Genomic DNA, 40591 nt, shown 5'->3' with positions numbered 1-40591 from the left:
CGACTGGATCGAGGGCTATTACAATCGAGAGCGCCTGCACACCTCGATAGGGTTTCTGACTCCCGTCGACTTCGAGGCCGCGTTGGTCGCTGCATGATCTGCTGTACGTGGAAATGAGGCAGGGTCACATGCGAGGAGACGGTACTACGAAGTTCATGCGAGCACGCCAACCGACGACACGCAGGAACTGCTCGACATGCTCGGCGAGCTTTACAGCATCGAGGCGAATATCCGCGGCAAACCAGCCACCGAACGGCGGCGAGTGCGGCAAGAGAAGAGCAAGCCACTGCTCATCGCATTCGAGACGAAGATCAGGGCCAAGGTCGCGACGCTGTCGCGCAAGTCGGGCCTGGCCGGCGCAATCAACTACTCGCTGAATCGCTGGACCGAGTTGATGATGTTCTGCGAGGATGGGCAGGCCGAGATCAGCAATATCCTGGCCGAAAATGCTCTGCGCTGTGTAAGCCTGGGTCGCAAGAACTTCATGTTCGCCGGTTCCGACAGCGGTGGCGAGAGGGCCGCCGCGATGTACGGTCTGATCGGCAGTTGCAAGCTCAACGGCATCAATCCGCGAGCCTATCTCGAATACGTCTTGACCCATATCGCCGATCACAAAATCAACCGCATCGAAGAGCTACTACCCTGGAATGTGGCCCCCAAGCTGCGCGGCAAGGCCGGCCCTCCTGCCTCCACCTCCTGATAGCCGGGTAGGCCCAGACAGAACCTGCCCACGCTCGCCGAGCATGCCTCATTTACGCACGTGACGTCGAGAGCGGCCCACGCGAGCCGCTTACGGCGGTAGTCGCTGGGCGAACATTGTTCCTTGAGCGGGCAACGCGGGCAGGCGCTGGGCCAGTACACCTGCAGCGTCATTCCGTGTTCCACGGTCGTGAATCGGCAGATTGCGCGCTCGCCGGCGGGTATGCCTTTGATTTTCGTGCAGGTTTCCGGTTAGACGCACCTAAGCCGGGCGGGGCTCTCCCTTGCGGCCCCTTATAAATTCCTTTTCAAATCAAGCATCTGCTGACTACCCTTTGCGGGCTAGCAGGATGGTAGGAGCCCGCTCGTTGAATCGGTGATGTGCGCCGAAATTGCAGACGCCGCCTGCAATTTCGATTCAACGCTCGGGCCTTCAGTTCAGGCCCGACGACTGGCGGTCGAAACGTGCGGATCACTGTCGAGACTTGGAAGGATTCGGCGCGCGTACCGCGCCACCGGGAAATTGAACGTCCCGCGCAAATTGATTCCTTCCAGGTGGGTCGGCGCGATTCGCCTCAACTGTTCAGATTCCAGTGGCTTGCCCGTGGTAGCCTGAATTTCTTCGAGAACGCGTTGCATGTGAGTGGTGTTCCACGCCATCAAGATGTTCGAAAGAAATGTCAGGGCGGAAGAAACCGCCGAGAGCGATTCCTGACGTCGGGCCAGTTCAACGGGTATCTTGCCGATATGGGTCGCGCGTTGAACGTTGTGGACGGCTTCCCCGCGGTTCAAGGCATGTTGTAGCTCTGCCCTGACGCGGTATTGGTGAAAAAGTCGATCAGAAAGATGCTTCTGAACAGGTGCCCAATGTGAACGCCGCCTTCATATACGGCTTGCCCGCGCGCAGCCGAGCCGAAGCGGGCAAGGGCATCGACTGCGGTACATTTGCCTGAACGGATCGATGCTGCGATCCTCACAAACTCGTCCCATACGTCCGCAATGAGTTCGAGTTTGACATCTCGGTCAGTGATCGCAGTCAGTTGAGCATGCGACGCTGACGGAAGTGCATCGCACCTTTGGAGACTGCACAGCGGCTTCCTTGCCGTCGGTGCTGGCGTCAACGGCGCCAATGACGACGGTGCCAGAGGTCTCGACGTCAAATCGTCGGTCGGAGTTGCGAGCCTTCCTGGCAGACGCAGTGTGCCAGGAAGGCCCAGTTACAAGTCGACTCACACGTCACTCAACGTCCGCGTGATCGAGTCACAGAACCACTGCAGGGCGCCGGAGTCCTCGGCATGCGGGTACCAGTACAGATTCACCTCGAACGGAGGTATATGGAACGGGAGCGGCAGGACTTTCGTGCGCCCATCACGCGCAAATGCTTCAGCAACACGAGTCGGCAGCGTGAGCACCAGGTCGGTCGTTGCAATGGAGGAAAAGAGACTGGTGAAATGTGGGACCCGGAGAACAATCTTCCGTTTCAGTCCCGTCTCGCTTAACACATCCTCAACAAGATGGTGGCCTGTGAAGGGCGCCACCACGACATGGTTTGCGCCCACGAACTCCTCCAGGGTGAGCGTGTCGCCAATGCGCGCATGCGATGCGCTCAACAAGCAGGAGTAGCTCTCGCTGAACAGGGTTGCTTTTCTTGATTCCCCTCCGACGAACTGGAGGTTTCCCACGACCGCATCTACATATCCGGTCTGGAGCCAATCAGCAACGAGGTCACTTTCGATTTGCACGATTTCGAGGCTGACCGAAGGTGCGATGTCCTGCAACTCGCGAATCAGCAAGGGAAGGAAATACAGTTCGCCCAAGTCAGAGAGCGCAAGACGAAACGTGCGCTCGGACTTTTTGGGATCGAACTCGCGCGTCGCTGATATGGCGGAATCAATGCTGTTCAGGGCAGCCTTGAAGGTGTTGAACAGTTGCGTTGCATTGAAGGTAGGGACCATCCCGTCCCGACTGCGAGTGAAGACCGGGTCGTGGAGAAGATCGCGCAGTCGATTTAACGAATAGCTGACAGACGGTTGCGTAATGCTCAGACGTTTCGCTGCGCCGCTGACGCTTCGCGTCTCGTAGATTGCGACAAAGGTGCGAATGAGGTTGAGGTCTATGCTCATGGTTGCCACCGATATAGATGACATCTATTTTAAGAGCAAAAAAATGATGATTGGATCTGTTTGTTTTGCCGGCCTAGCATAGGGAATCGAACCGAACTGATAGCCATGAAAACAATCCACCAAGCGTGCTACGAAATCCTTCGCAAGCAAGGTCTGACGACGTGTTTCGGAAATCCAGGCTCAAATGAACTTCCGTTTCTGCAGGACTTTCCGACCGACTTCAACTATGTCCTTGGCCTTCATGAGGGTGCCGTTGTTGGAATGGCGGACGGGTACGCTCAAGCGACAGGCCGTCCGACGCTCGTGAACTTGCATTCGGCCGCAGGCACGGGTAATGCCATGGGCGCACTGGCTAACGCATGGAACTCTCACACGCCGCTGGTCGTGACTGCGGGTCAGCAAGTTCGCGCCATGGTCGGAGTCGAAGCTCTGCTGGCAAACGTCGATGCGGCTTCGTTGCCGAAGCCGCTGGTCAAGTGGAGTTCGGAGCCGTCCAGTGCTCAAGAAGTGCCGCTGGCGCTGAGCCGCGCGATTCACACTGCTGGCACTGGCGCAAAAGGCCCGGTCTACCTGTCGGTCCCCTATGACGACTGGAAACAAGAGGCGGCTTCCGGCGTTGACCATCTCGCGACCCGCCGCGTTGAAATGGCGGGCGTCCCCACGGCCGGTGTGCTTCAGAGGCTTGTTCGCGAGCTTGAGCAAGCGAAGAACCCGGCGATGATCGTCGGTCCGGACGTCGATGCCAGCGACGCCAATGGCTTTGCGGTGACGCTTGCCGAAAAACTCGCGATGCCAGTCTGGATGGCGCCTTCGGCTCCGCGCTGTTCTTTCCCGACGACCCATGCGTGCTTCCGTGGTCTTTTGCCCGCTGGCATTGCGAGCATCAGCCGAATGCTCGATGGCCACGATCTGGTGCTCGTGGTGGGCGCCCCCGTATTCCGCTATCACCAGTACGAGCCCGGCGAGTTCCTGCCGCAAGGCACGCGCCTTATTGCGATTACATGCGACATCAACGAGGCTACGCGTGCTCCGATGGGTGACGCAATCATCGCAGAAATCGCGCCGACTCTCGAGACGTTGAGCAACGTCGTCTCCAAAACTTCTCGCTCGATGCCCGGCACTATTCGTCGGCCGGAACCGGCGCCCAATGAGCCTGGACGTCTTGCTCCGGAACGGGTCTTCGACATCCTCGATGAAATGGCGCCACGCGATGCCATCTATGTGAATGAATCGACTTCGACCACGAACATTCTCTGGCAGCGTCTGCGCATGACCGAGCAAGGCAGCTACTACTTCGCTGCCGCCGGCGGGCTCGGGTTCGCGCTCCCGGCAGCGGTCGGTATTCAATTGGCAAAGCCCGAGCGCCGCGTGATCGGCGTAATCGGCGACGGCTCTGCGAACTATGGCATCCAGGCACTCTGGACGGCGGCCCACTACAACATTGCGACCATCTTCATCATCATGAAGAACGGCACGTACGGCGCGTTGCGCTGGTTTGCTGGCGTCCTGCAAGCCGAGAACGTTCCGGGATTGGATGTGCCCGGGCTAGATTTCTGCGCGCTCGCACGCGGCTACGGAGTCAAGGCGCTGCACGCGGACTCGGCTGAGTCGCTCACGTCGGCTTTGCGCCAAGCACTTGCTGAGAACAAACCCGTCCTTATCGAGGTTGAGACTCGGGCTTGAAGCGTCAACCTGCATCACGGAGAAATGAGCATGAGCAATTTTGGTGAGTCGCAACTTTGGAACGGACGAATCTTTTCTGACGGGTGGAAGGTGGCAGTTGGCGGGACCCAAGCGGTCATCGAGCCAGCGACCGGCGAGCGTATCGGCCTGATTGGCATAGGGTCGCCGGAGGATATCGAAAGTGCAGTCATCTCAGCAATGAAGGCTCAGGAAGGGTGGTCAGCAATGCCCTTTGACCAACGTGCGGCGATTGTCCGAGAGGCTGCCCGACTTCTGAAAGAACGCGCATCCGAAATCAACGAATGGAACGTTCGCGAATGCGGTTCGAGTCGCCCGAAGGCGGAATGGGAACTGCACGCGACCTACGAACAGATGCAGATGTCCGCTGCACTCCCAATGCAGCCCGACGGAGCGCTTTATCCGTCTTCGGTTCCGGGACGCATGAACATCTGCCGACACGTTCCAGTTGGTGTCGTCGGCGTCATCGCACCTTGGAACTTCCCGATTCTCCTCGCGATGCGCTCGGTCGCGCCTGCTCTCGCCCTCGGTAACGCAGTCATCCTGAAGCCAGACGCGCAGAGCGGGGTGGCGGGCGGTCTTCTGCTTGCCAAGGTGTTCGAGGATGCTGGGCTTCCCGCTGGTGTGCTGCACGTTGTTCCGGGCGGTCCAGCTGCAGGCGACGCGCTCGTGCGTCACCCGCAGGTTGGCATGATTTCGTTCACGGGGTCGACCGCAGTAGGCCGCTCCATCGGCGAAATTTGCGGTCGCATGCTTAAGAAGGTGGCGCTTGAACTTGGCGGGAATAATGCAATGGTCGTCCTGGACGACGCGGATATCGATGCAGCGACGTCCAGTGGCGCATGGGGATCTTTTCTGCATCAGGGCCAGATTTGTATGCAGACCGGTCGTCACCTCGTGCATCGCTCCATCGTAGAAAAGTACGTGCAGCGGCTTGCCGAGCGTGCTCGCAGTTTGAAGGTCGGGAATCCCGCGAAAGAGCCGGTGCATCTTGGGCCATTGATTAATCAGAAGCAACTCGAGCGAATCGACGACATTGTTCAGTCAAGCGTGCGTGCGGGTGCCTACGTGCTAGCCGGCGGCAGGTACAGCGGGCTGTTCTACGAACCGACAGTCCTTGCCGGCGTCAAACCGGGCATGCCTGCATTTGAGCAGGAAATCTTCGGCCCCATCGCACCTATCACCATCTTTGACACCGACGATGAGGCCGTCGATTTGGTCAACTCGTCAGAGTACGGCCTCGCCGCCGCAATCCACACGAAGTCGATGTCGCGTGGCTTAGCACTATCGTCGCGGATTCGTTCGGGCATGGTGCATGTCAACGACCAAACGGTGAATAACGAATTCCACGTACCGTTTGGCGGGATGGGGGCTTCTGGAAACGGGGGGCGCTTCGGCGGTCTTGCGAACGTGCACGAGTTTACGCAAACACAGTGGGTGAGCCTGACAGACAAACCCGTCCAATACCCGTTCTGATGGACGTTTGATAGTGTCGCTACCGCCCGGCGCTCGAGGTCTGTGGCGGTTACGCAGGGTATAAGGCCACGCACGGCATTCGCAATAAATTTCTGGGCCCGCCATATGAACGAGAGCTTGGAGCCGACGCCCGAGCAGGTTAGAGGCTTTGCGGCGGACGATGGTCGTCGGTGTCGACGCAACACACGAGCACTTCGGCCTCTGTTGCTCCAGTACTGATATAGACGTGTCCCTGCGCGCTGTCGAAGTAAAGGCTATCACCCTGCTCGAGCTTGAAGACGGACCCGCTCTCAAAGTGAAGTTCGAGCTTTCCTTGCAGGAGAAAAACGAACTCTTCACCGCTGTGCCGGATGTAGTCAGGGAAGTCGTTGAGTGCACGTGCGCGGATGTGAGCTCGCATCGGCACCATACGTTTGCCGACCAGATCGTTGGCAATCATTCCGTATTCGTAATTGGGCGTGTCGTAAATCAGTTGCTTTCCGGACCGCGTCAACGTCGGTTCGAACGGTCCGGACGAGCGACTGGGCGTGCGGCCGAAGATGGTGTCGAAGTCGACGCCAAGTGCGTGAGCTAATGCGGCGAACTTGTCATAGGTGAGTGCGATGTCGCCACGCTCGGCTTTGGAAATTGTTGAAACAGCGATGCCAGAACGCTCGGACAATTGCATCAACGTTAGTTCGCGCGATTTGCGCGCTTGGCGCAAGTGCCCGCCTACAGCCTTGTGGTCGATATGCGGCGCGGCACCATCCCTCTCCAACGGGATGGTCGGTTGCTTGCGTTGAGCTTTCAAGTTTGGCATGGGATCGCTTGAATAGGATTTTGTCGTATACGAGAATTATTTTTTTCCCGTATATGATAACTCTCATACCGTCCTTTATCTGAAGGAGCAGCATCGTGGCATCGCTTGCACTCGAAAAGGTTGGCCCGTCCAAGTTTCAGGTTATCGCTGCAACGACTCTCGGGACAGCCCTTGAATACTACGACTTCACCATCTATAGCTTCTTCGCAATCCAGATTGGCAAGCTTTTCTTCCCATCCGCATCCCCGGTCAATCAATTTCTTCTTTCGATTGGGGTCTTCGGTGTTGGCTTCATAGTACGTCCTCTTGGCGGAGTCGTCATCGGTGCCTACGCCGACCGCGCCGGGCGGAAGAAGGCGATGGTGCTGACCATCATGCTGATGGCGCTAAGTTGCGCGCTCATCGCGTGTGCTCCGACCTACGCAGTGGCAGGCATCTTTGCTCCGCTGGTCGTGCTTGCCGCTCGCCTCATCCAAGGTTTTGCTGCCGGCGGCGAGTTCGGTCCGGGGACGACGTTGCTCGTGGAGTATGCGAATGACAACACGCGTGCGTTCTTCGCGAGCTGGAATTTCGCAGCGACTGCCCTCGGCCTCGCGCTCGGTGCTGTGGTCGCCACAATTGTGAATGTAGCTATGCCCAAGGAGGTCGTTGACGATTGGGGATGGCGCCTTCCGTTTCTCCTTGGCATCTTCGTTGCTCCAGTCGGGATGCTGATTCGGCGTCGGCTCGAAGAAACACTGAGCAGCGCACCCGCTCATGGTGGAAAGAAGCAGGGCGCGCTCAAAGCAGCGCTTACGACTCATCTCAAGCTGACAATCGTGGGCACGTTCGCCGAACTGGGCGGTTCAGTGTCGGTGTACATCACTGCGTTTTTTCTTCCGAACCACGCGGTGCGGACGCTTCACCTGTCACCGACCGCATCCGTCATCTCAGGCGTCGTCAGCTCACTCACGCTTTTCATCGCGGCGCCTATCGCAGGTCGCCTGGCAGACCGCTTCACCCGCAAGCGGGTGCTGATTATCTCGCGGGTCGTCCTGCTGGCATCGGTCTATCCCGCGTTTTTGCTCTTGAGCGCTCAGCCTTCGATACTGCTGCTCTGCGCGGTTTCCGCCTTTCTCGCCATCTTCGTTGCCGGACAGATTGTTCCGGTGCTGGTGATGATTCCGGAGTTGTTCCCTCGCGAAGTGCGTGCGACCGGAATCGCGCTGACCTATGTGGTAAGTGCATCGTTTTTCGGTGGCTTTTCTCCCTTGATCGCAAGCTGGATTGTCGAACGTACCGGCAATCCTTTGGCACCCGCATGGTATGTGGCAGCTGCCTGTGCGATTTCGTTGGTCCCTGTCATCTGGCTGCGCGACCGCACTGGCGAAGCCATCAACTAATGCTTAATTCAGGAAAAGACAATGACCATCGATAACGAAGAACTGGTGACCCGGTCTGCTGGAGAGCTCCGAAGACTCATCGGCATCAAGCAGATTTCGCCAGTCGAACTCGTGGACGCCTTTATCGACCGTATCGAGACGCTCAATCCAGCGGTGAACGCAGTCACGGCGACCTGCTTCGATGCGGCGCGACGCGAGGCGAAGGTCGCTGAACAACGCGTGATGGATGGGCATGACCTGGGGCTGCTCCACGGCCTGCCGATGGGCGTGAAGGACCTTGAAGACACGGCTGGCTTGCTAACGACTTATGGTTCGCCGATGTCCCGGGGCAACGTGCCGTCGCGCGATGTGGTGCTGGTCGAGCGACTGCGCAAACAGGGTGCAATTCTCTTGGCAAAAACGAACGTCCCGGAATTGGGCGCTGGTGCGAACACCCGAAACCCCGTGTGGGGTGCGACGGGCAACCCGTTCAACACGGCGCTGAACGCAGGCGGTAGCTCGGGCGGTTCGGCGGTGGCGCTCGCGTGCGACATGTTGCCTGTCTGCACCGGGTCGGATACTGGTGGCTCGTTGCGCATTCCAGCGTCAAAGTGTGGCGTGGTCGGCTTTCGGCCGTCACCTGGCCTTATACCCAACTCTCGCCGTTTATTGGGCTGGACACCGATTTCGGTGGTCGGCCCGATGGGCCGGACCGTCGCCGAGGCTGCGTTGCAGCTTGCTGCAACGGCAGGCGAGTCGCTGGGCGACCCGTTGAGCTACTCGGTCGATGCATTGGGATTCAATCGGATCGCGCTTATCGACCTTGCCAAACTCCGAGTCGGCTACACCGAGGACTTTGGCTGTTGCGACGTTGATGAGTCGATTCGAGAAACGTTCAGGTCGCGAGTTGCGGCGATCAAAAGCATCGTCCACACGTGTGAGCCTGTTGACTTTAACCTCGGTGAAGTACATGGGTGCTTTGACGTGCTTCGGGCTGAAAGCTTCGTCGCTGGTCTGCGCTCGGCATACGAGCGCGACCCGAGCGCCCTGGGTCCAAACACTCGCGCGAACTACGAGATGGGCGCGAAAATGTCACTTGCGGATTCCGCATGGGCTCAGGTCGAGCAGACCAAAATCTTCCAGCGCTTCCAGTCGGCATTCTCTCACTACGACGTCATCATCTCGCCGACAACGCCGGTTTCGCCCTTCCCGTGGTCGGAACTCTACGCCTCGACCGTGCAAGGCAGACCGCAGGAAAATTACTACCGTTGGCTTGCGCTCACCTATGTCGTCACACTCGCGACCAACCCGGCGCTCTCTTTGCCGTGTGGCGTGGATGAGGCGGGTATGCCGTTCGGGTTGCAGATAGTTGGACCGTTCCGCGCTGACTATCAGACGTTGGCGATTTCCCATGCGTTTGAGCAGGCATTTTCCGGCTCGTCGACGCTGCGTCGTCCCCGCCCGAATCTGTCGCAGCTGCGCGAAGCCAATCCAGCGCTGAAGTCTCTCGTCACCTCACCTCCGATTTTCAACCCGACCGGAAGCGATGCATCCGGCTTATCAATGGTGTAACTATGAGTCGAGAAATTAAACGCCTGCAGACCAACACTCGCATGAGCCAGATCGTGGTGGCCAATGGTGTTGTCTATCTGTCAGGACAGGTTCCTGACACGGCGGGCGCCGCTATCGATGTGCAAGCTACCGAAATTCTCACCCGCATCGACAAACTGCTGTCGTCGGCTGGAATCGACAAGACTCGCTTGCTGACGGCCAACGTGTGGCTGAGCGACCCGACGCATTTTGATGCGTTTAACGCTGTGTGGGACGCATGGGTCGAGGAGGGGCACGCTCCGACACGTGCGTGTGTCACGTCGATTCTGATGAAACCGGGTCTCGATGTTGAGATTGCAGTAACGGCGCTCGCCTGAACGACCCGGTCCTTGGACGGGCAATCAAGCAGTTCGCATGGTGCGTAAGAAAGGAATATCGAGATGAAGTTTGATGCAATGGTTCTCGGAGGCGGCATCGTCGGCACGTCTGTCGCTCTGCAGTTGCAGCGCCGCGGCGTCAAAGTCGCGCTTATCGACCGCAAAGCCCCTGGTAACGAGACTTCGCTCGGCAACGCCGGACTTATCCAACGCGAGGGCGTGTATCCGTACGCATTCCCTCGCGACTTTGCGTCGCTCGCGCACTATGCGGGTAATCGCGCGACGGATGTTCGCTATCACCCGATGGCGATGCCGAAACTGACGCCGTTCCTCTTGAAGTATTGGCACAACTCCAGGGCCGACCGTCATGCGCAGATTGCAAGAGCGTATTCGACTTTGATAGAGCACAGCGTCTCGGAACACCGAGACCTGATTGAAGCGGCGGGTGCGCAGGCTCTCCTCAGAACAACCGGATGGATTAAAGCCTTCCGTACGGGACGTGCCTTTGACGGCGCCGTCGTTGAGGCGTCGCGCTGGAAAGCCGAATACGGGGTCGAGTTCGATGTTTTGGAGGGCGACGCGCTCCAAAAAACCGAGCCGTCGTTGAGTTCGGTCCTTCGCGCGGCAGTCCGCTACTCGTCGTCTAACTCGGTGAGTGACCCGGCTGGCCTCGTCAGCGCATACGCCAAGCTTTTTGAGCGACTCGGTGGCACCGTACTCATTGGCGACGCTTCTACGCTTGAAGATGGCTGGCGCGTTCAGACCGAGTCCGGTGTAGCGGAGGCTGAAATCGGCGTCATCGCAATGGGTCCCTGGTCCGGCGACCTGACCACAAGGCTTGGCTATGCGCTGCCACTCGAAGTGAAGCGTGGCTACCACATGCACTACGCGAGCACGCCCGGCGCAACGCTGAATCAGCCAGTGCTCGATGCCGAAGTCGGTTACATGATTACACCTATGGTTCGAGGGATTCGACTCACGACCGGCGTGGAACTTGGATTTCGCGACTCGCCAAAGACGCCCGTACAACTGGAGGCGGTCGAGCCAGTGGCACGCGAAGTCTTTCCGCTCGGAGAACGAGTAGACGCGGAACCGTGGCTCGGGTGCCGTCCGTGCACACCGGACATGATGCCGGTCATTGGGCCAGCACCGCACCATAGGAACCTATGGTTCGCGTTCGGACACGCGCACCACGGACTGACCCTGGGGCCCATCACCGGCCGTCTGGTTGCAGAGTCGGTTACAGGCGTCCGCCCCGCAGTCGACCTGGCACCGTTTCGTGCCGACCGATTCTAGATGCCGAGGCGGCTTATTTTCTCGCAAATGAGAATTTTATTTTGGCACGGATATGATGTTTTTTGAGCAGCGCACGGAGGGCAAGCCGAGGTATTCAAGGCTTCTGCGAAACAAGAAGTAAGGATACCTAATGCTGGCCACAAGATCGATACTGAAACAGATGAATTCCTTGGAGAAGCAACATGGCTCATCAAAATCATTTGAAGTTTTCACTTGTCGCGACGTGTATCGGAGCCCTGTCGGCGTTCGCGTCAACGACTTCATATGCGGATGACGTGGTAGCAAAGATTGCTGTCGCTGGACCAACCACTGGTCAACTGGCGAACTTGGGTAAAGACGTACAGAACAGCGGGGAGTTGGCGATTGGTGCGCTCAATGCCAAGAACATCATGGTGAACGGTAGGCGCGTTCGCTTTGAACTGGTCGCGGCGGACGATGGGGCGGACCCGCGCGTCGGCACAATCGTCGCTCAACGACTGGTTGATGACCATGTAGTCGCCGTCGTGGGTCACATCAACTCGGGGGTCGCGATTCCGGCCTCACTCATCTACAGCCAGGCCGGGATACCGTTCATCTCAAGCGGTGCATCAAATCCCGAGCTTACCGCGCGAAACCTCAAGAACACCTTTCGCGTCGTGGCGGACGACAATGCACAAGCACGCGGAATGGTTCAATTCCTTAGCGGACAGCTAAAAACCAAACGCATAGGACTTGTGGATGACAGAACCGCATATGGTCAGGGCCTGGGCGACCAGGTGGCGAAAGATGCGGGCGAGTCTGGTATCGCGGTGACGCGAGAATACACGAACGATAAAGCCGTCGACTTTCGGGCCATTCTCACTTCTTTAAAATCGGGCCAACCGGATGCGATCGTGCTGGCAAGCACGGACGCTATTGCATCACCTTTCGTCAAGCAGATGAAAGCGCTTGGCATGGCGCGCGTTCATTTTCTTGGTGGCGACGGCATATGCACCGAGAATTGGGTGCGTGTGGCCGCGTCTGCAGCCGAGGGAGAGTATTGCACCCAAACGGGTGCGCCTCTCGATCAGCTCCCGGGTTCCAAAGATTTCGTTCAAAAGTATGAAACTCGCTTCAAACAACCGCCTCAGTACTTCGGCCCCTATACCTACGATGCGGTGATGGTCGTTGGCGAGGCGATTCAGAGATCCGGTTCGCTCGACCCGAAGAAGCTCATTGACACTCTTCATTCTGTAGATTACACGGGCGTGACGGGTCGAATTCAATTTGATAATAAAGGGGATCAGAAATTTGCTAAGGTCTCGGTATATCAAGTGAAGTCACAAAAAATCACGCCGTTGGGCGTGATCAAGCCGCTGTAAAGCTATAAGGGGTGCCCTCAAGATTCGGACGTTTACGTACGCCAACGGCGAAACCGTCAGATTTGGGTCTGAAACGTTGATGCGGAGGCGTCAACCAATGGCGAAAATGACTCTAATCTGACGTGTCTTATGCGACGCCCTGACGTCCGGTTAATCTGACAAGTCGCTGAAAACAAGGACGAGACAACCGCGTTTAATGCACAAAGTTATCCACACTTTCCGGTAACAAGTTTATGGACAACTTATCAGAGGTGGCTGCAAGCAAAGCGCAACAGGCAATGCTCAAAACTTCGGCAGACTTATGGCTAACTTGGCCTCGCCAGCGCGCATCCGGGGTCCGGAGGGGCATGACCTCAAGTTGCTGAATGCCTTGCCGATAACTGGGGGATGACACCCACCATCTGCCTCCTCAGTGCGGCACTCCGCTAATCCTTCGCAACGAGGCGCATCGGAGTCGGCATGAATCGACACAGACAAGGAATCACCCGATGCTGGCCAGCACCTATAACCCTGTACTCGTCGTCTTCTCGCTGCTGGTAGCGATTCTGGCGTCCTATACGGGGTGCCCTCAAGATTCGGATTTTTTCGTACGCTAACGCGTCCCGCTCGATTTCCTGACGCGCAGCGGCCGGAATCGCCCCTTGGCGACGCGTTTGTTGGCGTGCCACACATAGTCGCCGGTCAGGTTAATGTGATTCCAGCCAAGCGGCGCGACGTGCGAGATCAGGCTGTCGTCGATTTCGCCCTGCTGCCGTAGGGCGGCAATCGACCGCTCCAGATACACCGTGTTCCAAAGCGTAATCGCTGCTACCACCAAATTCAGGCCGCTGGCCCGGCAGCGCTGGTTTTCATACGAGCGATCCCGAATCTCCCCAAGCCGATAGAAGAACACCGCCCGCGCGAGTGAATACCGGGCCTCCCCTTTGTTCAGTCCGGCGGACACGCGGCGCCGCAAGGCAGGGTCCTGCAACCACTTTAGCGTGAATAGCGTACGTTCGATGCGGCCGAGCTCGCGCAGGCCGATCGCAAGACCGTTCTGCCGCGGATACGCGCTCAGCTTGCGCAGGATCAGCGAAGCCGTCACCGTGCCTTGCTGGATCGATGCGGCCAGGCGCACCACGCCGTCGAACTCCCGTTCGATCAGTTTCCGGCTGATCGAACCGCCAATCAGCGACGACAGCGCCGGCCAGTCGCCCGTTTTGCCGGGGACGTACAGATTCTTGTCGGCCAGATCGGCAATGCGCGGCGCGAACTCGAAGCCGAGGAAGTGACACAGCGCGAACACGTGGTCAGTGAAGCCAGCAGTGTCGGTGTAGTGCTCCTCAATGCGCAGCTCGGATTCGTGATACAGCAAACCTTCGAGCACATGGGTGGCGTCGCGCACCGGCGAATTGATGACCTTGGTGTGAAACGGCGCGTACTGATCGGAGATGTGCGTATAGAACAGCACACCCGGTTCGTTGCCGTACTTCGCGTTCCGATATCCGCCGGCCTGACCGTGACCGCCGGCGCGGAAGCGCTGGCCGTCCGATGACGAGGTAGTGCCTTCGCCCCAATATGCAGCAAAGGGCAGGCCATGCTGATAGTTGACCAGTTCGGCCAGTCCCTTCTGATACGTCTCGTCGCGGATGTACCAGGCGACCAGCCACGACAGCTTGGCGGCGCTGGTGCCCGGACAGGCATCAGCCATTTTCTCGAGGCCCAGGTTGAAGGCGTCAGCGAGGATCGCGGTCAGCAATAGCGTCCGGTCGGGCGGCTCTGTCTCACTTTTCAGATGCGTGAAGTGCCGCGTGAAGTCGGTCCACTGGTCGACCTCGAGCAGCAGATCCGTGATCTTCACGCGCGGCATCAGGTCATAGGCCTGCTGCGTAAGCACCTCGGCCTCTGCCGGCGTCGCATCATCCAGTGGCGTGATCTTGAGCCCCTTGTCGTTCAGCTCAACGTCTGGCAACTCGCCCGCTGCCGCGAGCCTGGCGGTCTCATCCAGCGCTTCGCGCAGGCGCTCGATGCGCGCGTCGAGATAGCTCGCCGCCGACGTTTCCACGGCGAGTCCCAACCGGCTCTCCCGATGTTGCTCGTCATACGTTGCGCGCGGCAACAGGTATTCATCGAAGTCCTTGAACTGGCGGCTGCCAATGACCGACACATCACCTGAGCGTAGCGCGTTCTTCAGCTCGCTCATCGCAGCCAGTTCATAGAACTTGCGGTCGATGCCGCCCTCCCTGAAGACGAACCGCTCCCACCGTGGCTTGACGAAGCCCCTTGGTGCGTCGGCGGGTACCTGGCGCGCTTCGGTACGATTCAACGCGCGCAGTTGGGCGATCGCGTCGATCAAGTCCTGGCGGGCCGGCGCGGCGCGGAAATCGAAGGTGTCCAGGAACGTCGGGGAATAGCGCCGCAACTGCGTGTAATGGTCAACGAGCAAAGCCGTCGAATCGAATTCCGCGTCACGCGCAAGCTGCTCCGCTTCACGTACGCTGGCCGTGAAAGTTTCCCACGGCACGATGGCTTCGATGGCCTGGAATGGATCGGCGCCGGCTTCCTTTGCGGCGATCAATGCCGCGCCAACCTTCGCGTAGAGACGCACCTTGTCATTGACCGCCTTGCCCTCCGCCGCAAAACGCTTTTCGTACTTGTGCTTCGCCTTGGTGAAGAACGAGCCGATCAGCCGGTCGTGGAGGTTCAGAATTTCAGTAAGCGGTAGTTTCTGCCGCGCCTAGCGCGGCCGGGTCAAGAAGATCAAGCTGCGTCCGCAACCTCAACATTGCGGACGCAGCTTATGACTGACACTCAAACTGATTTTGACTTTCTTCCGCTGCGGGTAATTGGTAAAACGACCAACGGCAAGAACCGGTACGACCGCGCAGACAAGCACAAGCTCATAGAGGCCTGCCAAAGGCCCGGAGCCTCGGTTGCGGGGCTTGCGCTGAAGGCTGGCGTAAATGCCAACCAGCTTCGCAAATGGATTAGCCTGGATCGCAAGCCTGCTGGCTCGCGGTATAAGCGGCGATCGACACCGGGACATGCGGCGGCATTCGTGCCGGTGCGGGAAGTCGCGGACGTCGGGCCTGCGCATCCGCTCCACAGGCTGCCAATGCCCGATGTCCTGCCGCCCCCGATGCGACGCGAGGCGATGACGGCCTCGCAACATCCAGCGCCGCCGTCGCGCCTGGTGGCGCACTTGCCCAACGGCGTGAGTCTTGAGCTTGAATGCGGGCAGCAGGATACGACGCTGCTCACCGCGATGATCGACGCGTTGAGGGGCCGCTGATGCTGCGCTTCGCCGACGACCTTCGGGTCTACCTGCACCGCGAGCCGGTTGACTTCCGTTGCGGCATCAATACCCTGGCCGCCCTGGTCGAGGAGTCGATGCGACTGGACCCGCTCGCGCGTGCCGTGTATGCGTTCCGCAACCGCAAGTGCGATCGCATCAAGCTTCTGATGTACGAGCGCACGGGTTTCTGGCTGCTGCTGCGTCGGCTTGAACAGGACCACTTCATGTGGCCACGCCGCCACCAGGCTGTGATCGAACTGACGACGGAGCAGCTTCACTGGCTGCTTGACGGCATCGACATCGACGCGGTTCGCCGCCACCCCGCGCGGCATTACCTGCACGCCAGCTAACCCGCCTGTTGTGCGAAGCCAACGGCGGTGCGCTTTTACATTCCGACGTAAACCCACGGCGCGTCGCACTTCGCTATCCTGGTGTGCATGACGAACACCCCCGATCTTAAGCGCGTACCCAAGGCGGTCCAGGGCTACATCCACACCCTCGAGGCGCGCGTCGCCGATGACGCGCAACACATCGACAAACTGGACCAGCACATCGGCAAGCTGGGCCTGCGCATCGAGCAGCTTGAGGAACAGGTCCGTCTGCTGGAAGCGGAGCGTTTCGCACCGAAAAGCGAGAAGCGCAAGGATCGCGTGTTCGACGAGGCCGAATTGCTCGCCCGCAGTGAGTCCGGCGACGAAGATGACGAGGGTGTCCTGCCCGAGCTGCCCGACACCGGCCTGCCAGCGGCTGGTCCGACTGAACGCCGCAAGGTCGGGCGCAAGCCATTGCCCGCTCATCTGCCACGCGAGCGTATCGAGTACGACCTGCCGCAGGACCAGCGCGGCTGTCCGTGTTGCGGTAATGCCATGCATCGCATTGGCGAAGATATCAGCGAGCAGCTGCATGTGGAAACCAAATGGACGGTCCACCAGAACGTGCGCGCGAAGTATGCGTGCCGCCACTGCGAGCGCCACGCCGAACATACGCCGGTCGTGGTCGCGCCGATGCCGGTGCAGCCGCTTCCGGGCAGCCATGCCGACGCGTCGGTGCTCGCGACGGTGGCGACGGCAAAGTACGTCGATGGCATGCCGCTGTACCGGATGCAGGAGGCGTTCGCGCGCTGGCAGGTTCCGGTGAGTCGCGGCACGCTCGCGCAATGGGTCATCCGCCCCAGCGAACTGCATTACACGCGGTTGTACGACGCGCTGAAAAAGGTCCTGCTGTCCCAGGCGTTGATCCACGGCGACGAAACCACGCTTCAGGTGCTCAAGGAAGCCGGCCGGTCCGCCCAGAGCAAAAGTTACATGTGGGTTTACCGCAGCGCCCAGGACTGCGAGCAGCCTGTGGTGTTGCTCGAGTACCAGCCGGGGCGTGGACAGGAGCATCCGAAGGCCTTCCTCGGTGACTACGGCGGCATGCTGATGAGCGACGGCTACAGCGCCTGGCGCACGATCAAAACGGCGACGCACTTCGGATGCATGGCTCACGCGCGCAGGCTGTTTGTGAAGGCGGACAAGGCGGCTGAAAACAAGGGCAGCGACGACGGCAAGCCGAAAACACCGAATGCTCGCGTGACGAAGGCACTCGAATACTTCCAGATTCTGTATCGGGTCGAGGCGCTGGCCAAAGGCGATTTGCCCGATGGCCAAACGCGCGCAGGCTACACGTATCAGTTGCGCCAGCAGCACAGCGCACCGGTGCTCGAAGCCTTCAAGGCGTGGCTCGATGAACTCGCGCCGAAGGTCGCGCCCCAGAGTCTGCTGGGCAAGGCAATTGCGTACACGCGAAAGCAGTGGGAATACCTGAGCCGCTACGTCACAGATGGTTGCGCACCCATCGATAACAACGTCTGCGAACGTGACGTCAGGCCGTTTGCCACGTCGAGAAAAAGCTGGCTGTTCAGCGACACAGTTGACGGCGCAAAAGCCAGCGCCACGATCTACAGCCTGGTGCTGACGTGCCGGGCCTGCGACGTCGAGCCGTATGACTATCTCCTGCATGTGCTCACCGAGCTGCCACAGCGCGCGTCCGACGCCGACGTCACGGATCTGCTGCCATTCAATTACGCCCGCTTGCAGCAGGCCAAAGCAAAAACTCCCTGACTGACCTGCGCCGCATCCACGCCGACGTCACCGCTTGATTCCGAGCGCCGCGACGCGGCTACGCTCGCACCTAAACTGCCCGTATGCCGCCATGCCGTGTGCTGGAATCGGCGCTTACGGTCAACCTGTCGGCGGTGCAGCTTGCGCATGCCGACCTGCCACTGCTTGTGGGCACGATACTGAAGGAGACGGGACTGGCGCCCGAACGGCTTGAGCTCGAGCTGACGGAATCGACCATCTTTGCGAATCGCGCGCGCTCGCTGGAGATTCTCCGGGAAATCAAGGCAATGGGTGTGGGTATCGCGCTTGATGATTTCGGAACAGGCTATTCGTCGCTGGATACGCTGCGCGCCTTTCCGTTCGACAAGATCAAGCTGGACGGTTCGTTTGTGAAGGAGATCGATTCAGACCCGCAGGCGATTGCGATCATCCGCGCAGTGCTGGCGCTGGGCAAGAGTCTTGGCGTACCTGTATTGGCCGAAGGCATCGAGACACCCGACCAGCTCCAGATTATCTCGGGAGAAGGCTGTAACGAGATCCAGGGTTTTCTGTTTGGGCGGCCAGTTCCGCTGAACCAGCTCGTGTCGAGTGGGCAGATCCGCCTGATCGGGAATACGACAAACAAGTCATCATGAGCGATGGGCACACAAAAATATGCGGGCTTTTGTCCGTGTCGCAGTAGGTGTTGTCTACTGTCTCACGATGCCGTGACGACCGGCCGTGATGCCGTGCACGCCGGAGCCAAAGCGAAGGTCCGGCAGTTTCGCTGCGGCCCAGCGGAAATACTCGTTGAACTCGCGGCGCAGCACGTGCGGGAAGTTCGCGTTTATGAAGCTGTAGAGCCGGCCTTTTTCGCGCAGGAATTCGAGGAACGAGTAAGGATTCGTTGGGTCCACCAGGCTCACCAGATCCTTCAGGTAGGCGACCTGCAACTGCGCGTCTGGAAATAACAATCCAGGGTGCCAGACAAATTCGTCTTTCCGGTCGAGGAAAATGCTTTCGATATTCACGCAAGGCTGAAGCAGCGCAGCCAGACTCAAATTGGCGGGGCCGATGCCAATCCCGACCACTTGATACTTATCTTTGTCTGCTAACATGTCCTTATACCCGAATAGTTTGAACACGGTCGTGCGGAATCGAGTTACGAATCCACCGACGAGCCCATAAAAAATTAATCGGAAATTAAACAAGTGAATCGCCAACAAAGCCGAAAAATATACTCAATCACATGGCGCGACACCATCAATAAAAGCTGGAATTAATGGTGATTATTTGAAATCCATATGGCAAATATGGCTAAAATGAAACAATTAATTAAATTATGACCTCCTGATTCGAAAATTCTTTCAGGGAACTCCGACATGCTGCCAATTTGCTGACATGCGCGTGTTGCGGGGTATCGATGCAAAACGTTAGGCATCGCAGGGAAAACGTCAGATGTCGACGCGCAACTCGCTTTCTCCGTGCCGCAGTGCATGTTCGTCCACGCCAAGTAGCGTCCTGAAGCCGCTCCATCCTTCGGGCGTGATATGTACAGCGCGCGAACGTTCCTGGCGTCTCAGCCAGCCCTTCGAATACAGAAGATTCAGGAAATCTCGGCCGAGCGGGCCAGCCAGATGGTTCCTTCTTTCCGTTGAGTCAAGGCACTGCCGTGCGAGGTTACCGCCGCTCTCGTCGGCGCTTTTCAGATTTATACCGAGCCGGCTGAACCAGGTGTAACCCTCGGACGTGACGTCGAACCGCTTGTCCTGCGCCGCGATGATCAGCTCCTGCTCCTGCTCCTGCATCGCTTGGGTGACAACCACGCCGAGTCGGCCGGCCAGGTGATCAAAACAGCAGCGTGCGAAACGGAGTTCCTGCACAGTACGGCTCGGCCGCTTCGGCACCGCAGCCTCCACCGGCCGCACGGCTGCGAGGTTCTCGAGCACAGCGGCGACCTCGCTGCTGCCAAGCCGGTAGTAGCGGTGACGGCCCACCACTTCGACAGCAAGCAGCCCGCCGTTGAGCAACTTGCTCAGATGAGAACTCGCCGTCTGCGCGGTGATGCCTGCTACATGCGCGAGTTCGCCAGCTGGACGTGCCTGTCCGTCCAGGAGAAACATCAACATGGTTGCCCGCGCAGAATCGGCAATCAGGAAGGCAACGGTAGCGACATTGTGGTCTTGGCACATAGCCATTCTCCGGGTTCTTCAACGGAGATGGTAGCGAACTGAATGCAATGATGTTTCGATCCGTATCGAAACATCTGAAAAATCTTGCCGCTAGACTGGGAACGTTCGTTCCATTAACGCGCAGATTACCGGTCGTAATTTTTCCTTGAAGGCATACAACCATGGTCACAAACACTGATTCCGCGATTCTCCACATTTACGAGCAATGGCATACGACGATTGCAAACAAAAACCTCGAAGGGTTAATGGCGCTATACGCAGAAGACGCCATTCTCGAGACGCCGTTAATCGTAGTGACATTGCCCCATAAAGGGGACGGAATTTTGCTTGGCAAACCCGCGATTCGCGAATTTTTCGATGCCGGACCCCGCAAGCTGCAGAACAGTCTTGGTCGCTGGTACCGGACCGGTACGTTCTTCTCGAATGGCCAACAGCTCATCTGGGAATATCCTCGTGAGACGCCAGAAGGAGATCAGGTTGACCTTGTTGAAGAGATGGACGTCAAGGATGGACTCATTTCGCATCACCGGGTCTACTGGGGATGGGTCGGGTTCAAGTCCCTGGTAGCTGCGGCGAATGCCATACCCTCGGTTGGTGCGGGCGCAGGGACGGACGCGGATTAAACATGGCCGAGCTCACATCCCCCCGCAGCGCGGCACATCGCGTCCTCGCTGCGACCAGTGTCAGCTACACGGTGGTCCTGCTGGACGCGTCGATCGTCAACGTCGCACTCGAACAGATTGGGTACACGTTCGGGAGCAACATCGCAGGGCTACAGTGGGTGATCAACGCGTATACACTGACTTTCGCAAGTCTGCTAATGACGGGTGGCACGCTCGGCGACCGGCTCGGTTCTCGCGACGTCTATCTTGCGGGGCTTGCCGTTTTTACTCTCGCATCGGCGCTCTGTGGGCTCACGCCTAGCCTGCCGATGCTGACGTTCGCGCGCGCTTTGCAGGGCGTCGGTAGCGCGATGCTCGTCCCATGTTCACTTGCGCTGATCAACCACGCATACCCGGTACCTTCTGAACGAGCTGCGGCAGTCAGCGTCTGGATGGGTTGCGGTGGAGTCGCGATGGCGTCGGGCCCCCTCGTTGGAGGACTGCTGATTCATCTGGTCGGCTGGCGCAGCATCTTCTTCGTGAACGTGCCCATCGGTCTCGTCGGATTGTGGCTGACGCTGTCGGTTGACCGCACGGCTTCGTCGCGCACACAGTACTTCGATCTGCCTGGGCAGATCGCCGCGATCGTCGCGCTCGGTACGCTGATCGGCGTGCTAATTGAAGGGCCGGTACTCGGTTGGCAGTCGGTGCCAATTCTAGCGAGCATCGCAACGAGCTGCATAGCGTGGATCGCCTTCTTCGTGATCGAGGCGTCGACGGCTACACCGATGCTGCCGATACAGTTCTTCCGCAATGAGCTGTTTTCGGGGTCAACGTTTGTCTCGATGGCATCGGCTTTCGTCTTCTACGGGATGCTGTTCACGTTCAGCCTCTACTACCAACAGGTTCGTGACTATTCCGCGCTCTTCACCGGGCTCGCGTTCCTGCCAATGACGGGAATGGTCGCGCTGGGCGGGCTGCTGTCGAGCCGGCTCGTAAAACTGCTCGGAAGCCGGCAGTCGATGTGCATCGCGTTCGGCCTCTATGCAGCCGGTGCTCTCGGGATGATGCGGTCGAGCGCGAGTTCACCCTACTGGATCGCGATCGTACCGATGCTCGCGATCGGTCTGGCGTCCGGTTTCATCTCACCGGCCGCGACGTCGCCCGCCCTCGGCACCGTCGAGAAAAATCGCGCGGGCATCGCAGCAGCGGTGCTGAACTCGGCGCGACAGAGCGGGGCAGCACTGGGTGTGGCGATCTTCGGCACGTTCATCTCCACGCTGTATCCGTTCCAGCGTGCAATGAGCCTGATTCTTGGCGTGGTGATTGCGCTGTCGCTCGTGGCGGCGATTGTCTGGTGGGTAACTTCGCATGCGGCGACAGCCAACGTGCCGCGCGCCACGTGCCCCTCCGGTAGAGGGGCTGACGATCGCCCCCGGTGCTGATCTGACGTCGGTCGGAAAAAGTAGAGGCCAACGTTTCGTACCATCGTGAAACGTAGGCATCGATGAATCGAATTCCCAAGGCGGTCTACACGAGCGAATTTCGTGAGCAGGCAGTCAAGCTGGCGCTCAGTGAAGGTGTCGGTATTTCGGAGGCGGCACGGCGGCTGTCGGTTCCTCTCAAGACGTTGGCGAACTGGGTCCGTTCGGATAAAGCGGGCGAGCTGCGGGAGGTCGGCAAGGAGCAGAAGCCGCAGACTGAGCTTGAAGCCGAGCTGGCACGCGTCCAGCGGGAACTTGGAAGTGAAGATGGAGCGCGATCTGTTAAAAAATTCGCGACGTACTTCGCGAGGGAGTCGCGGTGAGGTACGGCGTGATTGAACAGATGCGACAGGACTACCCGGTGCCACCGATGTGCCGAATGCTGGGGGTTTCGGTCACCGGCTATTACGCCTGGCGCAAACACTCGCCCCCGAAATAGGCGAGGCAGGAGGCCCGGCTCGAAGCGGAAATTCTCGCGGCCCATCAACGCACGCGCGAAAGCTTTGGCCCCGAGCGCCCGCAGAAACATCTTGAGCGGCATGGTGTTCATGTGGGCGTAGTCGGATAAAGCGGTTGCGCAGGAAACTGGGCCTGCGGTGCAGCCAGAAGCGCAAGTTCAAGGCCACCACCAATTCAAGGCACGATTTGCCCGTCGCACCGAACCTGCTGCAGCAGGACTTCGCCGTCTCGGCGCCCGATCAGGCCTGGTGTGGCGATATCACGTACATCGCGACCGACGAAGGATGGTTGTATCTTGCCGGCCTGAAGGATTTGTCCAGTGGTGAAATCGTTGGCTATGCGATGAGTGAACGCATGACGAAGGACCTGGTGATGCAGGCACTGTTTCGCGCCGTCTCGAACCAACGTCCGAAGCCCAGCCTGATTCAGCACACCGATCGCGCCTCGCGATATTGTTCAGCGGCTTACGAGGAAATCGTCAGGCAGTTCGGGATGCGCGCGTCGATGAGCTGCCGCGGCAACTGCTACGATAACGCGCCGATCGGATCGTTCTGGGGTTCTCTGAAGAACGAGCTGATCTACCATCGGCGATTCGCTACACGCGAGCAGGCCAGACTCGCTATCGACGAATACATCGAAATGTTTTACAACCGGCAGCACACGCAGGCCCGTCTGGATTACCTGTCGCCTGCCGCATTTACGCAGCGATTCTCTCTGGATCGTACCGCTGCTTGACGCGTTGGCCTCCGCCGATTCCGACCGACCTCAGACCTCGCTATGAAGCGCACGCCATCGGTGGCTCAGCCCTCACGCTTACCTCCCGTCCGGGTGCCAAGCTCGGCGCTGGTGCGAGCCATGCACCGTCACGCGCTGGTCTTTGCTGGCGATTCGTGGCAAGGCATGTGGGCGCCGCAGCCGTTCACGTACGCGCGCGGGCACACAACCGTAGTCGTGACCCTGACCGATCCCGATGCGCACAGGGCGGCTCTCAGCGCCGCACAGTGCGCTTATCGACGGTACACTGATGATGCCCTGAACCCGGAGATTATCGATGTCCAGTTCATCCGGCTCCATGTCTGCCACAGCGGAAGTGACCCATGCGGCCGTGCTCGACGCGCTACGCCAGATCCGGCTGCGTCAGTTCGTGCGTGGGCGGCACGCGCCGCTGCTCGACCGGCTGCACGCGCTGGGCCTGATCGTGTGGACCCCGCAGCCCCTGCGGAACTCGCAGCAGCAACTCACGGCACACGACCAGGTTCCGCTGGTGCCGGAGGAAATCGCAGAGCTAACGGATGCAGGAGAGGCTACCGCCGAGTGGCTGACAGTCCTCAGCGGGAGCGCGGAGTGGGGCGCACTTGCACAGCGCACGTTGCGCTGACGGCGGGACGTACCGTGTGCCGGTGGCCATGTCCGCGCATCACTGCGGGTATACCGTCATTTCCATGCTGCACGGAAATATATCTCCATATGAAAGGGGGCATCAGGTGCCGCGGAGCATGGTGCCGCGACACGATCGGGCACCACACTGGCAGCGGTAAATGTCGCGCGCCTTGCGACGATCAGAACGCGGCAGTTCGAGCGAATAATCGATGAAAAGCTCCTCGCCGGGTTTGATTGTCCGGGTGGCCTCAATGAAGACCCGTCCGGACTCCTCGACGGCTTCACAGTTCGCGTCGCACGCATGATTCAGCCACCTTGCACTGTTTCCGCCGCGGCCGCCGTCGATCACGCGACCGTCGGAAAGACCGAACAGGAACGTGTGCTCTTCGTGCGCTCGCGCAGAGCAATGGTCGGCCGCTTCGCGCCAGGTCGTCACGAGCCCGCGGTACTCCAGGAGCCGCTCGCCCGCGGCCAGGGAGCGCAGCGCAAATACCCCTTTACCGTGTATCGGGGAGCGTCGGATGGCAACTCGTCTCATGCTTTGGTTGAGGTAGGTGACGTCGTGGGAGCTGGCCCTTCGCCGCCGGGATGGCGATCGGGACACGCAGGGGAAGCGCCCCCGGACGGCTTTGCAACTGAAGGCGGTGTGGAGGCTGCTGCAGCCTTGAGCCGGTCGAGATAATCACTGGCGCGGGCGATGACTGCCAGGCGGACCGTGGCGAGCAGCCGGTCGTACTCGTTGATGACCGCTGTCAGACAGTCTACCAGTTCGGGGGAGCGGTCAGGCCATTGCCCCGTCTGTTCAAATCCGCGCAACAGGTTTCCAAGCCCGTGCTCGGCTTCTTCGATAACCCGTTGCGCAAGATCACCGTGCCCGTTCTCCACGATGAACCCGGTGACCAGGCAGACCTGCGCGAGCTGGTTCACCAGCGGGCGATCGGCCTCTCCGTGGCGAACCCGCTCGAGCGCCAGTCGCGCGCGCAGTACGAGGTCGGATGCTCGCTGGCGCGGCATCGGAAGCAGTAGCGCTCTGGAGCGCGGTGTTACATGGCGGCCTGGTTTTCTGCTCGGCATGAGGTGGTTGGGTGGTCAGTCTGACGATAGCGTTGGCGTCCAGTTGAGGCGCCATGTGGGGGCATGGCCCGCGCTTGCAAGGCAAGCGGCCCGGCTGGGCCGTCTGCCGGTTCGCGCGCGCGAGGCATGATATGGCTAGGTGCCTGCCTTGCCGCCACCCCGTTTGCGGCCGCTGCACATGGCGCATGCGCTCAACGACGCCGCGACTGATTGCGGCGCAATGCGGTGCGTCCGGGCCGGCGTCGGACGCTCTGGTGCAGGCCAGGGACGTATGCACCGTCCCTGGCTTTTCCCCGTTCGGCCCGGGATACGGCCTCGTTGCGTGCCCGCGACGCAAGCTCGCCTTCAAGGACACCGACACGATGCCGCTGGTGCGAGACGTCCTGCAGCACGCGCTCGACTTCGGCGCGCAGTGACGCCTCGGTTTGCGCGCTGTGAGCGCGGAAGTCGTCAAACGCCCGCTGAACCGTGGCGGCCGCCGTGCGGGCGCGATCAATCTCGAGCAGGGCGCGCCGGGCCGCGTCTTCGTAGCGCGTGGCGGCCAGCCGGGCCTGCTCCCGGCTGGCCGCAAGCTCGGCCGCGAAATCCGTTCGGGCCCGGTCGAGCGCGTCGTCGCGCGCGCGGATTTCCCCGCGCAGGGCGGACACGTCCTGCTCGAGCGTTTTTCTGACTTCGAGTGCGACCGCCAGACGGCTGTCGAGCGTGCGGACTTCGGCCCGCACCTCGCCGAGCTGCGACTCAAGGCGCGCAATCTCGGCCTGCCTGCGCAGAACCTCTTCACGGGCCTCCAGCACCTCGGTCTGCGCCTGCGCGCGATCGGCGCGAATCTGCGCGCGCTCGAGCTCCAGGTCCGCATCGGCGTCGGCGACGGCATGCTCCCACAATTTCCCGACCATGTCGGCCGCGAATTCGACCAGCTCGGGCCGCAGGTCCGCGCGATCGATGCGGATGCGCGCCCTGGCCTGAATTTCCTGCCAGAACTCCCTGAGCACGGCGCCGGGGGTGCCCATGGTGCCTTTCCTGACCAACTGGTAGAGCCCGTTAGCCGTCGGCGTGATGCCGAACCGCAAAAAGAGCAGGCGGCACACCTGACGGTAGATCTCGCGGGTGTCGTTGAGCTCGGACTTGATCCGTTCGACCTCGCGGGCGATTTCCTGCTGCTGCACGATGGAGTCAGGGGTCATGGGTAACTCGCGGGCGTCCTGGGCAAACGGGTGGCCCGGATGCGGCTGGCCGGGATATGAAAGTATAGAATACAACGTAATATGTTGTGAATGCAACTCATCGTCACAATTAATTCACATTACGCACATTATGGGGAATTGACAATGAATGAGGGTCTGGCACAATGAACGGACCATCCAACGGCTTGAAAACCGCCCGCGAGGCCCCGCATGCGTACCCAGCTCCCGGCCCGGCTCGAGGCCGCCATCCAGATCCGCGCCGGCGCCCCCGGCGGCCCTGGCTACAACCGGGCCGACCCGCATCGCTGCCAGGTCCGCGCCGAGACCGATCTCGACGCGATCGCGCTGTGGCTCGCGAACTACCAGGACAGCCCGGCAACCTGCGCGAGCTACCGCAAGGAAGCCGACCGGCTCCTGCTCTGGGCGCTCGCCGATGCGCTCGAGGGGCCGGAGGCCATCCGGCAGGACGACCTGCGCGCGTTCCGGGTGTTCCTGGCCGATCCGCAGCGCAGCGATCCGATCTGGGCCCTGATCGCGCAGCTCAAACCCTTGGCCTCGCTCACGCACGAGGACCTGACGCGCTACCGCGGGTTCCTCGCGGATCCCCAGCCCGCCGGTACATGGATTACCGGAGGTGGCGCGCGCTTTCCGACCAGCGATCCCCGCTGGCGACCGTTCGCCGCCCGGCTGGAAGCGGCCAGCGTCAGGCAGGCCATGGTCATCCTCGACAGCCTGTTCGGCTGGCTCGTCGACGCGGGCTGGCTGCGAGCGAACCCGCTCAGCCTGCTGCGCCAGCGGCGGCGGCGGCCCTCACAGCGCGTGACGCGCTATCTGCCCGCCATCATGTGGCAGCACGTCAAGGACTACGTTGCGGCCATGCCAGAAGACGGGCCCCTGGCGCAGCGCGACAAGGCGCGTGCGCGCTGGCTGATCACCCTCTTCTATCTGATGGGCATGCGGCTGTCGGAGGTCGCCGCGGGCACGATGGGCAATTTCACGCGCGACCTGGCCGCAGACGGCACGAGGCGCTGGTGGCTGGAGGTGATTGGCAAGGGCCTCAAGCATCGCCGTATTCCAGTCTCGGACGAGCTGCTCGCCGAGCTGATGCGGTACCGCCAGATGCACGGTCTCGAACCCCTGCCCTTGCAGCACGAGCTTATTCCCCTGCTCCTGCCGTATCGCCGGCGCAGGGGCAATGTCTCAGGCGAAGGCGTCGACAGAAAGACTGTGCACAACGCGATCAAGGCTATCTTTACAAAGGCTGCAGACTGGACTGAAGCTTTGGGCGGCGAACATGTCGAGCACGCCGCGCATATCCGGGAGGCGTCCGCTCACTGGCTGCGGCACACCGCGGCGTCACACATGCTCGACAGCGAGATCGACCTGCGCACCGTTCGCGATAACCTCGGGCACGATTCGATCAACACGACGAACCGGTACGTTCACGAAGAGGACGACCAGCGTCACGATGAAACCACCCGGGCTCACCGGATGAAGTGGCGTTAGCGATCGCCACTTTGTTCACGCACGGGCCGCGCCTTGCTTCCCGGCCCCGAAGCGAACAGAGGTGTGCAGATCTGTTCGTCAGAGCTCGCCTGAACGGCGAGCTGTTTCACGGGAATTTGGGCGGGGCTGCACAACCCCCGCCTAAATTCAACGATCCCCGTGAACGGGGATACGTCATCGTCACGTCCAATCGTGTGGTTCAGGATTGGAGCGCCTACCTTGGCGATAACACGATGAGCACGACGATCCTCGATCGCCTCATGCATCACTGCCACCAGCTCGAGTTCAACGGCCGCAGCTACCGGCTCAAGGAAGCAGCCGAGGCTCTTGCACAGAAAACGGAACAGCGATGGCTTTGGCCACGATCGCCGGCGGCTGCATCGCATACTGCGACGGCACCTGGGCGCTGTTTTGGACAGTATTCATGCCCCCCGTCATTGTCTTCCAGGCATTCGCCGAATGCCCGGTGGCATCACCATTTATCTTGGTCGCCTGCGTTGCGGGCATTGCCGCGATCGCGAAATGCCCCCATAAGGCCCGGCATTCGGGTGGCACTCGCCGGGATCGTGCTCTGCGCGGGCGCAAGCTGGATCGTGACCGGGTTCGTGAGCGATTTCGCACACACGTCGTGCGGCTTGATGTAGCCGTATCGCCAGAAAACTCCCGTGTCACCTCTCCAGAGCGAGCGAATCCCAGCGACCGGCGGCGGCAGCTTCGGCGAGCATGCCCACCGTGATCGGCACGCGATGCAGTGCATCCCGCTTTTTCCGCGAAAGGCGTGTGACGATCGAGAGAATGAGCCCCGAGCCTTCATTCACGAAGTAGCGATCGAAGCTGAAGTCACCAACTTCAACCCTGAACACATCGAAGAATTTCTCCATGAACGCCTCCGCCTCCACGCCGGTCAAGTCGAGGTCGTCCTCCAGTCGGGTCGCGGCGGTGATCTGCCTGCGCGTGCCAACGCCTGTTCGCGCACGCACGAACTCCTCGACCGCGTCGAATTCCTGATCGCTTGTCAAAATATCTTGTCCTCCTGCTTCACCAGCCGGTTGTAGTGAATCACGCTTTTATAGCTGATGGTCGCGGCATCGTACGTGAGCATTACCTCGCCCACGACTGGCACCGCGCGGCCGACGAACACGCCGAGATTGTTCGTGAAGAGGATCTTCAGCTTGCTCGCGCTTTTGAGCGTCAGCCTCGGCAGAATCCGGGCCTTGATTTCAAAGTCGAGGTGCCGGCGCGCAACGCGGGACGCGATCGACGTGCCTTTCGTTGTGCCGCCAGGCTTGCGGCGCGTGGGCAGCAACGGCCAGCCCACGATGATCGCGGCCACGTCGACCAGATCGTCGACGCCCAGCTGCTTCGACGCCTCGTCCAGAAACACGAGGAAAAATAGCTCTGAAGGAGACAGATTCCTGTGAATGCCGTAGTCGTAAACGTTGCCACTCATATTCGCTCCGATTATTCGTCGGAGGAATATAACAAACGGGTGACTTGTGGCATCCTGACGTGCTCAGCCAGCGGAAGTCCGCCCGGCGGCCGGAGCTGGTGAAGGATCTCGCAGCTAACGGAGAGGACGATGCTCGACGACACAGACATTCAGGAGCTTGCCCGGAAACACGGCGTTTCAGGCGATCCCGCGTCCATTGTCGCGCTGGCTCGCGCAGTAGAGCATTTGACGGTCGGGGCGATTGTCGCGCGAGCCGCGATCGCCTTCGCAAACCCTCAGGCGATCATGCTGGATGCGTCGAAGGCCGTAGACCAGTTCGCGGGACCGCTCTGGGGACGTTATCAAACGTTTCTAAAAGTGCGATAATTATATTTATGTAAATTGATAGCGCAATGCAACGCACGCGGGCTTCATTCTTCCGTCTGACTTGTTTGCTTATCAGGAATCGGATCGAGACGAGACTGATCAGCGCTCTCAATCTGTCGCGCGACGCGGCGATGAATTACTCCATGACGATCGCAATGACGGTAGCAATCGCCGGCGACAGGCTCACGTTCCCGGATGTCGGGTTTTCAGCCGTCCGATGAAGCCGCATCACCTCGACGCGCTTGACCGGGGCTCCGTCGCTATCGTCGAATTCAAGAACTATTGTGCATTACATGGCAGCTCCTGTTTCGTGGCTCAGGAGACGATATCCTCTTTTTCACCGGCTTCTCGGGCTTTTTAACGGCTTCCCTCAACAGCTATCCTTTGAGTTGTGCCATCAGACCTGCAATCTCGCCCATGCCCCAACGCTCCACGATCAATCCGTTGCTGATCCTGAAGATGTCGCAGGACGAGAACCTCACGCGTTTTCCAGTGGGTGGTACGTTCATGCAAAGCGCTTTATGGGTTCCTTCGTAGAGGAAGCTCGCTGCACAACTGTCGATTGTGAGCAGCGACTTCTCGACGGTTACCTTGAGATCAGGCATGCCGACGAGTCGCGAGCGGTATAAGCCAATCGCCACTTCCTTAGCCTTCGTTCCGAGGGGCGGTCGCGCATTTGCGGCACTGAACTGATGGTTCATGTAATCTGGCGAAAACAACGCCGCAAATGCATCGATGTCGTGTGCGGTAAGGATACTTGCGAAAAGCGCCGGAATATCAGCCGCGCCTTGAGCGGACACAATGGCCGCGGGTGCGGTTGCCGCAACCGCAGACACTTTCAAGCCCGTGGCGATCCAGTCCCTTCTATTCACTTGTGCTCTCCTAGACGTGTCAGACTAGAGCTTCGCCGTTGCCGGCATCGTCTCGTGAAATCTATGCGCGAAAGTAAAACGCATCTCAGTGCTCGAGAACGCCGCGCCTCTCACGTCGCGGGCCATCCTTTTGCTGCGGCGACGATCAAAAAATCCACTAGCCGCCGCGCAGCGACGGACACCGGACGGTCGCGCCGAGATAGGATCGCAAACTCTCGCACTACCTGCGGTTCGGAGATTGGCAACATGACAAGGCCAAAGGTCGTTGCCAGTCGATGGGCATGCATTGGCGCTAGTGTAACCCCGCGTCCCGCCTGCACCATCGCGAACGCCGTTAACAAGTGCGAGACCTCGTACTCTGCATGAAGATTCTGCGCCTCGACGCCCAAGTCCAAGCGCGCCCGTGAGGTAAATTCGCGACTAGTAATGAGCGGATAGTGACCGACGAAGTCCTTCCACTTGACGCGTTTGCTGCGCACCACGGGTTCGTCTGGCAGACAAACCAGGTGAAGAATATCCCGCATAAGCGGCTTTCGCTCCAAGTTCTCCCCCACGCTGCGATCCGGCGAAATCCCCAGGTCGGCGTCTCCTGTCAGCACTCTAAAGGGCACATCGGCTAAGGCGTCATCGGTGACATTGACGTCAAGCATCGGGTTTTGCCTGAGAAACTCCGATATTGCCGGGACGAGAACTGTGCAAAGCGTCAGTTGCGGCGCTGACATCGAAATAACCTCTTTCCCAGCTCGGCTTAACGCGTGAGCGCTTTGTCGGGCACGTTCGAACGCGAGTACCGAGCTCTCCGCTGCGTCATAGAACTTTGTTCCGGCCGCGGTCAGTTTCACCGATCGTGTAGTGCGATCCAGCAAACGCACGTCGAGTTCCCGCTCGAGATCCTTGACCAGCACGCTTAGAGCCGATTGAGTGAGATGCAGACGCTTGGCTGCTTCGGTGAAACTGGAAAGTCTCGCAACGGTTACAAACGCGCGCAATTGCCCTATCGTAAGATTCATTCCCTTTTCCTATAAATGCCGCGCAAGATTTCAATTGTGTGGCCGGGACCGATGCTTAACAATACTTCAACGTACCCGAAGCGGCGATGCGCGAGGGACGAGAACGTTCGTCGACCAGTACCTCCGGTTCAACTTGTATGCGCTTCCGCAGCTCATTTTAGGCGAATAACACGGAGGAATAGTTTCGCAAGATAAAGTTTTTTGGAAATAGATTAATACGCCAACGTTTTTAAAAAGCACGTATCACCAAACGTGGCTGAAGACCGCTGTTAATGCTTCGAATAAGACTTAGTTGCAGCATCAGGAGACAAGACAATGAAGTGGATTCCCAATCACAAGCCCACACTCAGACGGTTTCTTCCGACCCACGGTCGTGCCGCGGGCGCTGCAGATGAGTGGAGGGCCCGCTGCTCAGGAGAACAGCCATGAGCAGCGGCGCAAAACACACGGCCACCTTGGTCGACATCGGCGGCGTGCTTGACGACGGGCCGTTCTCGACGATGCAAAAGATTGCTGTTTTCATGGTGGCCACGGCGATCGTCATGGATGGTTTCGACGGACAGCTAATCGGATTTGCGATTCCGTCGTTGATCAAGGAGTGGGGCATCACGCGCGGCGCGTTCGCACCGGCTGTGGCGGCTGGCCTGCTCGGCATGGCCGTGGGCAGCGTCTGCGCTGGTCTATTGGCCGACCGCTTCGGGCGGCGGATGGCGGTCATCGTGAGTGTCTTCATATTCGGCGCCACCACCTGCACAATCGGATTCGCACCCAACGTTGTCACAATCTCGGCATTGCGTTTCATCGCCGGCCTGGGCATCGGGGGCGCCTTACCGAGTTCAACGACCGTGACCGCGGAATTTACGCCCGCGCGTCGGCGCACACTAGCAGTCACCGCGACCACCGTTTGCTATCCGCTGGGGGGCATAATCGCCGGGCTGTTTGCAAGCGCTGTGCTTCCTGTATATGGCTGGCGCGGGCTGTTCTGGATCGGCGGCTTGCTCCCGATGGGCTTGAGCGTGCTGCTGTTTCTGATGTTGCCCGAGTCTCCGCGCTACCTCGCGCGCCACCGCGAGCGCTGGCCTGAACTGCGCAAGTTGCTCGGGCGCATGGCGCGACCGACGTCTCCGGACACGGTGTTTGTCGATGCCAGCGAACAGGCGGCCGAGAAACGTGCCGGTTTTGGTTCGTTGTTCGAGTCCGGCCGTCTTCGCGACACCCTGGCAATCTGGACGGCGTTCTTTATGTGCCTGCTCGCGGTCTACAGTGCCTTTAGCTGGCTGCCGACAATGCTCGCTGGGGAAGGCCTGCCTCCAGCCGTTGCTGCCTCGGGATTGACAGCGTACAACTTTGGCGGTGTCGTCGGTGCGCTTATGTGTGCCGTGGTCATTGCACGCTTCGGCTCCCGTTGGCCGCTGGCGTTTTGCTGTGCGGGGGCTGCGGGCAGCGCGTTCATGCTGCAAGGTGTCAATGTCGCGCAGCACACTGGGTGGCTGATTTTCGGGATAGGCCTTCATGGTCTGTTCGTCAACGCTGTGCAGTCGACGATGTATGCACTATGCGCCTATGTCTACCCAACGATCGTGCGAGCAACCGGCACCGCGTCGGCGCTTGCGTTTGGTCGGTTGGGTGCGATCCTCAGTTCCTTCGCCGGTGCAGCTGTGATCACGGCCGGCGGAGGCTCGGCCTTCTTCATAATGCTTGGCTTAGCCATGTCCTGCGCGTTTGTCGCGTTGATGGCCGTCGGGCGCCACAGTCCCAAGGTGGCCGCGAACACTGCAGTGCGAGCGACCGCTGCGGCTTCTTCACACTGATCCGAATCTGTGGCGGCGCTACGACCGCCTTCGCCGCCGATGTGGAGTGACTTACATGTACAGTCCTGTCCGCCGTGGTACCGTCTACGGCACGTTGCTTAATCACCGCGACGCACTCGCGGCACTGGGAGACGCCGTCAACGTGGCGCCCTACAGGGCACCGCCGAAGGCGCCGATCCTCTATATCAAACCACGCAACACCTGGCTCGAGCCTGGCGAGGCCATTGTCGTTCCCGACGGCGTCAGCGAGCTTGAGATCGGCGCAACGCTCGGCCTCGTAATCGAGCGAACCGCGTGTCACGTCGCGGAGAGCGATGCCTTGTCGTTCGTTGCCGGGTACGTGATCGTAAACGACGTGAGCATTCCTCACCCCTCCTACTATCGACCATCGTTAAGATTCAAAGCGCGCGACACCTTCTGCCCTATCGGTCCGCTCGTGCAGCGCGACGCAGTGGGCTCACCCGATGCGCTCGACATCTCGGTCGCGATCGACGGCGAGACTGTGCACCGCTCCAGCACCGCTGGTCTGATCCGGCCGGCGGCGCGGCTGCTCGCCGAGATCAGCGAATTCATGACGCTTATGCCGGGTGATGTACTTTCGGTGGGCGTTGCGGCCAATGCGCCGCGGGCGCGGGCTGGGCAACGCGTGGGCATCGCGATCAATGGGCTGGGGTGTCTTGAGAATCCGCTGATCGCCGAAAGGGGGATCGCATGAAACGAATCGCACGCGTCGCCTTCGGCGGTGCCCTCCACCATGCGGTCGAACATGCCGATGGTGTGCAACTTGCAGACGGCCGAATCCTGGCCGAATCGCAGGTCGTGTGGCTGCCTCCGTTCGAAGTCGGTACCATCATCGCCCTCGGCATCAATTACGCGGACCACGCGAAGGAACTCGCTAAGGAACTTACGATCGGCGCCAAGGACGAGCCGCTTGCCTTCCTCAAGGGGCCTAATACACTCATCGGTCACCGCGGCTTCACGCGCCGGCCCGCGGATGCGAGCTTCATGCACTACGAGTGCGAACTTGCAGTCGTCATCGGCAGAACGGCGAAGAACGTGCTTCGCGCTGACGCGCTTGGCCATGTGGCCGGCTACTGCGTTGCCAACGACTATGCGATCCGCGATTACCTGGAAAACTACTACCGCCCGAATCTGCGCGTGAAGAACCGCGACACCTGTACCGTGCTCGGTCCGTGGCTCGTCTCTGCCGCTGACGTACCAGACCCGCACGGGCTCGACTTGCGGACGCTGGTCAACGGCAAACTCACGCAGAGCGGCAACACCCGCGATCTGATCAACGACGTGCCTGCATTGATCGAATACTTAAGCGGCTTTATGACGCTCGCACCTGGCGACGTGATCCTCACCGGCACACCCGAAGGCGTAATCGACGTAAGAGCCGGAGACGAAGTAATCACCGAGATCGACGGTATCGGCCGCTTGGTCAACACCATCGTCGACGACGCCGTGTTCGGCCGCTGAAAACCTGAATAGGAGTAAACCATGCGAATACAGCACCTGATCGACGGCAGGGCCGTTGAAGGCCGCGACTATTTCGAGACCACCAACCCGGCCACGCAAGAGGTGTTGGCGGAAGTGGCCTCGGGCAGTGCTGCCGAGATCAACGCGGCGGTGGCCGCAGCGAAAGAGGCGTTCCCAAAGTGGGCCGCGCTACCCGCTGCCGAGCGGGCGAAGATGATGAACAAGCTCGGTGATCTGATCGTTAAGCATGTGCCTGAACTCTCCGAGCTGGAGACACGCGATGCGGGCCAGGTGATCGCACAGACGCGGAAGAATTTAGTACCGCGCGCAGCCGACAATTTCTATTACTTTGCCGAGATGTGCACGCGGGTCGATGGTCACACGTACCCGACGCCGACGCACCTGAACTACACGCTGTTCCACCCGGTCGGGGCCTGTGCCCTGATTTCACCTTGGAATGTGCCGTTCATGACCGGCACCTGGAAGATCGCCCCCTGTCTGGCCTTCGGCAACACGGCTGTGCTAAAGATGAGCGAGCTTTCGCCGCTTTCTATCTCGCGTTTCGGTGAGCTCGCCACCGAAGCCGGCCTGCCCAAGGGCGTGCTCAACATCGTGCACGGTTTCGGCAAGGAGACCGGCGAGCCGCTGTGCGCCCACCCGGATGTACGCGCGATCTCGTTCACCGGCTCGACCGCAACCGGCCAGCGAATCATGCAGACCGCCGGGCTCAAGAAGTTCAGCATGGAGCTCGGCGGCAAGAGTCCGTTCGTGGTTTTCGAAGACGCCGACCTCGATCGGGCGCTCGACGCGGCTATCTTTATGATCTTCTCCAATAACGGCGAGCGTTGCACCGCAGGTTCACGCATTCTGGTGCAAAAGAGCATCTACGCGGAGTTCGCCAAGCGCTTTGCCGATCGCGCCAAACGAGTTACGGTTGGCGACCCGATGGACGACAAGACTGTCGTCGGCCCGATGATCAGCCAGGGCCACCTCGCCAAGGTGCGCAGTTACATCGAACTCGGCCCCAAAGAGGGAGCAACCCTTCTGACGGGCGGTCTCGATGCCCCCGATCTGCCCGACGCGATGAAGAACGGCAACTTCGTTCGCCCGACGGTGTTCGCCGACGTCCGCAATGACATGCGCATCGCTCAGGAAGAAATCTTCGGGCCAGTCGCCTGCCTGATCCCGTTCGCCGACGAAGCCGATGCGATCCGGCAAGCCAACGATATTCAGTACGGGCTGTCGAGCTACGTGTGGAGCGAGAACCTCGGCCGGGCGCACCGCGTGGCGGCAGCCATCGAGGCCGGCATGTGTTTCGTCAATAGCCAGAACGTTCGCGATCTGCGCCAGCCCTTCGGTGGAACCAAGGCCTCGGGCACAGGGCGTGAAGGTGGCACCTGGAGTTACGAAGTGTTCCTCGAGCCGAAGAACGTATGCGTGTCTCTCGGATCGCATCACATCCCCCAGTGGGGCACATAAGCAAGCATTGAATCGGCCTCATCCGGAAAGCGTTTCACGCAAACAGAAAGGAGACCCTGATGGGCACACTCGCGTTGGCTGCAAAAATTACCCATGTGCCGTCGATGTACCTGTCGGAGTTGGATGGTCCACACAAAGGCTGCCGGCAGGCGGCCATCGATGGACACAAGGAGATCGGTCGGCGTTGCCGCGAACTCGGCGTGGACACCATCGTCGTGTTCGACGTGCATTGGCTCGTCAACTCCGAGTACCACATCAACTGCGCCGAGCACTTCGAAGGTGTATACACCAGCAACGAACTGCCGCACTTCATCAAGAACCTTCCGTATGCCTATTCTGGTAACACCAAACTTGGAGACTTGATTGCCGAGGTCGCCAACGAAATGGGCGTGAAAAGCCGCGCTCACAGTGACACGACGCTAGAACTCGAATACGGCACCTTGGTGCCAATGCGCTACATGAATGCCGACCAGCACTTCAGGGTTATATGCGTTTCTGCATGCTGCGAGTGGCATGACCTGGGCGAAAGTGAGAAGTTCGGCTTGGCCATACGCAAGGCGATTGAGGAGCGCTACGACGGGACGGTAGCTGTGTTCGCGAGCGGTTCGCTGTCACACCATTTCGCCCCGAATGGCCGCGCGCCAGAATTTATGGACAATGTGTACGACGAGTTCCTGGAGCAGACCGACCGCAACGTTGTCGAGTTGTGGAAGCGCGGCGAGTGGAAGGCCTTCATGCAGATGCTGCCGATGTACAGCGACAAGTGCTGGGGCGAAGGCGGCATGCACGACACCGCAATGCTTCTAGGCGTGCTCGGCGGCGAGCGCTACGACCAAGGCGTGGAGATTATCACGCCCTACTTTGGCAGCTCCGGCACCGGGCAGATCAACGCGATCTTCCCGATCACGCCGCTTGCAAATTGAAACTGTAGAACCATCATGCCTCATCTCGTCATCCTCTACAACAGTAGTCTCGACCGCCACGTCGACATGAGTGCGCTGTGCCGCCAGTTGGCCGACACCATGCTTGCGCAACGGGACGAGTTCGACCAACCGCTGTTCCCACCTGGTGGCACACGCGTGTTCGCGTACCCGGCGCCGCATTTCGCGATCGGCGACGGCGGCATAGCCGGGCGCGTCGCGAATGGCATCGGCGAGTACAACTTCGCCTACCTGAACCTACGCATGGGGCGCGGCCGCAGCGAAGCGGTTCAGCAGCGCGTTGGACAAGACTTGAAGGCCACGGCTCGCGCCCACTTTGAGCCGCTACTGGCAACGTATTACGTAGGCGTGACCCTTCAGATCGATGTGGGCGCCGAGGTGTTCGATGCCAAGTTAAGCAACATCCACCCGCTTTTCAACAGGGGCTGACTCATGCTGCCGCAAGCCACGATTGCCGAATTGGCCCGCGAGCTCTACGAAGCACGCAAGAGCCGCACTCAAGTACGTCACTTCTCGAAGCGCTTCCCGCAGATGACGATCGAAGACGGCTACGCGATTCAGCGCGCCTGGGTCGCGCTTGAGATCCAGGATGGCCGCACGATCAAAGGCCGCAAAATTGGCCTGACCTCGCGCGCGATGCAACAGGCGAGCCAGATCACCGAGCCGGACTTTGCGCCGCTGATGGACGACATGTTCTTCGCGCAGGGAGTCGACATTGACTCAAGTCGGTTCATCGTGCCACGCGTCGAAGTAGAACTTGCGTTCATCCTTGGCAAGCCGCTCAGAGGGCCGGGCGTCACGATGTTCGACGTGCTGTCGGCCACCGAATATGTGACGCCCGCGATTGAAATTATCGACTCGCGCATCGAGCAGTTCGACCGCGACACCAAGGACATGCGCAAGGTCTTTGATACCATCAGCGACTTCGCCGCGAATGCCGGCATTGTCCTTGGCGGCCGACCAGTGAAGCCGACCGAAGTCGACTTGCGCTGGATCGGCGCGCTGCTTTACAAAAATGGTGTGATCGAAGAGACCGGTCTGGCTGCCGCCGTGCTTAATCACCCGGCCACAGGCGTGGCGTGGCTGGCTAACAAGATTGCACCCTATGACGAACAACTCAATGTTGGCGACGTGGTGCTTGCCGGCTCGTTCACGCGACCGACGCCGGCAAAGGCCGGCGACAACTTCCACGTCGACTATGGCGCGCTCGGTTCGGTAGCGTTTCGCTTCGTTTGAAGGCGCTTTATGCAAATTCCCCAAAACATGTTTAAGCAGGCCCTCAAAGCCGGGCGCCAACAGATCGGCCTGTGGGTTGGCCTCGCCGATCCCTATGCAATTGAGGCGATGGCGGGTGCCGGTTTTGACTGGCTGCTCATCGACGGCGAGCATGCGCCGAACGATCTGCGCACCGTGCTCGGCCAACTCCAAGCGGTCGCGCCGTACCCGACGCACGCGATCGTCCGACCCGTGATCGGCGACGTGCCTCTGATCAAACAGCTGCTCGACGTGGGCGCGCAGACGCTGCTCGTCCCCGTTGTCGAGACGGCCGAACAGGCAGCAGTGCTTGTCGCGGCTACACGCTACCCGCCGCACGGCATTCGTGGAGTCGGCTCGGCGCTGGCGCGCTCGTCGCGCTGGAACCAAGTTACGGACTATCTGAATGACGCCGATGCGCAAATGTGCGTGCTCTTACAGGTCGAGACAATGAAAGGCGTCGCGAACCTAGCCGCGATAGCCGGCACCGAGGGGGTCGACGGGGTGTTTTTCGGCCCGGCGGACCTGTCGGCCTCGATGGGCATGCTCGGCCAACCCGGGCACCCCGATGTACAGAGGGCGATTCTCGACGGCATCGCGGTCGTGCGCAAGGCCGGCAAGGCGCCGGGCGTGCTTGCACCTGACCCGAAATTGGCCCGGCAGTACCTCGATGCCGGTGCCTTGTTCGTCGCCGTCGGCGTCGACACCAGCTTGCTGACCCGCGCTTGCCGCGACCTCGCGCAGTTGTACAAGCGCACAGACATAGTGTCCGCAGCGCCGGCAAGCGGATCCAGCGCGTACTAAGGATGACTAGGGCACGATCGAGTCGTCCCCTACTCAACCAATCGACATCGACCTCCCGCGCAATTTGAGGTCTGTTGTGCTCAGACGGAAGAGGCGGCAAAGCTGCCAAATATGACTGGGTCGACCGAGAAGGGAATGCAATCAGCGGTAAAGACTCCAGCCAAGCAATGCATCATTGAATTCTATTGATAGTTTTACTCACTCTATTTCATAAGGAATCCGATACATGCAAAACGAGCGAGGTCGGATTAATGCGATATTTCATGTATTCACACATTTTTGACGCGACGAACTTATCAACCGCGTGACAGAGGGTGTTCGAAATGAAGATCAAGGCAGCCGTTCTGCAGGCGATGGGCGCGACTTCGCCGTACGCCGTTTCCCAGCCGTTGCACATCGAGGAAATCGATCTTGCGCCGCCCGGCCCGGACGAGGTGCTGATCAAGGTCGCAGCGGCAGGGCTTTGCCACTCCGACTTGTCCGTAGTCAACGGCGACCGGCCTCGCCCGATGCCGATGGCGCTCGGCCATGAAGCCGCTGGCATCGTGCAGGAGCCGGGGGCCGGAGTGACCGACCTTCAAGTTGGCGACCACGTCGTCGTAGTGTTCGTCCCCAGTTGCGGACACTGCGCACCGTGTGCGGAAGGACGACCCGCACTGTGCGAGCCGGGTGCCGCAGTAAACGGAGCCGGCACCTTGCTCTCCGGAGCACGCCGTTTGAGCCGCGACGGCGAAGTCGTCAATCATCACCTCGGATGCTCAGTGTTCGCCGAGTACCCGACAGTATCGCGTCGCTCCGTTATTAAGATCGATCCAAGTGTCCCGCTCGACGAGGCGGCGCTGTTTGGATGCGCGGTTCTCACAGGCGTGGGTGCCGTCGTCAACACGGCGCAGGTTCGAGTCGGCGCATCCGTTGCCGTCATCGGTCTGGGCGGTGTCGGACTGGCCGCGCTCATAGGGGCCCATGCGGCAGGCGCCCGGCAAATCATCGCGGTCGATCTGTCAGGCGACAAGTTGGAGCAGGCCAAGAGCCTCGGGGGGATGCGGACATTTTCTTGGACTGGGTTACGTCGTTAATCCCAAGCTTTCACGGTATTCGATGGGGCTGAGATAGCCAAGGGAGCCCTTGATCCGTTTCTCGTTGTACCAACGAATGTAGGCGTT

Annotated in this window: 37 protein-coding genes and 7 pseudogenes; 29 read left to right on the top strand and 15 right to left on the bottom strand. The window is 60.0% G+C overall.

Annotated features, from left to right (window positions below; translation table 11 throughout):
- Positions 1–127: 127 nt before the first annotated feature.
- Positions 128–700, top strand: a pseudogene (locus tag G3N97_RS12865) (transposase); the annotation flags it as partial.
- Positions 701–786: 86 nt separating this feature from the next.
- Here G3N97_RS12865 and G3N97_RS12860 read toward each other — a convergent pair.
- The 3 genes and pseudogenes from G3N97_RS12860 to G3N97_RS12850 all read right to left on the bottom strand — a co-directional run.
- A pseudogene (locus G3N97_RS12860) lies at positions 787–921 on the bottom strand (IS5/IS1182 family transposase); the annotation flags it as partial.
- A 216-nt stretch (positions 922–1137) separates the two neighbouring features.
- A pseudogene (locus tag G3N97_RS12855) lies at positions 1138–1745 on the bottom strand (Tn3 family transposase); the annotation flags it as partial.
- A 183-nt stretch (positions 1746–1928) separates the two neighbouring features.
- Entirely contained in the window at positions 1929–2822 is an 894-nt protein-coding gene (locus G3N97_RS12850; protein ID WP_205993550.1) for a LysR family transcriptional regulator, read from the bottom strand.
- A 105-nt stretch (positions 2823–2927) separates the two neighbouring features.
- Here G3N97_RS12850 and mdlC point away from each other — a divergent pair, with 105 nt between their 5' ends.
- A complete protein-coding gene (gene mdlC, locus G3N97_RS12845) occupies positions 2928–4505 on the top strand; it encodes a benzoylformate decarboxylase (RefSeq protein ID WP_205993549.1) in 1578 nt (525 codons plus the stop codon).
- Positions 4506–4535: 30 nt separating this feature from the next.
- Positions 4536–5999: a benzaldehyde dehydrogenase gene (locus tag G3N97_RS12840; RefSeq protein ID WP_205993548.1), complete on the top strand. Its 1464-nt coding sequence runs from the start codon at positions 4536–4538 to the stop codon at positions 5997–5999.
- Positions 6000–6138: 139 nt separating this feature from the next.
- On the opposite strand, the gene G3N97_RS12835 is transcribed toward G3N97_RS12840, so the two are convergent.
- Positions 6139–6798: an XRE family transcriptional regulator gene (locus G3N97_RS12835; RefSeq protein WP_205993547.1), complete on the bottom strand. Its 660-nt coding sequence runs from the start codon at positions 6796–6798 to the stop codon at positions 6139–6141.
- A gap of 95 nt (positions 6799–6893) precedes the next feature.
- Here G3N97_RS12835 and G3N97_RS12830 point away from each other — a divergent pair, with 95 nt between their 5' ends.
- The 5 genes from G3N97_RS12830 (at position 6894) to G3N97_RS12810 (ending at position 12723) form a co-directional block, all read left to right on the top strand.
- Positions 6894–8180 (top strand): MFS transporter, encoded by a 1287-nt coding sequence (locus G3N97_RS12830; protein WP_205993546.1) that lies wholly within the window; start codon positions 6894–6896, stop codon positions 8178–8180.
- 21 nt (positions 8181–8201) lie between these two features.
- On the top strand, positions 8202–9731 hold the full coding sequence (locus tag G3N97_RS12825) for an amidase (RefSeq protein ID WP_205993545.1): 1530 nt from the start codon (positions 8202–8204) through the stop codon (positions 9729–9731).
- Between the two features lie 2 nt (positions 9732–9733).
- Complete coding sequence (locus G3N97_RS12820) at positions 9734–10087, top strand: RidA family protein (RefSeq protein ID WP_205993544.1); 354 nt, start codon at positions 9734–9736, stop codon at positions 10085–10087.
- A 63-nt stretch (positions 10088–10150) separates the two neighbouring features.
- A complete protein-coding gene (locus tag G3N97_RS12815) occupies positions 10151–11383 on the top strand; it encodes an FAD-binding oxidoreductase (protein ID WP_205993543.1) in 1233 nt (410 codons plus the stop codon).
- Positions 11384–11565: 182 nt separating this feature from the next.
- Positions 11566–12723: a branched-chain amino acid ABC transporter substrate-binding protein gene (locus G3N97_RS12810; RefSeq protein WP_205993542.1), complete on the top strand. Its 1158-nt coding sequence runs from the start codon at positions 11566–11568 to the stop codon at positions 12721–12723.
- A gap of 592 nt (positions 12724–13315) precedes the next feature.
- On the opposite strand, the pseudogene G3N97_RS12805 reads toward G3N97_RS12810, so the two are convergent.
- A pseudogene (locus tag G3N97_RS12805) lies at positions 13316–15421 on the bottom strand (Tn3 family transposase); the annotation flags it as partial.
- A gap of 81 nt (positions 15422–15502) precedes the next feature.
- Between G3N97_RS12805 and G3N97_RS12800 the strand changes: the two are divergent.
- The 4 genes from G3N97_RS12800 (at position 15503) to G3N97_RS12785 (ending at position 18734) form a co-directional block, all read left to right on the top strand.
- Positions 15503–15994 carry a transposase gene (locus tag G3N97_RS12800; RefSeq protein WP_205993541.1) on the top strand — a complete coding sequence of 164 codons (492 nt, stop codon included), beginning with the start codon at positions 15503–15505 and terminating at the stop codon, positions 15992–15994.
- A complete protein-coding gene (tnpB, locus tag G3N97_RS12795; RefSeq protein ID WP_205993540.1) occupies positions 15994–16347 on the top strand; it encodes an IS66 family insertion sequence element accessory protein TnpB in 354 nt (117 codons plus the stop codon). The genes G3N97_RS12800 and tnpB overlap by 1 nt, the downstream gene beginning before the upstream one ends.
- A gap of 87 nt (positions 16348–16434) precedes the next feature.
- Positions 16435–18099 (top strand): IS66 family transposase, encoded by a 1665-nt coding sequence (locus tag G3N97_RS12790; protein ID WP_205993539.1) that lies wholly within the window; start codon positions 16435–16437, stop codon positions 18097–18099.
- Positions 18100–18197: 98 nt separating this feature from the next.
- Complete coding sequence (locus G3N97_RS12785; RefSeq protein WP_346778063.1) at positions 18198–18734, top strand: EAL domain-containing protein; 537 nt, start codon at positions 18198–18200, stop codon at positions 18732–18734.
- A gap of 54 nt (positions 18735–18788) precedes the next feature.
- Here G3N97_RS12785 and G3N97_RS12780 read toward each other — a convergent pair whose 3' ends face one another.
- Together G3N97_RS12780 and G3N97_RS12775 are read right to left on the bottom strand one after the other, a co-directional pair.
- Positions 18789–19196: a SidA/IucD/PvdA family monooxygenase gene (locus G3N97_RS12780; RefSeq protein WP_205993537.1), complete on the bottom strand. Its 408-nt coding sequence runs from the start codon at positions 19194–19196 to the stop codon at positions 18789–18791.
- Between the two features lie 336 nt (positions 19197–19532).
- On the bottom strand, positions 19533–20270 hold the full coding sequence (locus tag G3N97_RS12775; protein WP_205993536.1) for a winged helix-turn-helix domain-containing protein: 738 nt from the start codon (positions 20268–20270) through the stop codon (positions 19533–19535).
- Positions 20271–20431: 161 nt separating this feature from the next.
- Here G3N97_RS12775 and G3N97_RS12770 point away from each other — a divergent pair, with 161 nt between their 5' ends.
- From G3N97_RS12770 to G3N97_RS12755, 4 genes and pseudogenes are all read left to right on the top strand, one after another.
- The gene (locus tag G3N97_RS12770) at positions 20432–20893 is read left to right on the top strand and encodes a nuclear transport factor 2 family protein (RefSeq protein ID WP_205993535.1); all 462 of its coding nucleotides are present in this window, start codon (positions 20432–20434) and stop codon (positions 20891–20893) included.
- Between the two features lie 2 nt (positions 20894–20895).
- The gene (locus tag G3N97_RS12765) at positions 20896–22317 is read left to right on the top strand and encodes an MFS transporter (RefSeq protein ID WP_205993534.1); all 1422 of its coding nucleotides are present in this window, start codon (positions 20896–20898) and stop codon (positions 22315–22317) included.
- Between the two features lie 62 nt (positions 22318–22379).
- Positions 22380–23550 (top strand): annotated as a pseudogene (locus G3N97_RS12760) (IS3 family transposase).
- A gap of 316 nt (positions 23551–23866) precedes the next feature.
- A complete protein-coding gene (locus G3N97_RS12755) occupies positions 23867–24193 on the top strand; it encodes a hypothetical protein (protein WP_205993533.1) in 327 nt (108 codons plus the stop codon).
- A 102-nt stretch (positions 24194–24295) separates the two neighbouring features.
- Here G3N97_RS12755 and G3N97_RS12750 read toward each other — a convergent pair whose 3' ends face one another.
- A complete protein-coding gene (locus tag G3N97_RS12750) occupies positions 24296–24733 on the bottom strand; it encodes an SET domain-containing protein-lysine N-methyltransferase (RefSeq protein ID WP_205993532.1) in 438 nt (145 codons plus the stop codon).
- 251 nt (positions 24734–24984) lie between these two features.
- Here G3N97_RS12750 and G3N97_RS12745 point away from each other — a divergent pair, with 251 nt between their 5' ends.
- Positions 24985–25221, top strand: coding sequence for a hypothetical protein (locus tag G3N97_RS12745; protein ID WP_205993531.1), 237 nt, complete (start codon positions 24985–24987; stop codon positions 25219–25221).
- Positions 25222–25460: 239 nt separating this feature from the next.
- Here the strand turns inward: G3N97_RS12745 and G3N97_RS12740 are convergent, their stop codons facing one another.
- Positions 25461–26453: a DNA-binding protein gene (locus G3N97_RS12740; protein ID WP_205993530.1), complete on the bottom strand. Its 993-nt coding sequence runs from the start codon at positions 26451–26453 to the stop codon at positions 25461–25463.
- A 210-nt stretch (positions 26454–26663) separates the two neighbouring features.
- Here G3N97_RS12740 and G3N97_RS12735 point away from each other — a divergent pair, with 210 nt between their 5' ends.
- Positions 26664–27959 (top strand): site-specific integrase, encoded by a 1296-nt coding sequence (locus tag G3N97_RS12735; RefSeq protein WP_205993529.1) that lies wholly within the window; start codon positions 26664–26666, stop codon positions 27957–27959.
- A 173-nt stretch (positions 27960–28132) separates the two neighbouring features.
- Positions 28133–28300: pseudogene (locus G3N97_RS12730) on the top strand (ATP-binding protein); the annotation flags it as partial.
- Here G3N97_RS12730 and G3N97_RS12725 read toward each other — a convergent pair.
- From G3N97_RS12725 to G3N97_RS12715, 3 genes are all read right to left on the bottom strand, one after another.
- Positions 28266–28466, bottom strand: coding sequence for a hypothetical protein (locus tag G3N97_RS12725; protein WP_205993552.1), 201 nt, complete (start codon positions 28464–28466; stop codon positions 28266–28268). The pseudogene G3N97_RS12730 and the gene G3N97_RS12725 overlap by 35 nt on opposite strands.
- Positions 28467–28627: 161 nt before the next feature.
- Positions 28628–28978 carry a DUF1493 family protein gene (locus tag G3N97_RS12720; protein WP_205993528.1) on the bottom strand — a complete coding sequence of 117 codons (351 nt, stop codon included), beginning with the start codon at positions 28976–28978 and terminating at the stop codon, positions 28628–28630.
- Positions 28975–29409, bottom strand: coding sequence for an STM2901 family protein (locus tag G3N97_RS12715; protein WP_205993527.1), 435 nt, complete (start codon positions 29407–29409; stop codon positions 28975–28977). The genes G3N97_RS12720 and G3N97_RS12715 overlap by 4 nt, the downstream gene beginning before the upstream one ends.
- Positions 29410–29538: 129 nt before the next feature.
- Between G3N97_RS12715 and G3N97_RS12710 the strand changes: the two genes are divergently transcribed.
- Positions 29539–29775: a hypothetical protein gene (locus G3N97_RS12710; protein ID WP_205993526.1), complete on the top strand. Its 237-nt coding sequence runs from the start codon at positions 29539–29541 to the stop codon at positions 29773–29775.
- A gap of 377 nt (positions 29776–30152) precedes the next feature.
- On the opposite strand, the gene G3N97_RS12705 is transcribed toward G3N97_RS12710, so the two are convergent.
- Together G3N97_RS12705 and G3N97_RS12700 are read right to left on the bottom strand one after the other, a co-directional pair.
- On the bottom strand, positions 30153–30647 hold the full coding sequence (locus tag G3N97_RS12705; protein ID WP_205993525.1) for an ester cyclase: 495 nt from the start codon (positions 30645–30647) through the stop codon (positions 30153–30155).
- 110 nt (positions 30648–30757) lie between these two features.
- On the bottom strand, positions 30758–31657 hold the full coding sequence (locus G3N97_RS12700; protein WP_205993524.1) for a LysR family transcriptional regulator: 900 nt from the start codon (positions 31655–31657) through the stop codon (positions 30758–30760).
- Between the two features lie 425 nt (positions 31658–32082).
- Between G3N97_RS12700 and G3N97_RS12695 the strand changes: the two genes are divergently transcribed.
- The 9 genes and pseudogenes from G3N97_RS12695 to G3N97_RS12655 form a co-directional block, all read left to right on the top strand.
- Positions 32083–33468 (top strand): MFS transporter, encoded by a 1386-nt coding sequence (locus G3N97_RS12695; protein ID WP_205993523.1) that lies wholly within the window; start codon positions 32083–32085, stop codon positions 33466–33468.
- 55 nt (positions 33469–33523) lie between these two features.
- Positions 33524–34183, top strand: coding sequence for a fumarylacetoacetate hydrolase family protein (locus G3N97_RS12690; RefSeq protein WP_205993522.1), 660 nt, complete (start codon positions 33524–33526; stop codon positions 34181–34183).
- On the top strand, positions 34180–34950 hold the full coding sequence (locus G3N97_RS12685) for a fumarylacetoacetate hydrolase family protein (protein ID WP_205993521.1): 771 nt from the start codon (positions 34180–34182) through the stop codon (positions 34948–34950). The genes G3N97_RS12690 and G3N97_RS12685 overlap by 4 nt, the downstream gene beginning before the upstream one ends.
- Before the next feature lie 21 nt (positions 34951–34971).
- The gene (gene hpaE / locus G3N97_RS12680; protein ID WP_205993520.1) at positions 34972–36429 is read left to right on the top strand and encodes a 5-carboxymethyl-2-hydroxymuconate semialdehyde dehydrogenase; all 1458 of its coding nucleotides are present in this window, start codon (positions 34972–34974) and stop codon (positions 36427–36429) included.
- A 59-nt stretch (positions 36430–36488) separates the two neighbouring features.
- Positions 36489–37352, top strand: a complete 864-nt coding sequence (gene hpaD, locus G3N97_RS12675) for a 3,4-dihydroxyphenylacetate 2,3-dioxygenase (RefSeq protein ID WP_205993519.1) — start codon at positions 36489–36491, stop codon at positions 37350–37352.
- 15 nt (positions 37353–37367) lie between these two features.
- Positions 37368–37799: a 5-carboxymethyl-2-hydroxymuconate Delta-isomerase gene (locus G3N97_RS12670; RefSeq protein WP_205993518.1), complete on the top strand. Its 432-nt coding sequence runs from the start codon at positions 37368–37370 to the stop codon at positions 37797–37799.
- Positions 37800–37802: 3 nt separating this feature from the next.
- Positions 37803–38606, top strand: coding sequence for a 2-oxo-hept-4-ene-1,7-dioate hydratase (hpaH, locus tag G3N97_RS12665; protein ID WP_205993517.1), 804 nt, complete (start codon positions 37803–37805; stop codon positions 38604–38606).
- A gap of 9 nt (positions 38607–38615) precedes the next feature.
- Positions 38616–39428: a 4-hydroxy-2-oxoheptanedioate aldolase gene (hpaI, locus tag G3N97_RS12660; RefSeq protein WP_205993516.1), complete on the top strand. Its 813-nt coding sequence runs from the start codon at positions 38616–38618 to the stop codon at positions 39426–39428.
- 323 nt (positions 39429–39751) lie between these two features.
- A pseudogene (locus G3N97_RS12655) lies at positions 39752–40465 on the top strand (alcohol dehydrogenase catalytic domain-containing protein); the annotation flags it as partial.
- A 27-nt stretch (positions 40466–40492) separates the two neighbouring features.
- Here G3N97_RS12655 and G3N97_RS12650 read toward each other — a convergent pair.
- The coding region (locus G3N97_RS12650; RefSeq protein ID WP_205993551.1) for an IS3 family transposase at positions 40493–40591 on the bottom strand (99 nt) is incomplete at its 5' end.

This window comes from Paraburkholderia sp. Ac-20347 (assembly GCF_017104805.1).
Taxonomy (GTDB): Bacteria; Pseudomonadota; Gammaproteobacteria; order Burkholderiales; family Burkholderiaceae; genus Paraburkholderia; species Paraburkholderia tropica.
The sequence above is the reverse complement of the archived record's forward strand: the minus strand, read 5'-3'. Positions and strand labels throughout refer to the sequence as shown.

Bases quoted from the DNA above. Each gene is read 5' to 3' on its own strand.
- G3N97_RS12850 (WP_205993550.1), bottom strand. From the start codon at position 2,822: ATGAGCATAGACCTCAACCTCATTCGCACCTTTGTCGCAATCTACGAG.
- mdlC (WP_205993549.1), top strand. From the start codon at position 2,928: ATGAAAACAATCCACCAAGCGTGCTACGAAATCCTTCGCAAGCAAGGT.
- G3N97_RS12840 (WP_205993548.1), top strand. From the start codon at position 4,536: ATGAGCAATTTTGGTGAGTCGCAACTTTGGAACGGACGAATCTTTTCT.
- G3N97_RS12835 (WP_205993547.1), bottom strand. From the start codon at position 6,798: ATGCCAAACTTGAAAGCTCAACGCAAGCAACCGACCATCCCGTTGGAG.
- G3N97_RS12825 (WP_205993545.1), top strand. From the start codon at position 8,202: ATGACCATCGATAACGAAGAACTGGTGACCCGGTCTGCTGGAGAGCTC.
- G3N97_RS12820 (WP_205993544.1), top strand. From the start codon at position 9,734: ATGAGTCGAGAAATTAAACGCCTGCAGACCAACACTCGCATGAGCCAG.
- G3N97_RS12815 (WP_205993543.1), top strand. From the start codon at position 10,151: ATGAAGTTTGATGCAATGGTTCTCGGAGGCGGCATCGTCGGCACGTCT.
- G3N97_RS12810 (WP_205993542.1), top strand. From the start codon at position 11,566: ATGGCTCATCAAAATCATTTGAAGTTTTCACTTGTCGCGACGTGTATC.
- G3N97_RS12800 (WP_205993541.1), top strand. From the start codon at position 15,503: ATGACTGACACTCAAACTGATTTTGACTTTCTTCCGCTGCGGGTAATT.
- tnpB (WP_205993540.1), top strand. From the start codon at position 15,994: ATGCTGCGCTTCGCCGACGACCTTCGGGTCTACCTGCACCGCGAGCCG.
- G3N97_RS12790 (WP_205993539.1), top strand. From the start codon at position 16,435: ATGACGAACACCCCCGATCTTAAGCGCGTACCCAAGGCGGTCCAGGGC.
- G3N97_RS12780 (WP_205993537.1), bottom strand. From the start codon at position 19,196: ATGTTAGCAGACAAAGATAAGTATCAAGTGGTCGGGATTGGCATCGGC.
- G3N97_RS12775 (WP_205993536.1), bottom strand. From the start codon at position 20,270: ATGTGCCAAGACCACAATGTCGCTACCGTTGCCTTCCTGATTGCCGAT.
- G3N97_RS12770 (WP_205993535.1), top strand. From the start codon at position 20,432: ATGGTCACAAACACTGATTCCGCGATTCTCCACATTTACGAGCAATGG.
- G3N97_RS12765 (WP_205993534.1), top strand. From the start codon at position 20,896: ATGGCCGAGCTCACATCCCCCCGCAGCGCGGCACATCGCGTCCTCGCT.
- G3N97_RS12755 (WP_205993533.1), top strand. From the start codon at position 23,867: ATGTCCAGTTCATCCGGCTCCATGTCTGCCACAGCGGAAGTGACCCAT.
- G3N97_RS12750 (WP_205993532.1), bottom strand. From the start codon at position 24,733: ATGAGACGAGTTGCCATCCGACGCTCCCCGATACACGGTAAAGGGGTA.
- G3N97_RS12740 (WP_205993530.1), bottom strand. From the start codon at position 26,453: ATGACCCCTGACTCCATCGTGCAGCAGCAGGAAATCGCCCGCGAGGTC.
- G3N97_RS12735 (WP_205993529.1), top strand. From the start codon at position 26,664: ATGCGTACCCAGCTCCCGGCCCGGCTCGAGGCCGCCATCCAGATCCGC.
- G3N97_RS12725 (WP_205993552.1), bottom strand. From the start codon at position 28,466: ATGCCCGCAACGCAGGCGACCAAGATAAATGGTGATGCCACCGGGCAT.
- G3N97_RS12715 (WP_205993527.1), bottom strand. From the start codon at position 29,409: ATGAGTGGCAACGTTTACGACTACGGCATTCACAGGAATCTGTCTCCT.
- G3N97_RS12710 (WP_205993526.1), top strand. From the start codon at position 29,539: ATGCTCGACGACACAGACATTCAGGAGCTTGCCCGGAAACACGGCGTT.
- G3N97_RS12700 (WP_205993524.1), bottom strand. From the start codon at position 31,657: ATGAATCTTACGATAGGGCAATTGCGCGCGTTTGTAACCGTTGCGAGA.
- G3N97_RS12695 (WP_205993523.1), top strand. From the start codon at position 32,083: ATGAGCAGCGGCGCAAAACACACGGCCACCTTGGTCGACATCGGCGGC.
- G3N97_RS12690 (WP_205993522.1), top strand. From the start codon at position 33,524: ATGTACAGTCCTGTCCGCCGTGGTACCGTCTACGGCACGTTGCTTAAT.
- G3N97_RS12685 (WP_205993521.1), top strand. From the start codon at position 34,180: ATGAAACGAATCGCACGCGTCGCCTTCGGCGGTGCCCTCCACCATGCG.
- hpaE (WP_205993520.1), top strand. From the start codon at position 34,972: ATGCGAATACAGCACCTGATCGACGGCAGGGCCGTTGAAGGCCGCGAC.
- hpaD (WP_205993519.1), top strand. From the start codon at position 36,489: ATGGGCACACTCGCGTTGGCTGCAAAAATTACCCATGTGCCGTCGATG.
- G3N97_RS12670 (WP_205993518.1), top strand. From the start codon at position 37,368: ATGCCTCATCTCGTCATCCTCTACAACAGTAGTCTCGACCGCCACGTC.
- hpaH (WP_205993517.1), top strand. From the start codon at position 37,803: ATGCTGCCGCAAGCCACGATTGCCGAATTGGCCCGCGAGCTCTACGAA.
- hpaI (WP_205993516.1), top strand. From the start codon at position 38,616: ATGCAAATTCCCCAAAACATGTTTAAGCAGGCCCTCAAAGCCGGGCGC.